Source organism: Streptomyces sp. NRRL S-337 (genome assembly GCF_000720175.1).
Taxonomy (GTDB): Bacteria; Actinomycetota; Actinomycetes; order Streptomycetales; family Streptomycetaceae; genus Streptomyces; species Streptomyces siderophoricus.
Genome location: NZ_JOIX01000013.1, coordinates 55,610 through 111,659 on the forward strand (window position 1 = coordinate 55,610; position 56,050 = coordinate 111,659).

The 56,050-nt window shown below is 72.5% G+C and carries 51 protein-coding genes and 1 pseudogene (2 of these 52 cut by a window edge); 29 read left to right on the forward strand and 23 right to left on the reverse strand.

The genetic code is table 11. The features are described from left to right. Both IG62_RS0112185 and IG62_RS0112190 read left to right on the forward strand, forming a co-directional pair. Positions 1-159, forward strand: the final stretch of a protein-coding gene (locus IG62_RS0112185; RefSeq protein WP_030800926.1) for an amino acid deaminase. 1,131 nt of this gene lie to the left of the window's left edge; only the last 159 of its 1,290 coding nucleotides appear in the window; the start codon falls outside the window, past its left edge; it ends in the stop codon at positions 157-159. A gap of 59 nt (positions 160-218) precedes the next feature. Continuing rightward, positions 219-1,841 carry an N-acyl-D-amino-acid deacylase family protein gene (locus tag IG62_RS0112190; protein ID WP_030800928.1) on the forward strand — a complete coding sequence of 541 codons (1,623 nt, stop codon included), beginning with the start codon at positions 219-221 and terminating at the stop codon, positions 1,839-1,841. On the opposite strand, the gene IG62_RS0112195 is transcribed toward IG62_RS0112190, so the two are convergent. Continuing rightward, a complete protein-coding gene (locus IG62_RS0112195) occupies positions 1,838-3,967 on the reverse strand; it encodes a P-loop NTPase fold protein (protein WP_037838200.1) in 2,130 nt (709 codons plus the stop codon). The genes IG62_RS0112190 and IG62_RS0112195 overlap by 4 nt on opposite strands. A gap of 210 nt (positions 3,968-4,177) precedes the next feature. Here IG62_RS0112195 and IG62_RS0112200 point away from each other — a divergent pair, with 210 nt between their 5' ends. After that, entirely contained in the window at positions 4,178-5,389 is a 1,212-nt protein-coding gene (locus IG62_RS0112200) for a pyridoxal phosphate-dependent aminotransferase (protein WP_030800930.1), read from the forward strand. Between the two features lie 85 nt (positions 5,390-5,474). Beyond that, complete coding sequence (locus tag IG62_RS0112205) at positions 5,475-5,936, forward strand: hypothetical protein (RefSeq protein ID WP_030800931.1); 462 nt, start codon at positions 5,475-5,477, stop codon at positions 5,934-5,936. A gap of 153 nt (positions 5,937-6,089) precedes the next feature. On the opposite strand, the gene IG62_RS0112210 is transcribed toward IG62_RS0112205, so the two are convergent. After that, entirely contained in the window at positions 6,090-7,919 is a 1,830-nt protein-coding gene (locus IG62_RS0112210; protein WP_030800934.1) for a phosphoenolpyruvate carboxykinase (GTP), read from the reverse strand. A gap of 238 nt (positions 7,920-8,157) precedes the next feature. Here IG62_RS0112210 and trhA point away from each other — a divergent pair, with 238 nt between their 5' ends. Both trhA and IG62_RS0112220 read left to right on the forward strand, forming a co-directional pair. Further along, entirely contained in the window at positions 8,158-8,874 is a 717-nt protein-coding gene (gene trhA, locus IG62_RS0112215) for a PAQR family membrane homeostasis protein TrhA (RefSeq protein WP_030800936.1), read from the forward strand. 209 nt (positions 8,875-9,083) lie between these two features. Next, positions 9,084-9,752, forward strand: a complete 669-nt coding sequence (locus IG62_RS0112220; protein WP_037838215.1) for a TetR/AcrR family transcriptional regulator — start codon at positions 9,084-9,086, stop codon at positions 9,750-9,752. Here the strand turns inward: IG62_RS0112220 and IG62_RS0112225 are convergent. From IG62_RS0112225 to IG62_RS0112240, 4 genes are all read right to left on the reverse strand, one after another. Continuing rightward, positions 9,742-10,170 carry a MerR family transcriptional regulator gene (locus IG62_RS0112225; RefSeq protein ID WP_030800939.1) on the reverse strand — a complete coding sequence of 143 codons (429 nt, stop codon included), beginning with the start codon at positions 10,168-10,170 and terminating at the stop codon, positions 9,742-9,744. The genes IG62_RS0112220 and IG62_RS0112225 overlap by 11 nt on opposite strands. An 89-nt stretch (positions 10,171-10,259) precedes the next feature. Next, complete coding sequence (locus IG62_RS0112230; RefSeq protein WP_030800940.1) at positions 10,260-11,630, reverse strand: amidase; 1,371 nt, start codon at positions 11,628-11,630, stop codon at positions 10,260-10,262. A gap of 84 nt (positions 11,631-11,714) precedes the next feature. Beyond that, entirely contained in the window at positions 11,715-12,725 is a 1,011-nt protein-coding gene (locus IG62_RS0112235) for an MDR family NADP-dependent oxidoreductase (RefSeq protein WP_030800942.1), read from the reverse strand. Positions 12,726-12,860: 135 nt separating this feature from the next. Beyond that, positions 12,861-14,906: a thioredoxin domain-containing protein gene (locus IG62_RS0112240; RefSeq protein ID WP_030800945.1), complete on the reverse strand. Its 2,046-nt coding sequence runs from the start codon at positions 14,904-14,906 to the stop codon at positions 12,861-12,863. Positions 14,907-15,051: 145 nt separating this feature from the next. Between IG62_RS0112240 and IG62_RS0112245 the strand changes: the two genes are divergently transcribed. Further along, the gene (locus IG62_RS0112245) at positions 15,052-18,366 is read left to right on the forward strand and encodes a tetratricopeptide repeat protein (protein ID WP_030800947.1); all 3,315 of its coding nucleotides are present in this window, start codon (positions 15,052-15,054) and stop codon (positions 18,364-18,366) included. Between the two features lie 473 nt (positions 18,367-18,839). On the opposite strand, the gene IG62_RS0112250 is transcribed toward IG62_RS0112245, so the two are convergent. After that, positions 18,840-19,091 carry a hypothetical protein gene (locus IG62_RS0112250; protein ID WP_030800950.1) on the reverse strand — a complete coding sequence of 84 codons (252 nt, stop codon included), beginning with the start codon at positions 19,089-19,091 and terminating at the stop codon, positions 18,840-18,842. A 4-nt stretch (positions 19,092-19,095) separates the two neighbouring features. Beyond that, entirely contained in the window at positions 19,096-19,968 is an 873-nt protein-coding gene (mca, locus tag IG62_RS0112255; RefSeq protein WP_030800951.1) for a mycothiol conjugate amidase Mca, read from the reverse strand. Between the two features lie 137 nt (positions 19,969-20,105). On the opposite strand from mca, the gene IG62_RS0112260 reads away from it, so the two are divergent. Then, positions 20,106-20,543, forward strand: coding sequence for a DUF4307 domain-containing protein (locus tag IG62_RS0112260; RefSeq protein ID WP_030800954.1), 438 nt, complete (start codon positions 20,106-20,108; stop codon positions 20,541-20,543). A gap of 356 nt (positions 20,544-20,899) precedes the next feature. Beyond that, the gene (gene greA, locus IG62_RS0112265) at positions 20,900-21,397 is read left to right on the forward strand and encodes a transcription elongation factor GreA (protein WP_030800956.1); all 498 of its coding nucleotides are present in this window, start codon (positions 20,900-20,902) and stop codon (positions 21,395-21,397) included. 172 nt (positions 21,398-21,569) lie between these two features. Here the strand turns inward: greA and IG62_RS0112270 are convergent, their stop codons facing one another. The 3 genes from IG62_RS0112270 to ilvA all read right to left on the reverse strand — a co-directional run bounded on the left by IG62_RS0112270 (position 21,570) and on the right by ilvA (position 24,887). After that, positions 21,570-22,457, reverse strand: coding sequence for an ABC transporter permease (locus tag IG62_RS0112270; RefSeq protein ID WP_030800959.1), 888 nt, complete (start codon positions 22,455-22,457; stop codon positions 21,570-21,572). Then, complete coding sequence (locus tag IG62_RS0112275; protein WP_051797967.1) at positions 22,454-23,509, reverse strand: ATP-binding cassette domain-containing protein; 1,056 nt, start codon at positions 23,507-23,509, stop codon at positions 22,454-22,456. The genes IG62_RS0112270 and IG62_RS0112275 overlap by 4 nt, the downstream gene beginning before the upstream one ends. 214 nt (positions 23,510-23,723) lie before the next feature. Then, positions 23,724-24,887: a threonine ammonia-lyase gene (ilvA, locus tag IG62_RS0112280; protein WP_234326448.1), complete on the reverse strand. Its 1,164-nt coding sequence runs from the start codon at positions 24,885-24,887 to the stop codon at positions 23,724-23,726. 359 nt (positions 24,888-25,246) lie between these two features. On the opposite strand from ilvA, the gene IG62_RS0112285 reads away from it, so the two are divergent. The 3 genes from IG62_RS0112285 to IG62_RS0112295 all read left to right on the forward strand — a co-directional run bounded on the left by IG62_RS0112285 (position 25,247) and on the right by IG62_RS0112295 (position 26,734). After that, positions 25,247-25,747, forward strand: a complete 501-nt coding sequence (locus tag IG62_RS0112285; protein ID WP_030414706.1) for a MarR family winged helix-turn-helix transcriptional regulator — start codon at positions 25,247-25,249, stop codon at positions 25,745-25,747. A gap of 232 nt (positions 25,748-25,979) precedes the next feature. Next, positions 25,980-26,453, forward strand: coding sequence for a sigma factor-like helix-turn-helix DNA-binding protein (locus IG62_RS0112290; RefSeq protein ID WP_030800965.1), 474 nt, complete (start codon positions 25,980-25,982; stop codon positions 26,451-26,453). Further along, positions 26,450-26,734: a hypothetical protein gene (locus tag IG62_RS0112295; RefSeq protein WP_374102735.1), complete on the forward strand. Its 285-nt coding sequence runs from the start codon at positions 26,450-26,452 to the stop codon at positions 26,732-26,734. Before IG62_RS0112290 ends, IG62_RS0112295 begins: the two co-directional genes overlap by 4 nt. 104 nt (positions 26,735-26,838) lie before the next feature. Here the strand turns inward: IG62_RS0112295 and IG62_RS0112300 are convergent, their stop codons facing one another. Then, positions 26,839-27,999, reverse strand: a complete 1,161-nt coding sequence (locus IG62_RS0112300; RefSeq protein WP_030800969.1) for a cystathionine gamma-synthase — start codon at positions 27,997-27,999, stop codon at positions 26,839-26,841. 194 nt (positions 28,000-28,193) lie between these two features. Between IG62_RS0112300 and IG62_RS0112305 the strand changes: the two genes are divergently transcribed. The 4 genes and pseudogenes from IG62_RS0112305 (at position 28,194) to IG62_RS41765 (ending at position 31,345) form a co-directional block, all read left to right on the forward strand. Continuing rightward, positions 28,194-29,324, forward strand: a complete 1,131-nt coding sequence (locus IG62_RS0112305) for a hypothetical protein (RefSeq protein ID WP_030800972.1) — start codon at positions 28,194-28,196, stop codon at positions 29,322-29,324. Between the two features lie 256 nt (positions 29,325-29,580). After that, positions 29,581-30,255, forward strand: coding sequence for a peptide-methionine (S)-S-oxide reductase MsrA (gene msrA, locus IG62_RS0112310; protein WP_030800974.1), 675 nt, complete (start codon positions 29,581-29,583; stop codon positions 30,253-30,255). A gap of 9 nt (positions 30,256-30,264) precedes the next feature. After that, entirely contained in the window at positions 30,265-30,930 is a 666-nt protein-coding gene (locus IG62_RS43210; RefSeq protein WP_051797969.1) for a hypothetical protein, read from the forward strand. A 60-nt stretch (positions 30,931-30,990) separates the two neighbouring features. Then, positions 30,991-31,345, forward strand: a pseudogene (locus IG62_RS41765) (DUF6247 family protein). Between the two features lie 88 nt (positions 31,346-31,433). Here the strand turns inward: IG62_RS41765 and IG62_RS0112325 are convergent. Then, positions 31,434-32,264 (reverse strand): helix-turn-helix transcriptional regulator, encoded by an 831-nt coding sequence (locus tag IG62_RS0112325; RefSeq protein ID WP_037838204.1) that lies wholly within the window; start codon positions 32,262-32,264, stop codon positions 31,434-31,436. Between the two features lie 222 nt (positions 32,265-32,486). Between IG62_RS0112325 and IG62_RS0112330 the strand changes: the two genes are divergently transcribed. Then, on the forward strand, positions 32,487-33,224 hold the full coding sequence (locus IG62_RS0112330) for an SDR family oxidoreductase (RefSeq protein WP_030800982.1): 738 nt from the start codon (positions 32,487-32,489) through the stop codon (positions 33,222-33,224). Between the two features lie 156 nt (positions 33,225-33,380). Then, positions 33,381-34,289: a phosphorothioated DNA-binding restriction endonuclease gene (locus IG62_RS0112335; protein WP_030800984.1), complete on the forward strand. Its 909-nt coding sequence runs from the start codon at positions 33,381-33,383 to the stop codon at positions 34,287-34,289. Between the two features lie 40 nt (positions 34,290-34,329). Here IG62_RS0112335 and IG62_RS0112340 read toward each other — a convergent pair whose 3' ends face one another. The 3 genes from IG62_RS0112340 to IG62_RS0112350 form a co-directional block, all read right to left on the reverse strand. Continuing rightward, positions 34,330-35,565 (reverse strand): DUF2786 domain-containing protein, encoded by a 1,236-nt coding sequence (locus IG62_RS0112340; RefSeq protein ID WP_030800986.1) that lies wholly within the window; start codon positions 35,563-35,565, stop codon positions 34,330-34,332. A 150-nt stretch (positions 35,566-35,715) separates the two neighbouring features. Next, the gene (locus IG62_RS0112345; protein ID WP_030800989.1) at positions 35,716-36,984 is read right to left on the reverse strand and encodes a L,D-transpeptidase; all 1,269 of its coding nucleotides are present in this window, start codon (positions 36,982-36,984) and stop codon (positions 35,716-35,718) included. A gap of 310 nt (positions 36,985-37,294) precedes the next feature. Continuing rightward, positions 37,295-37,633, reverse strand: coding sequence for a hypothetical protein (locus IG62_RS0112350; protein WP_030800991.1), 339 nt, complete (start codon positions 37,631-37,633; stop codon positions 37,295-37,297). A gap of 124 nt (positions 37,634-37,757) precedes the next feature. On the opposite strand from IG62_RS0112350, the gene IG62_RS0112355 reads away from it, so the two are divergent. Then, positions 37,758-38,105: a hypothetical protein gene (locus tag IG62_RS0112355; RefSeq protein ID WP_030800993.1), complete on the forward strand. Its 348-nt coding sequence runs from the start codon at positions 37,758-37,760 to the stop codon at positions 38,103-38,105. 85 nt (positions 38,106-38,190) lie between these two features. On the opposite strand, the gene hutH is transcribed toward IG62_RS0112355, so the two are convergent. From hutH to IG62_RS48585, 5 genes are all read right to left on the reverse strand, one after another. Beyond that, positions 38,191-39,735: a histidine ammonia-lyase gene (hutH, locus tag IG62_RS0112360; RefSeq protein WP_051823328.1), complete on the reverse strand. Its 1,545-nt coding sequence runs from the start codon at positions 39,733-39,735 to the stop codon at positions 38,191-38,193. Between the two features lie 110 nt (positions 39,736-39,845). Then, on the reverse strand, positions 39,846-40,952 hold the full coding sequence (locus IG62_RS0112365; RefSeq protein ID WP_051797983.1) for a diguanylate cyclase domain-containing protein: 1,107 nt from the start codon (positions 40,950-40,952) through the stop codon (positions 39,846-39,848). Positions 40,953-41,184: 232 nt separating this feature from the next. Continuing rightward, the gene (locus IG62_RS0112370) at positions 41,185-41,997 is read right to left on the reverse strand and encodes an enoyl-CoA hydratase/isomerase family protein (protein WP_030413125.1); all 813 of its coding nucleotides are present in this window, start codon (positions 41,995-41,997) and stop codon (positions 41,185-41,187) included. A gap of 145 nt (positions 41,998-42,142) precedes the next feature. Continuing rightward, entirely contained in the window at positions 42,143-43,297 is a 1,155-nt protein-coding gene (locus tag IG62_RS48580) for an adenylate/guanylate cyclase domain-containing protein (protein WP_030800998.1), read from the reverse strand. A gap of 228 nt (positions 43,298-43,525) precedes the next feature. Beyond that, the gene (locus IG62_RS48585) at positions 43,526-44,398 is read right to left on the reverse strand and encodes a biotin--[acetyl-CoA-carboxylase] ligase (protein ID WP_030801001.1); all 873 of its coding nucleotides are present in this window, start codon (positions 44,396-44,398) and stop codon (positions 43,526-43,528) included. A 131-nt stretch (positions 44,399-44,529) separates the two neighbouring features. Here IG62_RS48585 and IG62_RS0112385 point away from each other — a divergent pair, with 131 nt between their 5' ends. The 8 genes from IG62_RS0112385 to IG62_RS0112420 all read left to right on the forward strand — a co-directional run bounded on the left by IG62_RS0112385 (position 44,530) and on the right by IG62_RS0112420 (position 51,117). Next, on the forward strand, positions 44,530-46,119 hold the full coding sequence (locus tag IG62_RS0112385; protein WP_030801003.1) for an acyl-CoA carboxylase subunit beta: 1,590 nt from the start codon (positions 44,530-44,532) through the stop codon (positions 46,117-46,119). 72 nt (positions 46,120-46,191) lie between these two features. Beyond that, positions 46,192-46,407, forward strand: a complete 216-nt coding sequence (locus IG62_RS0112390; protein ID WP_030801005.1) for an acyl-CoA carboxylase epsilon subunit — start codon at positions 46,192-46,194, stop codon at positions 46,405-46,407. A 134-nt stretch (positions 46,408-46,541) separates the two neighbouring features. Further along, complete coding sequence (mmpB, locus tag IG62_RS49510; RefSeq protein ID WP_267887871.1) at positions 46,542-46,670, forward strand: morphogenic membrane protein MmpB; 129 nt, start codon at positions 46,542-46,544, stop codon at positions 46,668-46,670. 195 nt (positions 46,671-46,865) lie between these two features. Then, positions 46,866-48,350 (forward strand): peptidoglycan D,D-transpeptidase FtsI family protein, encoded by a 1,485-nt coding sequence (locus IG62_RS0112400; RefSeq protein ID WP_030801010.1) that lies wholly within the window; start codon positions 46,866-46,868, stop codon positions 48,348-48,350. Positions 48,351-48,393: 43 nt separating this feature from the next. Continuing rightward, positions 48,394-49,008 (forward strand): nucleoside triphosphate pyrophosphatase, encoded by a 615-nt coding sequence (locus IG62_RS0112405; RefSeq protein WP_030801012.1) that lies wholly within the window; start codon positions 48,394-48,396, stop codon positions 49,006-49,008. A 50-nt stretch (positions 49,009-49,058) separates the two neighbouring features. Then, positions 49,059-49,586: a hypothetical protein gene (locus IG62_RS0112410; RefSeq protein WP_234326437.1), complete on the forward strand. Its 528-nt coding sequence runs from the start codon at positions 49,059-49,061 to the stop codon at positions 49,584-49,586. 76 nt (positions 49,587-49,662) lie between these two features. Further along, positions 49,663-50,493 carry an MOSC domain-containing protein gene (locus IG62_RS0112415; RefSeq protein WP_030801017.1) on the forward strand — a complete coding sequence of 277 codons (831 nt, stop codon included), beginning with the start codon at positions 49,663-49,665 and terminating at the stop codon, positions 50,491-50,493. 57 nt (positions 50,494-50,550) lie between these two features. Further along, positions 50,551-51,117 (forward strand): DJ-1/PfpI family protein, encoded by a 567-nt coding sequence (locus IG62_RS0112420; protein WP_030801019.1) that lies wholly within the window; start codon positions 50,551-50,553, stop codon positions 51,115-51,117. A 139-nt stretch (positions 51,118-51,256) separates the two neighbouring features. On the opposite strand, the gene IG62_RS0112425 is transcribed toward IG62_RS0112420, so the two are convergent. Further along, positions 51,257-51,736 carry a hypothetical protein gene (locus tag IG62_RS0112425; protein ID WP_234326439.1) on the reverse strand — a complete coding sequence of 160 codons (480 nt, stop codon included), beginning with the start codon at positions 51,734-51,736 and terminating at the stop codon, positions 51,257-51,259. Between the two features lie 490 nt (positions 51,737-52,226). Here IG62_RS0112425 and IG62_RS0112430 point away from each other — a divergent pair, with 490 nt between their 5' ends. Further along, positions 52,227-53,996: an acetyl/propionyl/methylcrotonyl-CoA carboxylase subunit alpha gene (locus tag IG62_RS0112430; protein WP_030801024.1), complete on the forward strand. Its 1,770-nt coding sequence runs from the start codon at positions 52,227-52,229 to the stop codon at positions 53,994-53,996. 80 nt (positions 53,997-54,076) lie between these two features. Here the strand turns inward: IG62_RS0112430 and IG62_RS0112435 are convergent, their stop codons facing one another. Next, entirely contained in the window at positions 54,077-55,261 is a 1,185-nt protein-coding gene (locus IG62_RS0112435; RefSeq protein WP_030801027.1) for an alpha/beta hydrolase, read from the reverse strand. Positions 55,262-55,727: 466 nt separating this feature from the next. Here IG62_RS0112435 and IG62_RS0112440 point away from each other — a divergent pair, with 466 nt between their 5' ends. Continuing rightward, positions 55,728-56,050: the 5' portion of a TetR/AcrR family transcriptional regulator gene (locus IG62_RS0112440; protein WP_030413143.1), read on the forward strand. 223 nt of this gene lie beyond the right edge of the window; 323 of the gene's 546 nt are visible here — the first part of the coding sequence; it begins with the start codon at positions 55,728-55,730; the stop codon falls past the right edge of the window.

Consider the following 56,050-nt stretch of genomic DNA (forward strand, 5'->3'; position numbering starts at 1 on the left):
CACGCCTGGCTGGCGACGGAACGTGCCGGTGACGTCGAGGTCGGCGACTGGGTCGGGCTGGGGCTGTCCCACCCGTGCACGTCGTTCGACAAGTGGCAGCTGATCCCGCTCGTCGAACGGGACGGCACGGTCGTCGACTTCGTCCGCACCTTCTTCTGATCGCCCGCGTCCGCCCGGGCTCTGCTTCTCCCCTTCCGCCCTCCCCAAGAGGACCCGCCATGGACCTGGTCATCCGCGACGTACGCGTCCTCGACGGCACCGGCGGCGCCTCCTACCGGGCGGATGTCGCGCTCGACGGCGGCCGGATCACCGCCGTCGTGCGCGAGGGCACCGGCCGCCGCCCCGCCGCCCGCCGCACCCTGGACGCCGGCGGCCTCGCCCTCTCCCCCGGCTTCATCGACATGCACGCCCACAGCGACCTGGCGCTGCTGCGCGACCCGGCGCACGAGGCCAAGACCGCCCAGGGCGTCACTCTCGAAGTCCTCGGCCAGGACGGCCTGTCGTACGCGCCGGTCGACGACCGCACCCTCGCCCAGGTCCGCCAGGCCATCACCGGCTGGAACGGCGGCGGCCCCGGGGACACCTCCCTCGACTTCGACTGGCGGACGGTCGGCGGCTACCTCGACCGCCTGGACCGCGGCTTCAACGGAGAGGGCATCGCGGTCAACGCCGCCTACCTCGTCCCGCAGGGCACGGTCCGGATGTACGCGGTCGGCTGGGACGACCGGGACCCGACCCCGGCCGAGCTCGACCACATGAAGCGCCTGGTCGCTTCAGGCCTGGAACAGGGCGCCGTCGGCATGTCGTCCGGCCTCACCTACACCCCCGGCATGTACGCCAAGGACGCCGAACTCACCGAACTGTGCCGGGTGGTGGCCGCGTACGACGGCTACTACTGTCCCCACCACCGCAGTTACGGGGCGGGCGCCCTGGCCGCGTACCAGGAGATGGTCGACCTCACGCGCACCGCCGGCTGCGCCCTCCACCTCGCCCACACCACCATGAACTTCGGGGTGAACCAGGGCCGGGCCGCCGACCTCCTCGCCCTCCTCGACGACGCGATCGCCGCGGGCGCGGACATCAGCCTCGACACCTATCCGTACACCCCCGGCTCCACCACTCTCGTGGCGATGCTGCCCAGTTGGGCCAATGAGGGCGGCCCGGATGCCACCCTCGCCCGGCTCCGCGACGACGGGACCGCCGAACGCATCCGCCACCACATCGAGGAGCTCGGCTCCGACGGCTGCCACGGCGTACCGATCGCCTGGGACACCATCGAGATCTCCGGCGTCGCCGACCCCGCCCTCGCCCCCTGCGTCGGCAAGACGGTCGCGCAGGCCGCCGCCGCACGCGGCGAGACCCCCTGGGCCACCGCCCGCGCCCTCCTCCTCGACGACCGTCTCGGCCCGACGATCCTCCAGCACGTCGGCCACGAGGAGAACGTCCGCGCGATCATGAAGCACCCGGTGCACACCGGCGGCAGCGACGGCATCCTCCAGGGCGACAAGCCGCACCCGCGCGCGTACGGCACCTTCCCGCACTACCTCGGCCACTACGTCCGCGAACTGGGCGTGCTGTCCCTGGAGGAGTGCGTGGCCCATCTGACGGGCCGACCGGCGGCCCGGCTGCGGCTGCCCGACCGCGGGCTGATCCGCGAGGGACACCGCGCCGACCTGGTCCTCTTCGACCCGGACACGGTGGCGGCGGGCTCGACGTTCGAGGCCCCGCGCGCGCTGCCCGTCGGCATCCCGCACGTCCTGATCGACGGCCGCTTCGTCATCGAGGACGGCCGCCGGACGGACGTCCTCGCGGGACGGGCGGTGCGGCGCGGCACCCCTTAAGGCGCCTCGGACCGGCCCCGCTCCCGGAGGGCGGCCAGCACGAGGTCGGTCAGCTCCTGGGCGTTGTTGGTGAGCGAGGCGCCGAGGGCCGCGGCTCGTTCCTCGCGCTCCGGGGACCGGCGGATGGTGAAGAAGACCACCGGTCCGTCGTACTGCCCGTCCTCCTTGAGGCGGTCCACCATGGCGAAGCCCTCGGTGTGGTCCCGCCCCCTGCTGATGTCGGAGATCAGCAGGTCGGGGGTGCGGGTCCGGACGGCCTGAACGGCGTCGGCGCTGTTCTCCACATGCCTCACCTGCACCCCGAGCCCCTCCAGCACCGTGCGCACCACGGCCTTGCGGTCCGGCTGGTCGTCGACCCACAGGGCGTCCAGCGGCGGTGCCTGGTACCCGCGGCCCTGCTGCGGATACCCGCCCTGCTGCGTCTGCGGCGGATACGCGGGCTCCTGCACCGGCTGCGGGTAGCCGCCCTGCGGCCCCGGCACCGGGTACCCGGACTGCCCGTACGGGGAGGCGGGCTGCTGCCGGGCCGCCGGTGCCGGCTGCGGCGGCACCCCGTATGCCTGCTGCTGCCCGTAGCCGCCCACCCCCGCGTACGGGTCCTCGCCCGGCCAGGCCAGCGGCGGGCCGAACCCGGTGGCGTAGCCGTCCGCGCGGCCGTCCGGCAGGCTCTGCCACATGGGCGCCCACTCCCGGGACATCCGGGTCGGCTCGCCGCCCGCTCCCTGCGGGCCCTCGCGCAGCCGTTGCAGCAGCCGGTCCGCGTCCGGGCGGGCGGTCAGCTCGTCGACCAGCGAGGTGAACGCCGGGTTGACCACCAACGCGGGGAATTCCGTGGGGAGTTGACGCTCCAGCGCGGTCAGCACCGCCTCACCCGACCCTCCGAGCGGGTCCGGCGCCAGCAGGTCGTACGAGGAGAGGAAGGTCCGTACCCGCGTGAGTTGGTGGTCCGGGGGCGGGGCCGCGGCCGAGGCCAGCAGCGTGCGCCGCACCTCGCGGTAGGTGCGGAACTCGGCCACCACATCGCCGTCCACCGTGCCGGACGGGCCGGTCATCATCCGGTAGAAGTCGGGATAGAAGTACTGCAGCAGCAGCGTCCTGACCACCGCGTCGGGGCCGAAGTCCCGCCAGACCGGGTTCAGGGTCGCTTCCAGGACGAAGCCGTTGACCAGGCGCTTGATCCGGCGCGGGTTGCGGTCCGAGCGCTGGACCAGCAGATCCACCAGGGCGTCGTCGAGCAGCGGCTCGATGCCCGCGGTCCGGGCGCACCACCGGATGTAGTCCTTGACCCCGTGGTTGTCGGGGGCCGGGATCCGGTAACTGGTCTGGAAGATCTTCTCCATGAACGCCGAGCCGGCCGGCGACAGGTCACGCAGCAGCCCGTTGGGCCCCAGCGCCGACCGGTCGCAGCCGATCATGAAGGCCAGCCCCGGCACGTCCAGATAGACCTTCACCGCCTCGCAGACCGCGAGCACCGTCTCCTCCGAGCAGCGGTCGAGGTCGTCGATGAAGACCACCAGGAGCCGGCGCGGCCGGTTCTCGGTGTTCTGTGACCACTCCTGCACCAGCTCGCCGATCGCCCCGCGCATCTCGTTGCGCGCCTGGGAGTCGACCGAGAGGCTCTTCCACAGCTCGTCGACGAGACCGGCCACCCCGAGCGGCCCGGCGACGACCGTGGTCAGCGCCCGGGCCGCCCGCAGCAGGGCGCGCCGCTCGCTGACCCGCGCCAGGCCGCGGCGCAGCACCCGCCGGTCGAAGCGCATCAGGACGGACTTGATCAGCCCCTCCAGCGCGTCGGCGCCGGTCGAGGTCCAGGCGTTGTACCAGACCGTGTGGACATCGGGGGCGAGCGCCAGGTCCGCGTCGACCAGCCGCATCAGGCTGCTCTTGCCCATGCCCCAGCCGGCGTCGACGGCGAGGGTGAAGGGGGTGGACGCGCGGGAGGCGACGAGCAGGCCGGCGAGCTGGCGGGCGGCGCGTCCGGCGCCGAGCAGATCCGCGCCGGACTCGGCCACCGGCTCGTCGTTGAGCAGTGCGAACGGCCCGTGCGGCAAAGGCGCGGTCAGGGCTGAGGGTGCGGGCGCGGCGGGGACGGGCGCGGCGGGAGGTAACGGAGCCGAGGTGGGCATGCGCCCGGAGCGTACCGGGGCGGCCGTGCCCCCGCGCACCCCGCCGCGAAATCAGCAGCGACCCGGCCGGCCTACCCTGTCGGCCGGCCGGGTCGGGAGCGGCGTCCACCCTCCGGCCATCACGGCGCGTGAGGAAACACACACCCTGGGCTGATCAACGTGGGGAAAAACACCGGGCGGGCGGCGAAACACGCCCGTAAGGTGGCGGACATGCAGGTGATCCAGTCAACGAAGCTCGCCAACGTCTGCTACGAAATCCGTGGCCCGGTGCTCGAGGAGGCCATGCGGCTGGAGGCGGCGGGTCACCGCATCCTCAAGCTGAACACCGGCAACCCGGCGGCGTTCGGCTTCGAGTGCCCGCCCGAGATCCTGGAGGACATCCTCCGCACGGTCGGGACGGCGCACGGCTACGGCGACGCGAAGGGCCTGCTGTCCGCCCGCCGCGCGGTGATGCAGCACTACCAGACCAAGGGCATCGAGCTCTCCGTCGACGACATCTACCTGGGCAACGGCGTCTCCGAGCTGATCCAGATGTCGATGCAGGCGCTGCTGGACGACGGCGACGAGGTGCTGGTGCCGGCCCCGGACTACCCGCTGTGGACCGCGTCGGTCTCCCTGTCCGGCGGCACCGCCGTGCACTACCGCTGCGACGAGCAAGCCGACTGGATGCCGGACCTGGCCGACATCGAGCGGAGGGTCACCGACCGCACCAAGGCCATCGTCGTCATCAACCCCAACAACCCCACGGGCGCCGTGTACGACGACGCGCTGCTCCAGGGCATCGCGGAGATCGCCCGGCGGCACAACCTGATCGTCTGCGCCGACGAGATCTACGACAAGATCCTCTTCGACGGGGTCACCCACACCCCGTTCGCCGCGCTCGCCCCGGACCTGCTGACGCTGACCTTCAACGGCCTGTCCAAGGCGTACCGGGTCGCCGGCTACCGCAGCGGCTGGCTGGCGGTGTGCGGCCCGAAGGCGCACGCCTCCTCGTACATCGAGGGGCTGACGATCCTCGCCAACATGCGGCTGTGCGCCAACATGCCGGCCCAGCACGCGGTCGCCACGGCGCTCGGCGGCCGGCAGTCGATCAACGATCTGGTGCTGCCCGGCGGCCGGCTGCTGGAGCAGCGCGACACCGCGCACGAGCTGCTGACGCAGATCCCGGGGGTCAGCTGCGTGAAGCCGAAGGGCGCGCTGTACGCCTTCCCGCGGCTGGACCCCAAGGTGTACAAGATCAAGGACGACCGGCAGATGGTGCTGGACCTGCTGCGCGCCGAGAAGATCATGATCGTGCACGGCACCGGCTTCAACTGGCCCGAGCCGGATCACTTCCGGCTGGTCACCCTGCCCAGCAAGGACGACCTGGCGGACGCGGTGACCCGGATCGGCACCTTCCTCGACGGTTACGGACAGTACTGAGCCGGGCCGACTTCTATACGACCCACAACTTTAGACAGCGTCTAAGCTAGGATGGCTTCCTGGACTTTTTTCAGGAGGCCGTCCCATGTACGAACCGATCCGCACCAAGTCGGTCCACACCATGGCCGCCGCCCCGGAGTTCCCGCACCGCTCCCGCGAGGAGGAGCTGGACATCCGGCTCGCCGGACAGCTGACCGCACTGCTCACCGTCACCGACGAGCTGCACGCCCTGGCGCGGCGCCCCGACGCCCGCCCTGCCGGCGCCCCCGGCACCGGGCCGGCCCTGGACGCCGCCGCGCTGGCCGACGCCGCCGAGCGCATCGCCGAGCAGGTCGCGCGGCTGAGCGGCGGCCACTACCCGCTGCGCGCCGAACCCTCGGACGCCGGCAGCCCGTCCCGCGCCGCGGCACTCCAGCAGCGCGCCCGCACCCTGGCGGGCAACGCCCTGGCGGTCGCCACGTCCCGGGGTGACACCACGGTCATCGCCCTGGCGGCCGAGCGCATGGAGGCCCACTCGGAGCCGGTGCGCGACCTCGCCAGGACCTGAGCCGGCGTGAGGCGGCCGGTTCACTCCACCGGCCCATCGACCCCGACCCACTTCACGGCCGCCCCGCTACGGCCTCCGCCCGTTCGAACAAGGCATGGGCCCCGCACCATCGGTGCGGGGCCCATGCCGGATGCCCGGCGGCAGCGGCGACGGTCAGCCGAGCCGCTTCACCAGCGCGCGGTATTCGTCCCACAGCTCCTTCGGCGTGTGGTCACCGAAGGTGTTGAGGTGCTCGGGGACCAGCGCCGCCTCCTCGCGCCACACGTCCTTGTCAACGGTGAGCAGGAAGTCGAGGTCGGACTCGGACAGGTCCAGGCCGTTCGTGTCCAGCGAGCCCTTGGCCGGCAGCACGCCGATCGGGGTCTCGACGCCCTCGGCCTTGCCCTCCAGCCGCTCCACGATCCACTTCAGGACGCGGGCGTTCTCACCGAAGCCCGGCCAGACGAACTTGCCCTCGTCGTTCTTGCGGAACCAGTTGACGTAGTAGATCTTCGGCAGCTTGGACTGGTCCTTGTCCTTGGCGACGTCGACCCAGTGGCCCATGTAGTCGCCCATGTTGTAGCCGCAGAACGGCAGCATCGCGAACGGGTCGCGGCGCAGCTCGCCGACCTTGCCCTCGGCGGCGGCGGTCTTCTCGGAGGCCACGTTGGCACCGAGGAAGACGCCGTGGTTCCAGTCGAAGGACTCGGTCACGAGCGGCACCGCGCTGGCGCGCCGGCCGCCGAAGAGGATCGCCGAGATCGGCACGCCCTTGGGGTCCTCCCACTCCGGCGCGATGATCGGGCACTGCGAGGCGGGGGTGGTGAAGCGGGCGTTGGGGTGCGCGGCGGGCTCGGCGGAGTCCGGGGTCCAGTCGCGGCCCTTCCAGTCCGTCAGGTGGGCCGGGGACTCCTGCGTCATGCCCTCCCACCACACATCGCCGTCGTCCGTCAGCGCCACGTTGGTGAAGACGGAGTTGCCCCACAGGGTCTTCATGGCGTTGGCGTTGGTGTGCTCGCCGGTGCCGGGCGCGACGCCGAAGAAGCCGGCCTCGGGGTTGATCGCGTACAGGCGGCCGTCCTCGCCGAAGCGCATCCAGGCGATGTCGTCGCCGATGGTCTCGACCGTCCAGCCGGAGATCGTGGGCTCCAGCATGGCGAGGTTGGTCTTGCCGCAGGCGGACGGGAAGGCGGCGGCCACGTACTTCGGCTCACCCTGCGGCGGGGTCAGCTTGAGGATCAGCATGTGCTCGGCCAGCCAGCCCTCGTCGCGGGCCATCACCGACGCGATGCGCAGCGCGTAGCACTTCTTGCCGAGCAGGGCGTTGCCGCCGTAGCCGGAACCGTAGGACCAGATCTCGCGGGCCTCGGGGAAGTGCGAGATGTACTTGGTGGAGTTGCACGGCCACGGAACGTCGGCCTCGCCCTCCGCCAGCGGGGCGCCGAGGGTGTGCACCGCCTTGACGAAGAAGCCGTCCTCGCCGAGCTCGTCGAGCACCGGCTGTCCCATGCGCGTCATGGTGCGCATGGAGACCGCGACGTACGCGGAGTCGGTGATCTCCACACCGAGGGCGGACAGCGGCGAGCCCAGCGGGCCCATGCAGAACGGAACGACGTACATCGTCCGGCCCCTCATCGAGCCGCGGAAGATGCCGCCCTCACCGCCCGCGCCGGTGAAGATCTCCCGCATCTCGGCGGGGGCCTTCCAGTGGTTGGTCGGGCCGGCGTCCGCCTCCTTCTCGGAGCAGATGAAGGTGCGGTCCTCGACGCGGGCCACGTCCGAGGGGTCGGAGGCGGCGTAGTACGAGTTGGGGCGCTTGATCGGGTCGAGCTTCTTGAACGTGCCCTTGTCGACGAGCTCCTCACACAGACGCTCGTACTCCGCCTCCGAGCCGTCACACCAGACGACCCGCTCGGGCTGGGTGATCGCTGCAATTTCGTCGACCCAGGCGATGAGGCCCTGGTGACGGGTCGGGACGGTGGGAGCCGCGTTGTCGCGCGCCACGATCGCTCCTAGATGAGGGTGTGGACGGATATATGCCCGGTGTGCCGGGAAAATCCGCTTCTTTTGGTTGTTGCCCCTTGGGGGCCGCGACCCGGATGCTTCGTGACCGCTCATCCGGTGCCGTCCGCACTCATTTGATCATCCGACCCGAATACCGATCTGTCCAGAGGGCGCCTTCGTGACCGTCACCACTCGTGGACGAACCGGTAACCTACGGTCGCGTAGCTAGCATTGCGCCATGACTTCCGCGCCCGACGCCGCCGAGAACCGGCCCGCAACCGCGTCCCCCGCGATCGCGGCGGTCTCCGCCGCGACCGAACCGCTCAAGCCCAAACTCCGTGGCTGGCTGCATGCCGGGATGTTCCCCGCCGTCCTGCTCTCCGGCGTGTTCCTCACCGCGCTCGCCGACAGCCCCCGCGGCCGCCTGGCCTGCGCCATCTACACCCTGACCGCCTGCCTGCTCTTCGGCGTCAGCGCCCTTTACCACCGCGGCAATTGGGGCCCGCGCGCCGACCGCGTACTGCGCCGCCTCGATCACGCCAACATCTTCCTGATCATCGCCGGCACGTACACCCCCTTCACCATGCTGCTCGTGCCCGGATCACGCGGGCAGGTGCTCCTCTGGGCGATCTGGGCGGCCGCGCTCGCCGGAATCATCTTCCGCGTCTTCTGGGTCGGCGCGCCCCGCTGGCTGTACACCCCCTGCTACATCGCCATGGGCTGGGCCGCCGTCTTCTTCCTCCCCGATTTCCTGCGCACCGGCGGGGTCGCCGTCCTCGTGCTCGTCGTCGTCGGCGGTCTGCTCTACAGCGCCGGCGGCATCATCTACGGCATCAAGCGCCCCAACCCCTCCCCCCGCTGGTTCGGCTTCCACGAGGTCTTCCACTCCCTCACGCTCGCCGCCTTCGTCGTCCACTACGTCGGCATCTCGCTGGTGGCGTACACGCACGCCTGACACCCACGCCTGACACGCACGCCCGAGACACCGGCACCCCACGCAGCACCCGCCGTTCACGGAGCTCAGCCAGCTCTCGACTCACGCTCCGTGGACCGCCTCGCTTCACAGAGTGACAGACGCCACTGACAACGGCGGCGGCTCGGCCGCGGTGCGGACCCGGTCCCGGCCGTGGCCCGCGCCGCGGCCGGTGCCCGAGAATGCTGTGCATGGTCTCCGCACGCACCGCCGCCACCCGCACCGGAACGCCGAAGCCCGGGCTGCGGGAACGGAAGAAGATCAAGACCCGGCAGGCGATCCGGCGGGCCGCGTACCGGCTCTTCGCGGAGCAGGGCTACGACGCGACCCCCGTCGACCGGATCGCCGAGGCCGCCGACGTCTCGCCGAGCACGGTCTTCCGCTACTTCCCCACCAAGGAAGACCTCGTGCTCACCGCCGAGTACGACACCGTGCTGGCCACCGGGCTGAGGTCCCGGCCGGCGGACGAGCCGATCGTCGAGTCGGTCCGCCAGGTCACCATCGAGGCGCTGCACCACCTGTCCCCGGAGGACCGCACCGACCTCGTGCAGCGCATCCGGCTGGTCCGCGAAGTGCCCGCCATCCGCGGCCGTACGGCGGAGCACACCGCCCGGGACACCGCCACGATCAGCGCCGTCCTGGCCGAGCGCACCGGCCGCCCGGCCGACGACCTGGAACTACGGGTCATCAGCGCGGCCGTCCTGGCCGCCCTCCAGGAGGCGATGCTGGCCTGGGTGGCGGGGAGCGGGGCGTCCGGGGAAGGCCGAACACCCGGGGAGGACCGGGCTCCCGGTCTGGAGGAGCTGGTGCGGCTGATCCACCAGACGATGGACGTGCTGGCGCGCGGGCTCACGCCGTAGCGGCGGGGGCCTCCGGCGGCGGCGCGGAGCCGGGACCGTCCACCGGCTCGCCCAGGCGTGCCGCGAGCCGCGCCCGTAGTTGGGAGAGCCGCTCGATACGGTCGTCCAGGTCGGCGAGCCGGCGCCGGGCCACCGCTTCGGCCGTCCCACACCGCTCCGCGCGCGGGTCCTTGGGGATCAGCGCGGGCACGCCCTCGGGCGGCACGGTGCGCAGCAGATGCGCGAAGGCCCGTACGTCGCCCACCGTCAGCCCGGCTTCCCGCAGTTCGCGGACCGCCCGGAGCCGGCGGATGTCCTCGGCGTCGTAGACCCGGTGCCCGGAGGGGGTCCGCCGGGCCGTCACCAGGCCCTGCTGCTCGTAGTAGCGCAGCGCCCGCGGCGTCATCCCGGCGGCCGCCGCGGCGTCCCCGATCCGCATCGGCGTCTCCCGTGGCGGGACGGCCGGTTGGCTCTCGTCCCGCGGGCTCCCCCGGCCCTCCGCCCCCTTGTGGTCCCCCGCCCCGCCGTTCAGCGCCCGCTCGCCCCCTCGCCACCCGCCCCGTTCAGCACGCGTTCGATCCCGGTGGCCGCGTCCAGCAGGGCCTCGTCCGCACCTTCGGCGGCGACGAGTTGGAGCCCCAGCGGCAGCCCGTCGGCGGCCCGTCCGGCGGGCAGGCTGAGGGACGGCAGACCGGCGTTGCTCCAGGGCAGGCACATGATCGACGTGCCGGTGGTGGTGAGGTCGGCGGGGGCCGGGCCGGTGGCCGCCGGGGCGAGCCACAGGTCGGTGCCGGCCCCGGCGGACGCCGCGGCGAGCTCCGCGCGGAACGCGGCCCGCCGCGTCCGGGCCGCTTCGTAAGCGGCGTCCCCGATCGCCTGGCCCTGCCGGATGGCCGCCGTGGTCTGCTCGCGGTAGCGGTCGCCGAAGCGCGCGAACCAGTCGGCGTGGGCCCGGGCGACCTCATAGCGGTTCATCGTGAACAACTGCTCCACGACCGCGTCGAAATCGTCCATCACCGGGACCTCGCGGACCTCGTACCCGGCGGCGCTCAGCAGCCCGCGCTGCTCCTCGAAGGCGCGCAGCGCCTCCTCGCCGGCCCGCTCCAGATAGGGGCCCACCGGCACGCCCAGCACCGGGCACGAGGCCTGGCCCGGGCGCGGGTCCGGCTCCGGACGTCCCGGGCCGCCGCGCCCGCCGCGCCAGCCGTCGAGCAGCACCGAGGCGGCGAGGGCGACACCTGCCACGTCCGTGGCGTACCACCCCAGGGTGTCGAAGCTGAGGGCGTTGGGGATCACGCCGTCGAGCGGTATCCGCCCGTAGGTGGGCTTGAAGCCGACCACGCCGCAGAAGGCGGCGGGCCGGATCATCGAGCCGACGGTCTGCGTCCCGATGGCCAGCGGCACCATGCCGGCCGCGACCGCGGCCGCCGAACCGCTGCTGGAACCCCCTGGCGTATGGGCGGTGTTGTGCGGGTTACGGGTCGGGCCGGGCGCCGTCACGGCGAACTCCGCGGTGACGGTCTTGCCCGCCACCAGGGCGCCGGCCGCGCGCAGCCGGTCCACCACGACGGCCTGCGCGCCGGCCAGCACCTCGGGCGGCAGGGCCGATCCGGCGCGGGTGGGCAGGCCGTCCGCCCGCACGATGTCCTTGACGCCGACCGGTACGCCGTAGAGCGCGGGCCGCCCGGCGGGGTCCGGCGGGCCGGCCGCCGCCAGCTCCCGGGCCGCCTCCAGGAGCCGCGTACGCCGCCCCTCCTCGGGCACGAAGGCCCGCACCCGCGGATCGACGGCGTCGATGCGGTCGCAGGTGCGCCGCACCGCGTCGACGGGGTCGTCCGCGCCGGACCGCAGCGCCGCGGCCTCCTGGACAAGGGGCCGGTGCCCCAGCAAGGTCGTCACGCCTGCAGGCTACAACCGGCCGCTGACAACGGCCGGTTGGGCGACGGCTGCGGCGACGGCCCGCGCCCGGACCGCTGCCCGGCCTCACAACTCCACGACGACCGCGCCCAGATGGCGTCCCTCCGTGAGCTCGCGCAGCGCCCGCGGTGCCTGTCCGATGCCCTGCAGCCGGGCGTGCGGGAAGGTGAGGGTGCCGTCCCGGAGACCCGCGGCGAACCGCCGGTTCCACTGGGGGATCAGGTCCAGGTGGTTGTACAGGGCGATGCCGCGCAGGGTGATGCTCCGGATGAGCAGCGAGAGGCTGTCGACCGCCACCTTGACGGCGGTCGTGCCGTCCTGGGAGAGCTGGCTGGCCAGTGCGCCCACGATGGCGACCCGGGCGTTGCGGTTGGCGAGGGCGAGGGCGGCCTCCAGCTGCTCGCCGCCGACGTTGTCGAAGACCGCGTCGATACCGTCCGGGGCCGCCTCGCGCAGCTGCTCCTCGATGGGGCCCGCGCCGCGGATGACCACGGCGTCATAGCCCAGTTCCTTGATCAGGCGGTCGGCCTTCTGCCGTGACCCGGTGCTGCCGATGACCCGGGTCGCACCGAACTGGCGGGCGACCTGGCCGGCCAGGGTACCGACGCCGCCGGCCGCTCCGGTGACGAACACGGTGTCGCCGGGGCGCACTTCGGCGCCGCGCTCGATGCCCATCAGGGCGGTGGAGCCCTGGGAGAGGTACGCGGCGGGGTCGGGCATCAGATCCGGGTCGAGGCGGGTCGCCGCGTCCGCGTCGAGCAGCGCGTACTCACGCCAGCCGAGTTGGTGTTCCACCAGGTCACCGGGGTTGAGGCCGGTACCGGGGGCGGCCACGACCTCCCCGATGGCATGGCCGTGCAGCGGTGCCCCGACCTCGTAGGAGGGGATGGGCACGTCGTTGTGCTCGTCCATCAGGCTGCGCATCACGGCGCCGAGGCCCATATGGGTGTTGCGGACCAGTACCTGGCCGGGCCCGGGTTCGGGGACCGGCACCTCCACGATCTCGAAGAGGTCGTCGGTGACCGGCCCCGTGGGGCGGGCGGCCAGGCGGACTTCACGGTATGTGCGGTTCGTCATGACCCGAGGCTAAAACTTGACGCGCACGTCAAGGTCAAACCGGTCATTGGTCCTAGGACTTGGGACGGTGGTCCCACGACGTGAGCCGAACGACCGGGCCCCGGGGCCGCCCCTGGGCGGCCCCGGCTCACGGCGTCACCCCCGGAGGCGCTCCGCCAGCTCCTCCGGGTCCGTGGTGGGCCGCTCGCAGGTGAAGTGGCGGCACACGTAGGCGGCGGGTCGGCCGTCGACCAGTGGGCGGTCCTTGAGGAGCGGCACCGCGTCGGCCTCCTCGGTCCCGGGTGTGCCCACCGCGAGGACCGCGCCCGGTGCCGGGCCGAGCAGCGCGGCGCGGTGCAGGGCGGCGGTGGCCGGATCCTCCTGCGGGCCGAGGACCGCGATCTCCCGCGGCCCGTCCAGCGCCGCCTCGGCGACCGCGAGTCCCCAGCCGATGAAGCGCGGGGCCCGGCCACCGAGCGCGGTGACGATGCCCAGGGCGCGTTCCGCGGCGCTCCGGTGGAGGTCGCTGCCGGTCAGCGCCCCGTAGGAGAGGAGCGCACCGGCCGCCGCGGTCCACCCGGAGGGCGACGCGTTGTCGGTGGGGTCCTGGGGGCGGCGGATCAGCGACTCGGCGTCGGCTGCGGTGTCGTAGAGGGCGCCGTCCTCGGTGGTGAACTGGAGCAGCACGGTGTCCAGCAGGAGCCCCGCGAAGTCCACCCAGACGCCTTCGCCGGTGACCGAGGCGAGGGCGAGGAAGCCCTCGGCGACGTCGGCGTAGTCCTCCAGGACGCCGGAGTTGGCCCCGGGCGCCCCGTCGCGGGAGGTGCGGTGCAGCCGGGCGTGCCAGTCCATGTGGACGCGGACCAGCAGGTCGGCGGCGTCGGTGGCGGCCTGGACGAGATCGGGGCGGTCGAAGTAGGCGCCGGTCTCGGCGAGTGCGGCGATGGCCAGGCCGTTCCAGGCGGCGACGACCTTGTCGTCCCGGCCGGGGCGCGGCCGCTGGTCACGCGCCGCCAGCAGCCGCTGCCTGACGGACACCACCCGTTCGGCGTCGACCGGTCCGTCCGCGTCGGGGAGTTGGAGCACCGAGGCGCCCTCCTCGAAGGTGCCCTCCTCGGTGACGCCGAAGTACCTGGCGGCGAACTCCGCGTCCTTCTCCCCCAGTACGGCACGCAGCTGCTCCGGCGTCCATACGTAGTAGGCGCCCTCGACGTGCCGGCCGGTGCCGTCGTCGCTGTCGGCGTCCAGGGCCGAGGCGAAGCCGCCCTGGTCGGTGCGGAGTTCGCGGACCATGAAGTCGGCGGTCTCCACGGCGATCCGGCGGGCCAGGTCCGAGCCGGTGGCCCGCCACAGGTGCGCGTAGGTCCGGCACAGCAGGGCGTTGTCGTAGAGCATCTTCTCGAAGTGCGGCACGGTCCAGGTGGCGTCCACCGCGTAGCGCGCGAAACCACCGCCGAGCTGGTCGTAGATGCCGCCGCGGGCCATCGCCGCGCAGGTCGCCTGCACCATCTCCAGGGCCCCCGCCGAACCGGTCCGGGCGTGGTGGCGCAGCAGGAATTCCAGCACCATGGACGCCGGGAACTTGGGCGCTCCGCCGAATCCGCCGTGCACCGCGTCGAAGTCGCGGGTCAGGCCCATCAGGGCGGCGTGCAGCTCCTCGGGCCGGGGCGGGCGCCGGTCGGCGGGCAGCGACTCGGTCAGCGAACGGCCGGCCAGGTCGGCCACGATCCGCCCGGCGACCTCGCCGACCTCGTCCCGGCGGTCGGCCCAGGCGGCACGCACCCCTTCGAGGATCTGACCGAACGACGGCATGCCGTGTCGCGGCTCGGGCGGGAAGTAGGTACCGAAGTAGAACGGCTCGGCGTCGGGGGTGAGGAACACGGTCATCGGCCAGCCGCCCTGGCCGGTGGCGGCCTGCACGGCCTCCATGTACACGGCGTCCACGTCCGGCCGCTCCTCGCGGTCGACCTTGACCGCGACGAAGTGCTCGTTGAGCAGCGCGGCGGTGTCCGCGTCCTCGAAGCTCTCGTGGGCCATGACGTGACACCAGTGGCAGGAGCTGTAGCCGACGCTGAGCAGCACCGGTACACCGCGCCGGCGGGCCTCGTCGAACGCCTCGGCGGACCACGGCCACCAGTCGACGGGGTTGTCGGCGTGCTGGAGCAGATACGGGGAAGTCTCATGGGCCAGGCGGTTCGGCATGAGTCCATCCTCTCCCACCGGGGCCCGCCGGGGCGGGAGCGAAGGGAGTTATCCACAAGCCTGCCGGAATCCGCGCGGAGGCGGAACACTGTTCGTACGGCGAAGATCACCGCCGGAGACTGCGGTAACTGCGGAGGGGGACGTCATGCCGGTCTCACTGGCTGCGCTGCGCGAGGACCATCGCGCGGACGCGGAGGCCCTGTTGACCAGGGCCGTCGAGGAGGAGGTGCGCCGCTCGGGCGGGCGGCTGGACGGGGCGGCGCTGCTCGGCAGGGCACGGGCGGCGCTGGACGGTGTGGCGGGCAGCGCCGCCGAGGAGTACACCGCCTATGTCCGGGCGCTGGACGAGGCGGCCGCCGGCCGGCCGTCGCTGGGGCGGCGGCTGGCGCCGAAGGAGCTGGCCACGCCCGCGGTCGCGACGGCCGTCGCGGCGGTGGCGGCGTTCGGCACGGACCTCGCGTACGGCACGGGCGGCGGCGCGGCGCTGGGGGTCGGGGCCGCGGTGCTGGTGGCGGGCGCGGCGGCGACGGTCCTGAAGCTGACCGCGGGCCACTGGCCGGCCGCGCACCGTGAGGCGGGGCGGCGGGGACAGCCCGGCGGTGCGGAGCAGCTGCGGCTGCAGTGGCTGACGGCGCTGGAGGTGCGGGGCATCCGGCCGTTCCTGGACCAGCAGCGGATGCTGGCGGCGGCGGCCCGGAACGGCGGGACGAAGGACAAGGCGGCGACCGCGAAGACCACCCGGGGGCCGCAGCTGCGCGGCGCCGACCGGAGCGCGGCCGCCCGGCAGCGGTCCGTACTGGAGCACTCGTTCTCCCAACTTCCGCAATCGGACGGCCCCTTCGCCGGCCGGCGGGCCGAGCTGACCCGGATCGCGCAGTGGGTGCACGCGGCCCGCGCGTCCACGGAGACCCGGCCGACCGTGGTGGTGCTGCACGGCGAGCCGGGGTCGGGGCGTACGGCGCTGGCGGTGCGGGCCACCCATCAGCTGCGCGACCAGTTCCGCGGCGCCTGTGTGGTCGATCTGCGCGGCGACACCCCGGGCGAGGTGCCGCTGCCGACCCGGGACGCGCTGCTGCATCTGCTCAACCGTCTCGGCGCGCCGCGCGAGCAGCTGCTGTTCCGCGAGCGCCCCTCCCAGGAGCAGCACGTCAAGCGGCTCACCGAGCTGTACCACCAGCATCTGACGGGCCTGCCGGTGACGGTCCTGCTGGACGACGCCGCGGACCCGGAGCAGGTGCGCACGCTGGTGCCGGAGCGGTCCGACAGCCTGGTGCTGGTGACGTCCCGGGAGCCGTTGAAGCTGCCCGAGGACCTGGAGGCGTGGGTGCACCACCTCCCGGTGGGGCCGCTGGACGCCGCGGGCACCGAGGAGCTGCTGCGCGCCGCCGCGGCGGCCGGCGAGGGGACGGCGGGCGCGCCGGATTCCCGGGCCCGGCCGGCGGACGCCCCGGCGGAGCCGTACGACGCCCGGGCGCTCGACGAGATCTCCCGGCTGTGCGGCGGTCTGCCGCTGGCGCTGCGGGTGGCGGGCTCCTCGCTCGGCTCGCGCACCCCCGCCGAGCTGGCCGCCGTCCTGGCGGCCGGTCCCCCGGCCCCGCCGGTGGACCGGGCGCTGGCGCTGGGCTACGCCGACCGCCCCGATCCGGCCCGGCGGCTGCTGCGCCGGCTGGCGCTGGTGGGCCGGGCCAGCCTGGGGGCGGCGGCCGCCGCGGCGCTGCTCGGCGTGGCGAACGCCGAGGCCGAACGGCAGCTGACGGCCCTGGCCCGGGCCGGCCTCATCGAGCACGTCCGCGGCGAGCGGTACCGCCTGCACACCCTGGTGCACGCCTTCGCGCACGCCCGGCTGGTGGACGAGGAGGAGCCCGGCGAGCGCGGCGCGGCCCAGGAGCGGCTGATCCGCGGCTATGCGGAGCTCGCCGACTCGGTCATCCGGCTGGTCGACGGCCGTACCTCGACCCGCGCCGACCGCTTCGGTTCGCACGGCTTCACGTCCCTGGACGCGGCCCTGCAGTGGCTGGACGACGAGTCCAGCTTCATCACGGCCGCGCTGCGCCACGCCGACCAGGACGTCGACCAGGCCGCGGTCTCGCACCTGCTGGGCGCCCTGGCCGACTACTGCCTGCTGCGCGGTGACCTCTACCGCCTCGGGGAGCTGAGCGAGCTCACCCGGGCCGTCGGCCAGGGCCTGCTGGTCCGCTCGGTGCAGTGGCGCACCGGTGTGGCGGCCCGCCAGCTCGGCGAGCTGGACAAGGCGCGGACGACCCTGTCATCAGTAGTCGATCTCTACTTCGAGGCGCAGCATCCGGCGGGCGCCGCACGGGCGTTGCGCGATCTGGGCATCACCCTCCAGCAGCAGGGCAATCTCCAAGAGGCCGCGGTCAAGCTCCGGGAGGCGCTGGAGTTGCAGTCCGGTCCGGACATGCACGGCGACCGGGCCTGGACGCTACACGCCCTGGCGGCCGTGGAGCGGGACCGTGCGCAGCTCGCCGAGGCCCTCGCCATGCTGCGCGAGTCCCTGGAGCTGCACGAGGAGAGCGAGAGCCTGCACGGTCAGGCGTGGGCGCACTTCCAGCTCGGCCAGGTGTATCTGAGCACGGGCGAGGTTCCGCGGGCCGAGCAGGCGCTGCACGCGGCGCTGGAGCTGTACGGCCGTACCCAGGACGAGCGCGGCGCGGCCTGGGCGATGACCCAGCTGGCCCGGGCCCGGCTGGTGGCCGGCGAGCCGGGGCCGGCGGCCGACCAGCTGCGGCAGGCGCTGCCGCTGCACCACCAGCACGAGGACGCCCGTGGTGAGGCGTGGACGATGTACTACCTCGGCCAGGCGCTGGAGGAGCGCGGCGAGCGGGACGCGGCACTGCGGCAGTTGGAGCGCTCGCGGACGATGTTCTCCCGGATGCAGGACGGCTACGGCCTGGCCTGCGCCCGGCACCACTCCGGGCGGGTCACCCGCGATCTGCGGGCCGAGCAGACCGGTTCGCTGCGCAACAGCGGCTTCGCCCGGCAGTTGCTGCAGGACGCCCGCAAGGACTTCGCGCGGATCGGGGTGCCGCACGGGGAGGCGTGGTCCTGCCTGGAGCTGGTGATCATCGACGCCGGCAACGGGCGGGCGGCCCAGGCGCTGGAGCTGGCCGACGAGGCGGCCGGGACCTTCGCGGGCTACGGCGACCGGCGCGGCGAGGACTGGGCGCGCTTCCTGCGCTGCACGCTGCTGCCGTTCGCCTCGGCGGGCGGATCGGTGGTGGGCACGGCCGTCGCGCAGGAGGAGCTGGCCGGGCTCATACGGGACAAGCACCCGACCCGCGACGCGAAGCTGGAGGACTGCGCGGAGGCGTTCGCCCTGCTGCTGGAGCGCGGCGTGGAGCCGGAGACGGGCTGGCAGGCCTGGCGGCTCGGCATGGTCCCGGACCGCCACGCCCGCGAGGTCATGGGCGTCCTGGCCACTCCGGCGGTCGGGGACTGAGAAGGCCGGCGACCGAGGCGATCGGGGACCGGGGCGGTCGGGAACTGACGGCACCCGCGGGGAGCGCACGCCCACCGGCGTTCCCGGCAGGGCCCGGCCCCGGCCTTCAGGAGCCGCCCGCGAGCACCCACCGGGCGGCCCGGCCAGACACCGCGTACGTGACACCCGCCCCCACCCGTACGCAGACGACTCACCGCCGTACCGAACCGGCCCGCGGCGGGACGGCCCGCGGCAGACCGGCCCGCGACAGATCGGCTCACGGCGGGCACGCACAACAGCTCGACGGGCCGGCCACAACAGCTCGACACCGCATGCGACAGCTCGACGCCGGGCACAACAGCCCGTCGCCGCACGCGACAGCCCGTCGCCGCACGCAACGGCTCGCCGGCCGCTTGGGCCGGCGAGCCGCCGGGGCGGTCAGCCGGTCGCTGCCAGGAGACCAGCCGTCGACCGCGCCCGGCCTTCGGGCGTCCTCAGCCGGTCTTCGGCTTCGCGGCGGACGGGGTGGCGGAGGCGGCGGCGCCCGCCTCGCCCTCCTCCGGCTGCTCCTCGAAGTTGACCTTCTTCATCTGCTTGTTCATGGACTTCATCAGCAGCCACACGGCGCCGCCGATGACCGCGAAGACGATGAAGCCGAGGACGCCGGGGGTCACCTTGTCCTTGTCGAAGCTGTCGGCAAGGGTGACGAAGTGCGTCAGGGCGAGGGTGCTGGTCGCGCTCATCATGGGGTCAATTGTTGCGGATGCCCGCGAAGAGGTCGTCCTCGGGGAGGGAAGTGTCCACGAGCGACCTCGCGAGCTCGTACTCCTCCGTCGGCCAGACCTCGCGCTGGATGTCCATCGGCACCCGGAACCACCCGCCGTCGGGGTCGATCTGGGTGGCGTGTGCGATCAGCGCCTTGTCGCGGATCTCGAAGAACTCGTCGCACGGGATGTACGTGGTCAGCGTGCGCTCGCGGCGCTCGAACTGCTTCCAGCGCTCCAGCCACTCCCCGTACGGCGACTCCATGCCGCGGGCCAGCAGCGCCTCGTGCAGCGCGATGGTGCGCGGCTTGTTGAAGCCCTGGTTGTAGTAGAGCTTCTGCGGCTGCCAGGGCTCACCGGCCTCCGGGTACTTCTCCGGGTCGCCGGCCGCTTCGAAGGCCACCATCGTGATCTTGTGGGTCATGATGTGGTCCGGGTGCGGGTAGCCGCCGTTCTCGTCGTAGGTCGTGATGACCTGCGGCTTGAAGTCCCGGATCAGCTTGACCAGCCGCCCGGCCGCCTCGTCGACGTCCTGCAGGGCGAAGCAGCCCTCGGGAAGCGGCGGCAGGGGATCGCCCTCGGGCAGCCCGGAGTCGACGAATCCCAGCCACTCCTGCTTGACGCCGAGGATCTCCCGGGCCTCGTCCATCTCCTTCCTGCGCACCTCGTGGATGTGCTCCTCGATGTACGGGTCTCCCTGGAGCTTGGGGTTGAGGATGGAGCCTCGCTCACCGCCCGTGCAGGTGGCGACCAGCACGTCCACCCCCTCGGACACGTACTTGGCCATGGTGGCCGCACCCTTGCTCGACTCGTCGTCGGGGTGGGCGTGCACCGCCATCAAACGCAGCTGCTCAGTCAAGACTCGATCCTCAGTTAAGGGCCGGAGAAGATGCCTCCTATAGTGACCGAAGCGAGGGGGCGCTGTATTCCCTGGGGCGGGGACCCCCCGGGGGTTCCCGAGCCGGGTCCAGGTCCCCGTATCAGGAGGATGGATCGATGGCCGCGGTGCGCGAAGGGCTCCCCGACGGACGCTACGGCCGCTCCGCGGACCAGCGCGCGGACCGCAAGCTCAAGATCATCGGCGCGGTGCTCGGCGCCGGGCTGCTGGGCGTGGTCGGCTGGGCCGGTGTGGCGTACATCTCCGGGCAGGACCTCAGCGGCCGGGTGATCAGCTGGGACGCGGTGTCCGACCACGCCGTCAAGGTCCATCTGGAGGTCGTCAAGGGCGCCGACGACAAGGGCGTGTGCACGCTGCGCTCGCAGGCGGCGGACGGTTCCGAGGTCGGCCGCAAGGACGTCACCATCGACCGGCGCACGGGCCAGGTGGACACCGAGGTCACGGTACGGACGACGAAGCGCGCGACCAACGCGGTGCTGGTCGGCTGCACGTCCTCGTCCGCGGGCTCGCCCTCGTCCGCAGCCTCGTCCTCGTAGAGTCGTAGATCCGGTCCTCGCGGGGGCGAAGATCCAGGGGAGTCGTAGCTTCAGGGAGCCGTAGCTCCAGGGTCCTTCCCCGTCCAGGGGCGGGCCGGGGCGCGCGGGGTGCACCGGTACCACCGCGGCTACCCTCCGCCACCGTCCGCCCCTCGGGTGCCTCGCGCGCCGTACTCCGGCATGGCGTGTCGTGACCGCCTCTGATCAGCGATGATGCGTTCCTGTGCGGTCACTGTGAATTTCCTCTTCCCCGTTTTGTGCCGGAATTGTTAGGCTCGTGGTTTCGCCCACCCGTGAAGGCGCAAACCTTCCTGGTAGGGCGTTTGATTTATCCCCAGTACCGACGAGGAGCACCTGTGACCCAGACCAGCGAGAACGTCACCTGGCTGACCCAGGAGGCGTATGACCAGCTCAAGGCCGAGCTGGAGTACCTGTCTGGTCCCGCACGCGCCGAGATCACCGAGAAGATCCAGGCGGCCCGCGAGGAAGGTGACCTGAAGGAGAACGCCGGGTACCACGCGGCCAAGGAAGAGCAGGGCAAGCAGGAGCTTCGGGTCCGGCAGCTCACCCAGCTGCTGCAGACCGCGAAGGTCGGCGAGGCCCCCGCCGCCAACGGCGTCGTCGCTCCCGGCATGGTCGTCACCATCGCGTTCGACGGGGACCCGGACGACACGCTGTCGTTCCTCCTGGCCTCGCGCGAGTACGCGAGCTCGGACATCGAGACCTACTCCCCGCAGTCGCCGCTGGGCACCGGCGTGAACGGCAAGAAGATCGGCGCCGACGCGGAGTACGAGCTCCCGAACGGCAAGAAGGCAAGCGTGAAGATCCTCGACGCCAAGCCGTACACCGGCTGATCCGGACCGAGCCGGCCGGTCCGGCCCCGTTCCGGCTCGTCGGCGGGACGCCCGCAGACGGAACGAAGCGGCCCGGAGCCTTGCGCTCCGGGCCGCTCGCCGTGTGTGCAGCGTGTCGTGTGTCGTGTGTCCAGCGTGCCGTGTGGGGCTCCCCCGGAAACGGCGGTTCCGCTCAGGCCGTCGCCGAGCGGTACTTACGGACCGCCAGCGTCCGGAACGCTGCGATGATCAGGACCGACCAGATCACCGAGGCCAGCACCGGGTGCTGCATCGGCCAGGCGTCCGGCACCGGATAGTGCGGCGGCAGATTGCCGAACAGGTCGCGGCAGGCCATGACCGTGGCGCTGAACGGATTCCAGTCCGCGACGGTCTGCAGGAACGACGGCATGTTCTCCGAGGGCACGAATGCGTTGGAGATGAACGTCAGCGGGAAGAGCCAGATGAGCCCGCCGGACGTGGCCGCCTCCGGCGTCCGCACCGAGAGGCCGATCAGCGCGCCGATCCACGAGAAGGCGTAGCCGAGCAGGAGCAGCAGCGCGAAACCCGTCAGCACCTTGGCGATGTTCTCGTGGGTGCGCCAGCCGATCAGCAGCGCCACGACCGCCAGCACCACCAGCGTCAGCGCGCTCTGGACGAGGTCGGCCAGGGTCCGGCCGGTGAGCACCGCCCCCCGGGACATCGGCAGCGAGCGGAACCGGTCGATGAGCCCCTTGTGCATATCGTCCGCGATGCCCGCGCCGGCGCCCGCCGTGGCGAAAGTGACGGTCTGCGCGAAGATCCCGGCCATCAGGAACTCGCGATATCCGGAGGGGGAGATGCCCGCACCCGGGATGCTGATGGAACCGCCGAACACATAGCTGAACAGCACCACGAACATGATCGGCTGGATCAGCCCGAAGATCACCACCTCGGGAATCCGCACCATCCGGATCAGGTTCCGCTTGGCCACGACCAGGGAGTCGCGCGCCAGCCGGCTGATGCCGCCGCGGGCCGGCGGGGCTCCGAGCGACGTACCGCCGGCGCCCCCGGTCGCGGTGCTCGCCGTACTCGCCGTGGTCATCGCACGCCCTCCTTACGGTGCCCGGCGGCGCTCGCCGGGCGACTGCCGCCCGTGGTCCCGCTCCGTTCCGTACCGCCGCCACCGGCGCCCGCGCCGCCGCCGCCGTCCGCGGACTCGGCGGCGTGCCCGGTCAGCGCGATGAAGACGTCGTCGAGGGTCGGGCGGCGCAGGCCGATGTCGTCGATCTCCACGCCGCGGACGTCCAGTTCGCGGATCACCTCGGCGAGCAGCTTGGCGCCGCCGGCGACCGGGATCGTCAGCCTGCGGATGTGCGGCTCGATCGTGCCCTCCCCCTTGGCGAAGCCGCGCAGCACCTCGTCGGCGACGGTGAGGTGCTCGGGGGCGTGCACCACGACCTCGACGCGCTCGCCGCCGGTGCGCGCCTTGAGCTGGTCGGAAGTGCCGCGGGCGATGACCTTGCCGTGGTCGACGACGCAGATGTCGTGCGCGAGGCGGTCGGCCTCCTCCAGGTACTGGGTGGTGAGCAGCAGGGTCGTGCCGCCCGCGACGAGCTCCTGGATGACGTCCCACAGCGCCTGGCGGTTGCGCGGGTCCAGGCCCGTGGTCGGCTCGTCCATGAACATCACCGGTGGGCTGACGACCAGCGCGGCAGCGAGGTCGAGCCGGCGGCGCATCCCGCCGGAGTAGGTCTTGGCGGTGCGGTCCGCCGCGTCGCCGAGGTGGAAGCGTTCCAGCAGCTCGGCGGCTCGGCGCTTGGCGTCCCGGCCGCTCATTTGGTAGAGCTGCCCGACCATCGTCAGGTTCTCGCGACCGGTCAAGTACTCGTCCACAGCGGCGAATTGGCCCGAAAGGCCGATGGACCGGCGTACCTTGTCGGGATGGGCGAGCACGTCGATCCCGGCAACCTCCGCCTTGCCGCGGTCGGGTCTGAGCAGGGTCGTCAGGACACGTACGGCGGTGGTCTTGCCGGCACCGTTAGGGCCGAGCATGCCGAGGACGGTTCCTTCGGGAACGTCCAGGTCGACGCCGTCCAGTGCCCTCACGTCGCCGAAGGTCTTCACCAGCCCTTCGGCGTAAATGGCGCCTGGCATATGGGTACCCCCTGGCTTGGGTGTTCCAGGTCGAAATATGTCGAATGTTACGTTCGGCGGCCTGCGCCCCGCTTCAGGGCGTTTGTCCGCAACGGGGCGCCAGGGCGCGCATGGCGCACCGGCACCCCGCACTCGGGATGCTACTCCGGAACGCGATACATCGCGATACAAATAATCAGATCGGTTTCCCGGACCCCGCCGGCCCGTCCCCGCCTCACTCCAGGACGACGTAACCCGCCTCCGCGAGTGCCGTGCGCACCTCGTCGCAGTGCTCCGGGCCCTTGGTCTCCAGGTGCAGTTCCACCTCGACCTCGGTCAGCCCGAGCCGCGGATCGGTCCGTACGTGCCCCACGTCGAGGATGTTCGCGTCGACCACCGTCAGCACCCCGAGCAGGGTCTCCAGCGCCCCCGGCCGGTCCGTCAGCCGCAGCCGCAGCGAGAGGTACCGGCCCCCGGCGGCCATGCCGAACCGCAGGATGCGCTGCATCAGCAGCGGATCGACGTTTCCGCCGGACAGCACCGCCACCACAGGCCCCTCGAACGACCCCGGATCCGCGAGCAGCGCCGCCACCGGGCTCGCCCCGGCCGGCTCCACCACCAGCTTCGCCCGCTCCAGGCAGAGCAGCAGCGCACTGGAGAGGTCGTCCTCGGAGACCGTACGGACCTCGTCCACCAGCCGCTCGACGATCCCGAAGGGCACGTCGCCGGGCCGGCCGACCTTGATGCCGTCCGCCATCGTCGACAGCCCCTCGACCGCCACCGGGTGCCCGGCCGCCAGCGACGGCGGATAGCAGGCCGCGCCCGCCGCCTGCACCCCGACGACCTTCACGTCCGGCCGCAGCGCCTTGACCGCCAGCGCGATCCCCGCGGCCAGCCCGCCGCCGCCGATGCCGACGACGATGGTGCGCACCTCCGGGCACTGTTCCAGGATCTCCAGCCCGACCGTGCCCTGACCGGCGATGATGTCGCGGTGGTCGAAGGGGTGGATGAAGACCGCGCCGGTCTCCCGGGCGTACTCCTGGGCGGCGGCCAGCGTCTCGTCCACCACGTGGCCGTGCAGCCGCACCTCGGCACCGTATTCGCGGGTCGCCGCGACCTTCGGCAACGGGGCGCCGACCGGCATGAACACCGTGGACCGCACACCGAGCAGGGACGCCGCGAGGGCCACCCCCTGGGCGTGGTTGCCGGCGCTCGCGGCCACCACGCCGGCCGCCCGCTCCTCCGCGGAGAGCCCGGCGATCCGTACGTAGGCGCCGCGGATCTTGAACGAACCGGTGCGCTGGAGGTTCTCGCACTTGAGGTGGACGGGCGCGCCGACCAGCCCGGACAGGTAGCGGCTGCCCTCCATCGCGGTGGCCCGTGCGACGCCCGAGAGCATCTTGTGCGCCTCCCGGACGTCCTCGATCGTGACCGGGCTCGTGATCGGGCCGGCGCCGGGCACTTCGGCATCGGTCAGACCGGCGTCGATCAGGCCGGCGTCGGTCAGGCCGGCGGCACGACGGGCGTCGTCGGGGCGGGCCGACGGGCGGGGCTCGTGCGGCGGACGCGGCGGATGAGGCGTATGAGCAGCCATACCGCCAGTCTCGCAGTTCGACGGTGCGCGGGCCCGCCCGCCCACGGGCACGAACGAGGGGGGCGGCGCGTTATCGGAATGGACGGCGCAGGTACGCCGTGCGCCGGGTCCGCGTACGCTGTCCTCCCATCCATACGCACTTCCACCGAAGCGAGCTCCCGGCCATGCCCACCTCTTCGGACATGACGACCCATACCGACCCCGCTCTCCTCGACGCGCTGCAGCACCAAGTGGCCGTCTTCGCCCGCCGCGCCGAACAGAGCCGGCTCGGCGGCGTCGGACAGGCGCGCAATTCCATGGACCGCGCCGCCTACCTGCTGCTCAACCGCCTCGACCAGGAAGGCCCGATGGGCGTCAAGGCCCTGGCCGCCGGCATGGGCATCGACTCCTCCACGGTCACCCGGCAGGTCGCCCCGCTGGTCGACTCCGGGCTCGTCAGCCGGGCCACCCACCCGGAGGACGGCCGCGCCGTGGTGCTCGAACTGTCCGAGCGCGGCCACGCCCGGCTGGACGAGGTGCGGGCCTCGCGCCGTGCGCTGATGGCACTGGTCACGGAGAAGTGGAGCGACGAGGAGCGCGAGGCGTTCACGACCCTGCTGACCCGCTTCAACGCCTCCCTCTCCGACATCACCGCGTCCCTGACGCCCACGGGGCCGGCCTCCTGACACCGGCACGACCGGCCGGCGGCACGCTGCGGCACTCCGCGGCCCGGCGGTGGTCCGCCGCGCACCGGCCGGCAGCCCGCCGCGCACCGGCCGGCGACCTGCCGCAGCCCGGCGGCCGGCGACGCGCCGCGGCACCCGGCCCGGAGCAAGTCGTCGCGCCTCTTGACCGGGTGGCCGCGCTGCCGTGCTATAGGAGCCCAGGGGGTCGGGCGTCCGTCATCCGGGAGGCGCGGTGCGAGAGCGGCGGCCGGCGCAGCAGCGCCGCCACGCCCGGGAGTTCGAGTCGTTCGTGGCGGGCGCGGCGGGACGGCTGTTCCACGCCGCCACCCTCCTGACCGGCGAGCCCGCCGCCCATCCCGCCCCGGCCGCCGAGGACTTGCTGATCCGCGCGCTGGCCCGGACCTACGCGGACTGGGACCGGCTGCGGGGCGAGGACCCGTACGAGCGCACCCGCCGGGAGCTCGCCGACCGTTTCGCCCGCACCGCCCGGCGGCACCGCCGACCGCGCGGCGGGCCGCTGGACCGGCTGACCCCGCAGGAGCGCCTGGTCCTCGTACTGCGGCTCCACGAGGGAGTGGCCGAGGAACAGGCCGCGGCCCAACTCGGCCTGCCCACCGAGCGGGTGCGCGCGCTGTACATGCACGCCATCGCCGCGTTCCGCAGCCACCGGCCGGCGCGCCGGGTCCGCGAGGGCGAAGCACCGTGAACCTCTACCCCGAGGCCGCCGTGCCGGACCCGGGCGTCCCCGACCGCAAGCAGGCCGAGGCCCGGCGGATGCTGGCCGGGCTGCCACTGCCGCCCGTACCGCCGGACCTGGCCGCCCGGGCCCTCGCCCGCGGCCGGCGGCTGCGTGCGCACCGCCGGCTGCGGCGCCGCCTCGGCTGGCTGCTGGCGCTGCTCGCCGTGGCGGCGCTGACCTGGACGGCCGCGGCCCAGCCGTGGGTCCCGCCGCCGTCCCGCACCACCCCTCCCGTCGAGGGGTGGTGACGGGCCCCTACGGCGGACCGGCACAGGGGCGGCGACGGGCACACGGCACCTGGCCGTAGGCAGCAGGCCGTAGGCAGCAGGCCGTAGGCAGCAGGCCGTAGGCGTCAGCCCAGCGCCTGCGCCAGGTCGGCCAGCAGGTCCTCGCCGGACTCGATGCCGACCGAGAGGCGTACGAGGTCGTTGGGGACCTCCAGCTGCGAGCCGGCCGTCGACGCGTGCGTCATCCGCCCCGGGTGCTCGATCAGCGACTCGACGCCGCCCAGCGACTCACCGAGGGTGAACAGCTCCGACCGGTTGCAGACCTCGATGGCGGCCTGCTCCCCGCCCGCGACCTGGAACGACACCATGCCGCCGAACGACCGCATCTGCTTGGCCGCGACCTCGTGCCCCGGGTGCTCGGACAGGCCCGGGTAGTAGACCCGGGTCACCTTCTTGTGGGAGGTCAGCAGCTCCGCGATCCGCTCGGCGTTGGAGCTGTGACGGTCCATCCGTACGGCGAGGGTCTTGATGCCGCGCATCACCAGCCACGCGTCGAACGGGCCGGCGACCGCGCCCATCGCGTTCTGGTGGTAGGCGAGTTCTTCACCGAGGGTGTCGTCGTTGACGACCAGGGCACCGCCGACCACGTCCGAGTGACCGCCCATGTACTTGGTCGTGGAGTAGACCACCACGTCCGCGCCGAGGGCGAGCGGCTGCTGGAGGTAGGGGCTGGCGAAGGTGTTGTCGACGACGAGCCGGACCCCGGCGTCCCGCGACACGGCGGCCAGCGCCTCGATGTCGCTGATCCCGAGGAGCGGGTTGCTGGGCGTCTCCACCCAGATCAGCTTCGTACGCGGCCGCAGGGCCTCGCGCACCGACTGCGGGTCGGAGGTGTCGGCCACCGACCACTCCACGCCCCACCGCTCGACGACCTTGGAGATCAGACGGAACGTTCCGCCATAGGCGTCGTTGGGGATGATGACGTGGTCACCGGGGACCAGCAGGGTGCGCAGCAGGGTGTCCTCGGCCGCCAGGCCGGAGGCGAAGGCGAGCCCGCGGCGGCCGCCGTCGAGGGCGGCGAGGTTTTCCTCCAGGGCGGTACGGGTCGGGTTGGCGCTGCGGCTGTACTCGTAACCGCCGCGCAGCCCGCCCACACCGTCCTGCTTGTAAGTGGAGACCTGGTAGATGGGCGGAACCACCGCGCCGGTCGTCGGGTCGGGTTCCTGACCTGCGTGGATGGCAAGGGTTTCAAAATGCTGGTGGCGCTGTTCGCGCTGATCGCTCATGCCTGCCGAGGGTAGTCGGCCGCGCGGCCGGCGTTCCCGGAACTTTCTGGTTCGCTTGTTAGTGGATACGTACGAGGGGTCGCACACTGGTTCCCGCCACGTCCCCTCAGCCCCGCCCGACCCCACCCGCCGCCCCCGAACCGCCATCCCGGCCCTCCCGCCACCCCAGGTACAGGACACAGGACACACACCCCATGGACGCTCTGCTGGTTCTCCTCGCCGCGCTCGCGCTGGGCGGCCTCGTCTTCCTACCCTGGATGCGCCGCCGGCGGGCCGTCCAGCAAACCCAGCAGGGGCTCACGGTGGCCTCCGACCCGATGGCGGGCTACGGCTTCGTCCCGCTGGACGAGCTCGACGTACGGCTGCCCGGACCCGACCGGGCGCTGGAGGAAGCGCTGGACGCGGTGCGGCGTACGCACGACTGGCGCCCGGCGGCCGAGCTGCTGAAGTCCACCGGTGACGACTGGGAGCGCCGCTGGCAGCGGGTGCAGACGCTGGCCGGCGCGGCCGCGTTCGAGCTGGCCGCGGACGGGCCGGCGCAGCAGGGCGGGCAGCGGACCGGCGGCATCTGGCTGCGCACCTGGCGCTCGGAGGCGCCGAAGGACCCCGGCGGAGCCGAGACGCACGCCCAGTTCCTCGTCGTCCAGGCGCTGCGGGACCCCGGCTCGCAAGACTTCCGGATGATCCTGGAGGAGGCCCGTACGGTCTGCCGGGAGGCGGGCCTGCTGGCACCGGGCAGCCCGATCCCGTACATCATCGAGCTGGCCGTGGCCCGAGGGCTGCACGAGCGGCCCGCCGACTACGAGGAGCTGTGGTCCGAGGCCGACCGGCGCGCCCCGCACCACATGGGCGCCCACCTCGCGGCCCTCCCCTACTGGTCCCAGAAGTGGCACGGCTCCCGCACGGAGGCCGAGGCGTTCGCCGCACGCGCCGCGGCCGGCGCCCCCACCGGCTCCCTCCTCCCGGCCCTCCCCCTCTTCGCGGTCTACGAGCACCTGCCCGAGGCCAACATGGTCCGCAGCCTGTACCAGAGCGCGGTCGTCGAGCGCGCCATCGAGGGCGCCCACTTCGCCCTCCGCGAGGCCCCGGCCGACCACCCCATGGCCCCACACGTCCGGCACCTGCTGGTCTGGTTCCTGGTCCGCGCCGAACGCTACGCCGAGGCCATGGAGCAGCTGCGCCTGGTCGACGGCCACGTGGGCGCCGTGCCCTGGTCGTACGGCTGCAGTCCGGCCGCCGAGTACGCCGCCTACCGCGCCCTGGCCATCGCCGGCTGGGAACAACTGGGCGGCACGTCATCCGGCTTCCCCCAGGACCGCCCGTGAGCGCGTAGGCCGGGAGACCCGGAAACGCGGAACCCGGAAACCCGGAAACCCGTGCGCCCCTAAGGACGACCCGACGGCCACGTCGGCGCCAGGAATGTGATCGCGCCGACCGACGTTGTGCAGAGACGTCGTTCACTGACGTCGTTCACTGACGTCGTTCACTGACGTCGTTCACTGACGGTGTTCACTGACGGTGTTCACTGACGTTGTCCAGAAAGGCCCGCCCGTCCCCTCCCTCCCACCCCGGAGCCGTCCCATGCTCTTCTCCCGCTTCAAGACCCAGCTCCCGACCCCCGCGGAAGCGCTCGAAGGCCGCCCCGAACCGGCCTTCGCCGTCCCCGAGCGGCACACCGTCCTCGGCAACCCGCTCCTGGGCCCGTACCCGGACGGCCTGGAGATCGCCGACTTCGGCCTGGGCTGCTTCTGGGGCGCCGAGCGGAAGTTCTGGCAGACCGAGGGCGTCTGGACCACCCTCGTCGGTTACCAGGGCGGCCACACCCCGAACCCCACCTACGAAGAGGTCTGCAGCGGCCACACCGGCCACACCGAGGCCGTCCGTGTCGTCTACGACCCGGCCGTGGTCCCCTACACGTCCCTCCTGAAGCTCTTCTGGGAGTCCCACGACCCCACCCAGGGCTTCCGCCAGGGCAACGACGTCGGCACCCAGTACCGCTCCGCCATCTACACCCACTCCCCCGCCCAACAACAGGCCGCCGAAGCCTCCCGCGACGCCTACCGCACCGTCCTCCACAACTCCGGCTACACCGACATCACCACCGAAATCCTCCCCGCCGACCACACCCGCCCGTTCTACCCGGCGGAGGCCTACCACCAGCAGTATCTTTCGGACGCCAAAAACCCGGGCGGGTACTGCGGGATCGGCGGTACGGGCGTGAGCTGCCCGGTGGGCGTTGCCCCTGCTGAGGACTGACGGCTTCGGGTGGGCTTCAGAACCTACGCGCGCAGGGTGCGCGACGAGCGGTTGCCCATCGCCCGACGGTACTCAGCGCTGAGGTGTGCCGTCGGGCACTACAGCCCGCTCGGCTTCCATGCCACCTGGGCCTACCTCGCCGCGACGGCACACCCCTCCCCCGACCTCCGCAGAGACCCCGCAGCCCAGCTGCGCGCACTGGAGACCTTGGAAGAGAGCCGGACGGTCCAGCTCAACGAGCTGGCGGCGTTCGCGGTCCGCCGGCACACGGAGAAGGCAGCCGGCCGGCGAACCCCGCAACCCACCGACACCGCTCATCTACGTCGACCGCACTGGCCCGGTGAAACGGCGCCCTCCCGCCTTGGGCTCGTCGCGGCCGTGGCCAACCGCCACTCCACCTTCCGACACTCGGCCTACCCCGACGAGACGCTCTCCAGCGACGCCCAGGCACAACAACTCGCCGACCTCCACGCCCGTCTCGACGCCTGCGCCTCCGCATACCTCACACACCTCGGCCGCCTGAACGGCCCCGCACAAGACGAACTGACCGACACCATCCACGGCATCACCCACCTGACCCGCCCCGGCTACGCACCGCTGAACACCTACCTCCTCAGCTGGCTACGCTTCGCAAACCTCCTCGCGTACGCCACAGCTGCACACCTCTGCCATTGAGACCTGGCACCAGCAGTACCTGGACAAGAACCCGACGGGGTACTGCGGGATTGGGGGGACGTGACCACCTCCGCCGCTGGGCAGCCACTCATCCCTCAGCCGCCTGCCACCGTCACGGCCCTCCGCCAGGCCATCGTGCACATCGCACCCGCCGCTCTGCCTGCCTTCACACGGGAGCTGGATCAGGCCGCCGATCATGCCCGCCAGGCTTCCGACCTGGCCCCACTCCAGGCGGTTCATCGCCCAGTGGGCCGTATACGTCCACATTCAGCGGCAGCCGAACCTCGCGAAGGAACTCCGTCACTGGGAGGAGACCGCCGAGACAGGTGACGCGGCGCAAGCCCGGCGCGCCGCGTCCGCTATCGGCAAGCTCCTGGACGACGCGCACGCCGCGCTCGCCCTCCCCCCGCGGTGAGCAGCAACTGGCGCTGGGAGTACGACCCAGATCATGCTCATGTGGCATGCGGCGTCCCAGTTTGTGCCGCCCTTCCAGGACTTATACCTCATGGGCGGATCACGTTTACGCCGGCATCGGACACCGCGTTCCCCTCGAAATAGATCACCAGGGTGTGTTCCGGCTGTTCTGCCAGGTGGAAGGCGGTGTAGCGGTAAGTGACCGTTCCGCGGGTGGGGTGGCGGAGGCGTTTGTGGCCGCTGTGGCGGGGTTGTAGCTCGTAGTGGGGCCACCAGGTGCGGGCTTCGGGGCTGCGGGTGTGGAGTTCGTCGATCAGGTGGGTGTAGCGCGGGTCGTCCGGGTGGCGGGTGGAGAGGGTGCGGAGGCGGGCGAGGAGGGCGCGGGCCTCGGGTTCCCAGTCGACCAGGACCTCGCGGGCCGCGGGTTCGAGGAAGACCCAGCGGACCAGGTTCGGCGGGCGGTTCGCTTCGGTGGTGAGGTGGGGGAAGAGCTGGGCGGCCGCCTGGTTGTGGCTGAGCACGTCGTAGTTGCCGGCGATGACGTACGCCGGGTGTGGCTGGAGGAGGAGCGGGACGGCTGCCGCCTCGGCGGGGAGCGGCTCGGGCTGCTCGGCCTCGGGTTCGGGGGTGTGGCCGGCGAGTTGGAAGAGGTGGTCGCGTTCGTGGCGGTCGAGCCGTAGTGCTGAGGCGAGGGCGTTCAGCACCTGCTCGGAGGCGCGGATCTTGCGGCCTTGCTCCAGGTACGTGTACCAGGTGGCGCTGATTCCGGCGAGCAGGGCGAGTTCCTCGCGGCGGAGTCCCGGTGTCCGGCGGCGGCCGGTCCGGGGCAGGCCGACCTCGTCGGGGGTGAGGCGCTCCCGGCGGGTGCGCAGGAACGTGCCCAGTTGGCGGCGCAGTTGGGCCTGCTGTTCTTTCGGCATGCGCGTGGCACCTCTCGGTTTCGGATAGCTCTCGGTTACGAACGCCTCCCGGGCTCGGTTGCCTCTCGGTGGGCGCATTTCGCCATTCGTTCGCGTGGCGTCGCTCGCCGCTCGGGTGGGACCGCTGGTTCCAGAATAAGTGCGGTCTGGATACCAGGGTGAGTGCCTTTCAGACTGACGTTGTCGGGCAACTGGCCCGTGCGGCAGAGGAGGAGACCATCCATGTCCGGTATCGAGGGGAAAGTCGTGGCGATCACGGGGGCCAGCAGCGGCGTCGGGGAGGCGACGGCGTTGCTGCTCGCCGAGCGGGGGGCGCGGCTGGTGTTGGGGGCTCGCCGGTCCGAGCGTCTTGCGGAACTGGTGCGGCGGATCGAGGCGGCGGGCGGCTCTGCCGTACAGATCCGTACCGATGTGACCCGGAGGGAGGATCTGAAGGGCCTGGTGGCGTTGGCAGTTGAGCGGTTCGGTCGGCTCGATGTGCTGGTCGGCAACGCCGGGGTGGGCACGATCTCGCCGCTCGACGATCTGCGTGTCGAGGAGTGGGATCACATGGTCGATGTGAATGTGAAGGGGGTGCTGCACGGGATCGGTGCCGCGCTGCCGGTCTTCCGGGCGCAGGGCACGGGTCACTTCGTCACCACCGCCTCCACGGCCGCGTTCCGCGTCGTACCGGCCATGGCGGTCTACGCCGGTACCAAGTTCGCCGTCCGGGCGATCTGCGAGGGGCTGCGCCAGGAAGCAGGCGAGGGGCTGCGGGTGACCACCGTCTCGCCCGGCCCCCTCGCGACCGACTTCGCCGAGGCGTCGACCAACAGCCGGGTGCGGGCGGAGATCACGGCTATGCGGGACCGCATCGCCATCCCGCCGGACGCGATCGCCCGGGCCATCGCGTTCGCCGTCGAGCAGCCTGCGGACGTCGACGTGAACGAGGTCGTGGTGCGGCCCACCGCGCAGGGCTAGCTCTCCTTGGACGGGCTTGGCGACGTAGGTGCGCAGAGGCCGCGATGAGCGGCTGTCGCTGGTGCGACGGTACTTGGCTGCTGCGCTTCGCGGGCTTCTTGCCCGTGCGGCCGGCGCCTCGGGTCCATGGGCTCGCTCGTCCTACAGTCGGCTGTCATGGACTGGATCGAGCGGGTGGGGAAGCTGCGGCAGTGGTCGCGGAACGGGGCTCGGGCACCGCACAAGCCGTTGTTGATGTTGTACGCACTGGGGCGGTTCCGGCGGCAGCCCGACGGGGTCATGCGGTACTCGGACGTGGAGCGGGATCTGCGGGATCTGCTGGCGGATTACGGGCCGGCGCATCAGACGTCGCCGGCGTATCCGTTTCACCATCTGGTGAGTGACGGGGTGTGGGAGGTCCGGACGGACAGTGGGGCGGGGAGTCCGGGGACCGGGGTGCAGGTGTTGCGGGCGAGTGGGGCGCGGGGGCAGTTGGTGCCCGGGTTGCGGTCTGCGTTGGCCGAGGATCCGGCTCTGCTCGGGCGGCTGGCGCAGGTGTTGCTGGACGTGCATTTTCCGCCGTCGATCCATGGGGACATCGCTGCCGCCGTGGGGCTCGATCTGGAGACGGGCGGTGGGGCGGTGCTGCCCGGCGGCGGTGCGGGGCCCGAACGGCGGCGGGCGGAGGATCTGCGCAGGCAGGTGCTGATCGCCTACGAATACCGTTGTGCTTTCTGCGGGTTCGACGGGACGATCGGCCGGGTGCCGGTCGGGCTGGAGGCGGCCCATGTGCGGTGGTGGGCGTTCCAGGGGCCGGATGACCTCGCGAACTGCCTGTGTCTGTGTTCGCTGCACCACAAGCTGTTCGACAGGGGGGTGCTGGGTCTGGATGCCGGGCGGCGGATCACGGTCTCCCGGGAGTTCGTCGGGCGGAGCGACTCGGCGAAGGGGCAGGTGCTGGACCTCACGGGGCGGACGCTGATCGGTCCGCAGCGTGGCAGTGAGCGGGTCGCGAGCGAGCACATCGCGTGGCACACGGACCAGGTTTTTCGTGGTCGGCCGCGCGTTGTTGCGGAGTGTGGGTGAGGGCGCACCTCCCGCACCCCCCACTGCCCCTGCGCTCCCCTCATTCCCCCCTCAGCCGCGCCCGGTCCGCCGCCGCGCGGCCCTGGTGCCAGCCGGCCTCGTCGCGGATGCCGCGGAGGCGGACCGGGGCGGTGTCCGGGAAGAGGGCGCCGGTGGTTTCCTCTACGGCGAGTTCGCGGGCGGCGAGGACGGGGAGGAGGTCCGGGGCGGTGGTGGCGGATTCGGCGGTGGCGGCTGCCGTGGCGGCCGCGGTCGCCGCGGCGAGCCGGTCGCGGATGCGGTCCGCGTACGCGACGAGGAAGGTCTGGCGGAAGTCCCGGGTGCGGCGGGCGCGGCCGCGGGCGTGGTGGTCGTCGCCGGCGCGGTTCATGGCCGTGGTGGCCTGCAACAGCAGCGAGGTGTAGAGCAGTTCGGCCGCCTCCAGGTCGGGCGGGAAGCCGACGACCGTGGAGAAGCCGGCCTCGGCGGCCCAGACGGCCTGGCAGCGGTTGGCGGCCGCGACCGCGTCCAGGAGCAGCGCCTTGGCCTGTTCGTAGGGGCCCTCGATGCCGATGCGGACCGCCGACGGGCCGCCGGCCGGGCCGCGCGCGGGGCCGTGTCCGCCGTCCAGCAGCGCCTCGTCGATGCTGTGCCGGGCCATCAGCTCCTGCGCCTTGGCGGAGAGCGCCTCGGCCTCCTCGGCGTAGGTCGTCGCCTCGGCCTTGGCGAGCAGGGCGCGGATCCGGCCGAGCGCCCGGGAGGCGGCGGTGCGGGCGGTGCCCGACGGTGAGCCGGCGGCCGGCCCGGAGGGTGGCGGGGGCGGCGGGAGCGGGGTGATACGGGGCAGCCGGGCGAGCAGGCGCAGCGCCGCCAGGACGGCGTAGGCGGCCTCGAAGCGGGAGGTGCGGCCGCGCCGGGCGAGGGCGTCCAGGTAGCCGCGGTCGCCGTCCCACCAGACGTCGGTGTCGAGCCGGCGCAGCTGCTCCTGCCAGCGGGGATCGCGGGCGGGGCGGGTCCCGGACGGCCGGGCGGCCTCGGCGGCGATGGCGTCCACGACGATCGCGACGGGTGTGGGGCCGTCGGCCTCCCGGCGGACGATGCGTTCCAGGTCGGCGGGGTGCCAGCCGCCCGCCCAGCACTGCCGTACGGCCGCGACGGCGGCCGCGACCAGCGCCGCGCTCACCGCCTCAGGGCCGGAATCCGGACCGGCTGCGCCGGCGGCCAGGATCGAGGCGCCCGCCTCGATGGCGTCCTCGGCCGCGGTGCCGTCGGGCGCGTAACGGACCCGGCCGAGCACCTCGGCGACCAGTTCGTCGGCCGCCGGGGGCCGCGGCCCGCCGCGTCCTGTGTTTCCGCGCTCGTTCACCCGTTCACTCTACGGAGCGGCCGGGCCCGGCCGTGCTCCGGCCGCCGCTGGGTGGTGGGGGCGGGTCACTTCACCGCGCCGTCACTTGACTGCGCTGCCCGCCACCCACTGGGACCAGTCCATGTTCCAGCCGTTGAGGCCGTTGTCCGGCTTGACGGTGCGGTCCGGGGAGTTGATCACCCGGACGACGTCGCCGGTCTGGGAGTGGGCGAAGAACCAGGCGCCGTCCGTCTTCGGGTTGTCGGCGCCCTTGACGTCCTCCAGGCCGATGCAGCCGTGGCTGGTGTTGGCGGTGCCGAAGATGCCCTTGCCCCAGTAGTTGCCGTGGATGAAGGTGCCGGAGGAGGTCAGGCGCTGGGCGTGCGGGACGTCGGGGATGTCGTACTCGCCCTTGCCGTCCTTCTTCTTGAAGCCGACGGTCGAGCCGTCCATCCGGGTCTGCTTGAAGCGCTCGGAGATGACCATCTTGCCGTTGTAGGACGGGTGGTCGTCGCTGCCGGCCGAGATCGGGATGGTCTTGATCGGGCGGCCGTCGCGCACCACGGTCATCTCGTGACGCTTGGTGTCCACGGTGCTGATCTGCGAGTGGCCGACGGTGAAGCTGACGGTCTTGTTCTGGATGCCGGTGATGCCGGGGGACGCCTGGACGCCGTCCAGGCCGAGGGTCATGGTGACCTTGGAGTGGGCCTTCCAGTACTCCTGGGGGCGGAAGTCCAGCCGGGTGTCGCTGAACCAGTGGCCGACGACCTGCTGGTTGCTGCTCGACGAGACCTTGATCGCGGATTCCACGGCGGCCTTGTTCTTGACCGGCTTGTCGAAGTTGAGCGACACCGGCATGCCGACGCCGACGGTCGAGCCGTCCTCCGGCGTGAAGTTCCCGATGAAGCTGTGCGCCGGGGCGATGGTGGTGAAGCGGGAGTTCTCCACCGCCTTGCGGCCCTGGGAGTCCACCGCGTGGGCGGTGACCTTGTACGTGGTGGAGCGCTGCAGCGGCTGGTCCGGCTGCCAGGAGGTGCCGTCGGTGGAGAGCGTGCCCTCGATGGTGCGCCGGGAGTCGACCGAGGTCATGGTGACGTCGGTGAGTTTGCCGCCACTGACCGTGACCTTGGCGTCGTCCCTGTTGATGCCCGCGTCGGTGGCCCCGTCCTTGGGCGAGACGGTGATCGTGGCATCGGAGGCGTCCTTGGCGGCCGCCTCGTCCACCTGCTTGACGTTCTCGTGACGGGTGCCGCCCGCACCGCCACTGCCTCCCTCAGCCGCATTGCTGCCGCCACACGCTGCCAGCGTGAGTACGCCCCCGAGCAGCGCGGCACTGGCTATGAGGCCCTTGCGGCGCTTGCTGTCCGTCATCACACGCATCTCCATTGCTACCGGTTTCGCACGTTTCCCCGAGCGAGGCGCCAACTGAACGCAGGCATATCTGGACGCAGGCATTCCGGCCGACGCCATATGAACGCCTTTTCCGTTTCGCCCGTTCCATTCCTCCGCAAAGTGTGGGGTAGGCCACTAAGGGCGCTTCTTAGACATCTGCGGGGCGCTTCCCCGGGCGCCCCCGACCGACCGGCGGGCTACCGGTGCACTCACGTCGTCGGCCCCCGTACGGCGGGGACCGTACGGGGGCCGGGGCCAGGGTCGGAGGGACTCGATGCGGTGCCCGGGGTCAGCCGGCCCCCTCCGAGTCGTCCGCCAGGTCCCACTCCGCGGCCTCCCACTCGGCGTCCGGGTCGTAGTCGGTCAGCTCCTCGCTGCTCCAGGACGCCTGGGCGAGCTCGGCGCCCGGTACGGCGGCGACGAGGTCGAACGGGTCGACCAGCTGGGCCAGCGCCTCGGCCGGGTCCTCGCGGACGGTCTCCTGCGACTGGCGGCGCTCTTCCTCGGGCAGGGAGGGGTCCCCGTCGATCCGCGTGAGGGCGGCGCCGGTCAGCAGGTCCGCGTCCGTGACTTCCATGATCAGTTCGACATGAAGCCGCACAAAACGTGATGTCTCACCATTGCTCATAGCACGGAGGTTAGGCATGACCGGCTCCTGACTTCCCCGCGACCCGCGGCGGTCATTAACATCTGAGGTCAACGGCCAATGCGTCGAACCCACAAGGTCGAACCCACAAGGGGGATCCTTCGCCGTGACCGCACGACGACCACTACTGACCGCCGCAGCGGCGGGATCGGTGCTGTTCGCCCTGTGGTTCGTCCCCTCCGCGCATGCGATCGTCGGCGCTTCGGGACCCGACCGAACGAAGAATTCCGCGGCGGACCGGGATCAGCGGACACGGTCCGCGCCGGCCGGCCCGGGAGTGGCCGGCGGTACCCAGCCGGGCCGCGGGACCGGGTCCCCGGCGGCCCCTGCGCACTCCCTCGCCGACACCGGCGGCCCGGACACCACGCCGTACGTATTCGGCGGCGCCGCCTGTCTCGCCCTCGGGGCGGGTCTGGTCAGTTACTCCGTGCGCCGCGGCGGCAGAGCCGTCTGAGAGCCGTCCGAGAGGGGCGGGCCCCCAGGAACGCCACGGGGTACCCGGTGCGGGGATGATCCCGCGCCGGGCGCCCCGCGCCGTATCAGGCCAGCTCTCCGGTGACCGCCTCCACGGCCGCCACCAGCTTCCCGTCCCGGACGAAGGCGTACGCGGCCTCCAGGTCGGGCGCCAGGAAGCGGTCCTCGCCGGGGCCCTGGATGCCCGCGGCACGCACCGCGTCCAGCACCGCGCGGGTGGCGGGCGCCGGGGTCAGGCCCTCGCGCAGTTCGACGGCGCGGGTCGCGGCGAACAGCTCGACGGCGACGACCCGGGTCAGGTTGTCGACGGCGGTGCGCAGCTTGCGGGCCGCCGACCAGCCCATCGAGACGTGGTCCTCCTGCATGGCCGAGGACGGGATGGAGTCCACCGAGGCGGGGGCGGCCAGCCGCTTCAGCTCGCTGACCAGCGCGGCCTGGGTGTACTGGGCGATCATCAGGCCCGAGTCGACGCCCGGGTCGCCGGCCAGGAAGGCGGGCAGGCCGTGCGAGCGGTTCTTGTCCAGGAGGCGGTCGGTGCGGCGCTCGGCGATCGAGCCGAGGTCGGCCGCGGCGATGGCGAGGAAGTCCAGGACGTAGGCGACCGGGGCGCCGTGGAAGTTGCCGTTGGACTCGACCCGGCCGTCGGGCAGCACGACGGGGTTGTCGACCGCGGCGGCCAGCTCGCGGTCGGCGACCAGCCGGGCGTGCGCGAGGGTGTCCCGGCCGGCGCCGGCGACCTGCGGGGCGCAGCGGATGGAGTAGGCGTCCTGGACCCGCGGGGCGTCGTCCTGGTGGTGGCCGGTGAGGGCCGAGCCGGCCAGCACCTTGTGCATGTTGGCGGCCGAGGCGGCCTGGCCGGGATGCGGGCGGATGGCGTGCAGCTCGGGGGCGAGGACCTTGTCCGTGCCGAGCAGCGCCTCCAGGGAGAGGGCGGCGGTGATGTCCGCCGAGGTGAACAGCCGGGCGAGGTCGGCGCAGGCCATGACGAGCATGCCGAGCATGCCGTCGGTGCCGTTGAGCAGCGCCAGGCCCTCCTTCTCGCGGAGTTCGACGGGTTCGATGCCGTGCGCGGCCAGCAGTTCGCCGGCCGGCCGGACCACCCCGTCCGGGCCCTCGGCGTCGCCCTCGCCCATCAGCGTCAGCGCGCAGTGCGAGAGCGGGGCGAGGTCGCCGGAGCAGCCGAGCGAACCGTATTCGTGCACGACCGGGGTGATGCCGGCGTTGAGTATCGCGGTCATGGTCTCGACGACCAGGGGGCGGACGCCGGTGTGGCCGCTGGCCAGGGTCTTCAGGCGGAGGAACATCAGCGCCCGGACGACCTCCCGCTCGACCCGCGGGCCCATGCCGGCCGCGTGCGACCGGACGATGTTCCGCTGGAGCTGGACGCGCAGTTCGGGGCTGATGTGGCGGACGGCGAGGGCACCGAAGCCGGTGGAGACGCCGTAGACCGGGTCGGGCTTGGCGGCGAGTTCGTCGATGAAGGCGCGGGAGGCGGTGACGGCGGCGAGGGCCTCCTCGGACAGCTCGATCCGGGCCGCGCCGCGGGCCACCGCGATGACGTCCTGTGCGGTCGTGCCGGACGTCCCCAGCACCACAGTGTGCATATCCATATTCAGGCACCCTAGAGACTGAATCGCCGAATGTCACCACCGAGTTTTGCGATCACCCCTTACGGATCTCCGTGCGCCGGCCGCGCAGCCGCCCGGCCGGAACCGGTGGCTCATCTCCGGAAGCGCCGGCGCTCCGGGCCCGCCCGCCGGTCCGGGGCGTCCGCGAGCCGGACCACCGGGTCGTCCTTGCCACCGTGCCGCCCGGCGACCACCGGCTCGCCCGAGCGCGCCGCCTTGGCCTTGTACTGCGCGGCGTCCGCGAGCCGGAAGAGCCGGCGGGCGCTGCGCACCGGGCCGATCGGGTCGCCGGTCGAGGCGACCCCCACCGCGACCCCCTCGCCGAGCTCCAACTCCCCCGCCCGTTCGCAGAGTTCACCGGCCACCTTCACCACCTCGTCGGCCGGCGGCCCCACCGCGAGCAGGCAGAACTCGTCGCCGCCGAGCCGGGCGGCGAGCGTGCCGGGCAGCATCGCCCCGCACAACGACAGCACCGAGCCGAACCGTTCCAGCAGCCGGTCGCCGACCGCGTGGCCGCAGGAGTCGTTGACCCGCTTGAGCCCGTTGAGGTCGCAGACCACCAGGCTGACCACGGTCTCCTCGGTGCGGTGCAGCTCCAGCCCCTCGTCCAGCCGCATGTCGACGGCACGGCGATTGGCCAGCCCGGTCAGGGCGTCGGTGAAGGCCAGCCGGCGGGCCTCGGCCAGCCGCTCGGTCTGGGCGATCCCGGCGGCCGTGACCGCGGCCAGCACGCTCGCGAAGTCGGCGTCCGCCCGGTCGAAGACGGGCGCGCCGGCGGGCCGGGCGACATACAGCTCGCCCCAGGCCCGGCCGTGCAGCACGATCGGGGCGACCACGCAGGCGCCGCGGCCCCGGCGGCGCAGCGCGGCCACCCGCTGCCGGTTGGCGGCGCCGCCCCCGCAGTCCGCCGGGGCGCCGGGCGGCGGGTCGGCGGTCTCCACCCAGGCACTGGGCTCGCCGCCACCGGCCCACTGTTCGTGCAGGAAGGCGACGATCTCCGGGAACTCGTGGACGGGATAGGCCTCGTCGTCGGGGAACTCCTCCTCGTCATCGGCGAGTTCACCGACGTTGACGAGCACCCGCAGCTGCCCCAGTTCGCGCTCCCATTTCGAGATCGCGGCGAACGACCCGGCCAGGGCCTGGCGCACGCCCTGTGCCGCGGCGTGTGCCGATTCGCGCGGCGTGTGCGCGGCCGCCATCGCCTGCGCCAGCTCCACCACGGCCCGCAGCCTCGCATCGCCCTCGCCCTCAGCCGCCACCGGACCCTCACATTCCGTCACCGTGCGCACGCTCCGTACTACAGCGTAGGAATGTTTAACCCGTTTCGCCCCCCTTAAGTGTGCGAGCAACACCTGGGCGTTATCCGCTTTGTTGCTGGTGGCGACCGGTGATGCGCACGAGAGCCGTGCGACTACCGAGTGTTACCGGAGCCTACTCCCCGGGCCACTCCGGATCCCGCTTCTCGTTGAAGGCCGCGACGCCCTCCGCCCGGTCCCCGGAGAAGGCCACGCTGCGCCAGGCGCCGTCCTCCACCTCCAGTCCGGCCCGCAGGTCCAGCCCGTGCCCCAGCCGCAGGGCACGCTTGGCGGCGCGCAGCCCGACCGGGGAGTTACGGGCGATCCGGGCCGCCAGCTCCAGCGCCTCGGCCCGGTCCTGCCCGTCCGCGACCAGCTGGTCGACCAGCCCCAGCTCCGCGGCCTCCGGCGCCGGCACCCGCCGGGCGGTGAACACCAGCTCGGCGGCGCGCGCGGCGCCCACCCGGCGCGGCAGCAGCTGCGTCCCGCCGCCGCCGGGGATGACGCCCACCGAGACCTCCGGCAGGCCGACCACCGCGGTACCGTCCGCGACGATCAGATCGCAGGCCAGCGCCAGCTCGAAGCCGCCGCCGAGCGCGAAGCCGTGCACCGCGGCGATGGTGGGCACCGGCAGTTCCAGTACGCCGGTGTAGGCGGCGCGGGTGTGCGGACGCTGGCGCATCAGGTCCGCGTCCGTGAAGGAATTGCGCTCCTTGAGGTCGGCACCCACGCAGAACGCCCGGTCATGGGTGGAGCTGAGCACCACGGCCCGTACGGAACGGTCCGCGGCCAGCTCGGCGCAGGCCTCGGCCAGCGCGTCGGCCATGGCCGTGGAGACCGCGTTCATCGCCTTGGGCCGGTCCATGACCAGTTCCGCCGCGAAACCGTGGCGCCGGACGGCGACCCAGCCGTCCGCACCGAACCGCCGCTCCTCTTCCTGACCCTGCATCCGGCCCTCCCTGTTAACGAGCGTTGACCTGACGGACTGCTGGGATCATGCCAGGCGCGCGCTCCGCGGAACAGGGCCGACCGCGCACGGAACGGACCTGCCGGAACGGGCACGCCCGAACGGGCGCGGCGGAAAAGCGGCGGGCTCAGGTGCGGCGGGTCAGCAGCCAGGGCTCGACGACGCCCAGTCCGCGCACCGGGCGCTGCCACATCGGCTGGAGCGCGAAGCGGTACGACGGCGGCGGTTCGCCGGTGCCCTCCTCGGCGGCCTTCTCCGCGGCCGCGGCGTCCGCCTCGGAGACCGGGGCGTCACCGATCCGGCCCAGCTCCTCGGCGAACGCCTCGTCCACCAGCACGGTGTCCTTCGGCGCTATCGAGGTGAGCCGGCTGGCCAGATTGACGGTCGTACCGAATACGTCGCCCATCCGGGTCGTCACCGTGCCGAAGGCGATGCCGACCCGCAGCTCCGGCATGGTCTCGTCATGGGTCATGGTCTCGATCAGCCGCAGCCCGATCTCGGCGGCCACACCGGCGTCGTCGGCGGAGAACAGCACCTCGTCCCCGAGGGTCTTGATCAGCCGGCCGCCGTGCGCCGCCACCAGGTCCGAGCAGGTGGTCTCGAACGCCTCGACCAGCTCGCCGAGTTCCTCCTCCTCCAGGCGCCGGGTCAGCCGGGTGAAGCCCACCAGATCCGCGAAGCCCACGGCCAGCCGCCGGTCGACCATTTCGGCGTCGTCCTGGGCCCGGACGACCCGGCCGGTCGCGGCGGCGAGCTGGCGCCGCCAGACGTAGACCAGGAACTCCTCCAGCTCGGGGAGGAGCAGCTCGACCAGCGGGTAGGTGATCTCGGTGCGGGTCAGGCCGGAGTCCTGGGGCTCGGTGAGGCCCTCCAGGAAGGAGTCGATCTGCCAGTCGGCCAGCCGGGCGGTGGTCTGGCCCGTGGAACGGGCCACCTGAATGGCCATCGCCTCGCTCAGCAGGCCGGCCTCGACCAGACCGGCGAGCCGGCGCAGGGCCAGCACGTCGGCCTCGGTGAGCGCCTTGACCTGGCCGATGTCGGCGAAGCCCATGGCCCGCCAGAAGCGGGACGCGAGGTCCATCGAGACCCCGGCGCTGCGGGCCGCCTGGAACGGCGTGTACCGGCGGTCGGCGCCGAGGATGAGCTGTTCGAGGCGGATGGCGATGTTGTTCTCGTCGCCGTCGTCGCCGGCCCCCGGGGGGTCGCCGGGCGGGACGTCGCGTACGGCATCGCCCTCGGTGGCCACATCGCGCGGGGTGGCGCCCGAGTCGTCGGCACTCACCGGCCGCTCCCTGTCCGATCCCTGCGCACTGCCCTTCCGATCACTGCTCGCCCGTGGCCCGCTCCCCGGCGGACCGCCTCAACGATACGGCAGGTGTGCTCTGGCTCACTCTCACATGTCGGCCCTGACCACGGAAGAGGTGTGGACACGCCGCCCGGTGGGGCCGGTCGGCCCGCCCGGCGCGGGGGCTCAGCGGGGGGCGCATGCCGGGGTCCGGGAGGGGGTTCATCAGGAGCCGTCCGCCGGGCGCAGATGGATGATGTCACCCGCCCCCACGGGCTGCTGCACACCGTCGGCGGTGGCCAGCACCAGCCGCCCGTCACCGTCGATCGCGACCGCCTCGCCGGTGATCTCCTGATCGCCCGGCAGTTCCGCGCGCACCGAACGGCCCAACGTGGCGCAACCGGCCGCGTAGGTCTCCTGCAGACGGCTGCGGACCGGGTCGCCGTCGGCGTCCTGCCACCGGCCGTACCACTGCTCCAGGGAGCGCAGCACGGCGCGCAGCAGCGGGTCGCGGTCGGTGTTCTGCGCGCCCGCCAGGGCCAGCGAGCCCGCGGTCGGGACCGGGAGTTCCTCGGCGGTCAGGGTGACGTTGAGGCCGATGCCGACGACGACGCCGGAGCCGGCCCGTTCGGCGAGGATGCCGCCGGTCTTGCGCTCCTGGCCGTCGACCGTGACGAGCAGGTCGTTGGGCCACTTGAGTGCCGTGTCGACGCCGGCCGCGCGGGACAGGGCCGTTGCGGTGGCGACGCCGGCCAGCAACGGCAGCCAGCCCCAGCGCTCCAGGGGGGCGCGGGGGGTGAGGAAGACGGAGAAGAAGAGGCCGGAGCGCGGGGGCGCCGACCAGACGCGGTCGAGCCGGCCGCGGCCGGTGGACTGCTCCTCGGCCACCAGAATGGCGCCCTCGTCCTCGCCCTTGGCGGCCCGGGCTGCCAGGTCGGTATTGGTGGAGCCGGTGGCGGGCACGACGTCCAGACCGGTCCACAGGCCGTCGGGCCGGACCAGCGCCCGGCGCAGGGCGGTGGCGTTCAGCGGGGGCCGGCCCAGATCACTCCAGCGGCCGGCATCTTTGTCCCGGTTTCCCGGTGGTTGAGGAGTCATGGCACCAGCCTAGGTGTGGTCAACGACGCAGTGCCGCTGAGCAGTCCCGCCGATACGCTACGGATTGGTAGCCACACACGTACCACCCTCAGTACGAGCACCAGTCCAGGACGAGCAGGAGCCGCATCCCGATGTCCGAGCCGGAAGCAAACATCCACACCACCGCGGGCAAGTTGGCGGATCTGCAGCGGCGGATCGAAGAGGCCACCCACGCCGGTTCCGCCCGCGCGGTGGAAAAGCAGCACGCCAAGGGCAAGTTGACAGCGCGTGAGCGCATCGACCTGCTGCTGGACGAGGGCTCGTTCGTCGAGCTGGACGAGTTCGCGCGGCACCGTTCGACCAATTTCGGGATGGAGCAGAGCCGCCCGTACGGCGACGGCGTGGTGACCGGCTACGGCACCGTCGACGGCCGCCCGGTGGCCGTCTTCTCGCAGGACTTCACGGTCTTCGGCGGGGCGCTCGGCGGGGTCTTCGGCGAGAAGATCGTCAAGGTGATGGACTTCGCGCTGAAGACCGGCTGCCCGGTCATCGGCATCAACGACTCCGGCGGCGCGCGCATCCAGGAGGGTGTGGTCTCGCTCGGCATGTACGGCGAGATCTTCCGCCGCAACACCCATGCCTCGGGTGTGATCCCGCAGATCAGCCTGATCGTCGGCCCGTGCGCGGGCGGTGCGGTCTACTCCCCCGCGATCACCGACTTCACCGTCATGGTCGATCAGACCTCGCACATGTTCATCACCGGACCCGACGTCATCAAGACGGTCACCGGCGAGGACGTGGGCTTCGAGGAGCTGGGCGGGGCGCGGACGCACAACACCACCTCCGGCGTGGCGCACCACATGGCGGGCGACGAGAAGGACGCCATCGAGTACGTCAAGGGCCTGCTGTCGTACCTGCCGTCCAACAACCTCTCCGACCCGCCGGTCTTCCCGGAGGAGGCGGACCTGGAGACCTCGGACGCCGACCGCGAGCTGGACACGCTGATCCCGGACTCGGCCAACCAGCCGTACGACATGCTCACGGCCATCGAGCACGTCCTGGACGACGGCGAGTTCCTGGAGACCCAGGCGCTCTTCGCGCCGAACATCGTCACCGGCTTCGGGCGGGTCGAGGGCCACTCGGTCGGCGTGGTCGCCAACCAGCCGATGCAGTACGCGGGCACCCTGGACATCAAGGCCAGTGAGAAGGCCGCGCGGTTCGTGCGGACCTGCGACGCGTACAACATCCCGGTGCTGACCTTCGTCGACGTGCCGGGCTTCCTGCCGGGCACGGACCAGGAGTACGACGGGATCATCCGGCGCGGCGCCAAGCTGATCTACGCGTACGCCGAGGCGACGGTCCCCCTGATCACGGTGATCACCCGCAAGGCGTTCGGCGGCGCGTACGACGTCATGGGCTCCAAGCACCTGGGCGCGGACCTGAACCTGGCCTGGCCGACCGCGCAGATCGCGGTCATGGGCGCCCAGGGTGCGGTCAACATCCTGCACCGCCGCACGCTCGCCGCGATCGAGGACCCCGCGGCGCAGGAGGAGCGGCGCCAGGAGCTGATCCAGGAGTACGAGAAGGCCCTGCTCAACCCGTACGTGGCGGCCGAGCGCGGCTACGTCGACGCGGTGATCACGCCGTCCGAGACCCGCCGGCACATCGTCCGGGGGCTGCGCACGCTGCGCAACAAGCGCGAGTCGCTGCCGCCGAAGAAGCACGGCAACATCCCGCTCTGACCGGCCGGTACACGGCGGGGACCGGCAGTACACGGCGAGGACCGGCAAAGACCGGCGAAGGGAGCCGTCTCGATGATCAAGGTCGTACGGGGCAATCCGACACCCGAGGAGCTGGCCGCCGCACTGGCGGTGGTGCAGGCCCGGGCCGCGGCGGCCGCTGCCGCCGGGCCCGGGGACGGCGAGGGCGGCAGGACCGAATGGGCCGATCCGGCGGCCACGGTCCCGGCGCGGTCACGGCTGCCGCACCCGGGGCCGCGGGCCTGGCGGACGAGTTACTGGCCGCGCTGAGCGCTCACCGGCCGGTGCGTGCCGGCCGGCCTCTCCGACTGATCGATGCATGATGCATTGACTAGTCCTTCGGACCGTGGCGCCTGAGTACGCGTACTCAGGCGCCACGAGCGTCATGGGCACAGGATCGTTACATGTTGTGGTCCGATCCGCCCGATGAGCCGCCCGAGGAGCTGCGCGACGCGCAGGCCAAGCTCCGCCGGCTGGGCATCGTACTGGCCGTCGCCGCAGTGCTGCTGATGGTCATGCTCTCGGAGCGCTGACCCGGCCGGATCCGCGCCCGGCACCCGCATCGACCCCGCGTCGACCCGCGGGCGGCCGTCCGGGGGAGGTAACACTCACACCGCCCGGCTGTTCCCGACCGCAACCATCCCCCCGCCTTTCGCATCTTTCCCTCCTGACAGCGCAATTCGGACGCCCGGCCTCCGGACCGGCCGCCGACGGGGAGTGGGAGAGCGATGAACAGGCCGCTGAGACACATAGCCGTCTTCTGCGGGGTACTGGTACTGGCTCTGCTGGTACGGGCGACCTGGGTCCAGTTCGTCCAGGGCGACGACCTGGCCAACGACCCGAACAACCGCCGCGTGAAGATCGAGGCGTTCTCCTACCCGCGCGGCAACATCATCGTGGGCGGCAAGCCGATCACCGGTTCCGTGGCGACCTCCGGCGACTTCAAGTACAAGCGGACGTACACCGACGGCCCGATGTACGCCCCGGTCACCGGCTTCGCCTCCCAGGCCCAGGGCACCACTCTCCTCGAAGGCATCTACAACAAGCTCCTCAGCGGCAAGGACGACAAGCTCGCCCTCAAGCGGGCCCAGGCCATCCTGACCGGCGAGAAGCCGCGCGGCGGCGATGTCATCACCACCATCGACCCCAAGGCGCAGAAGGCCGCCTACAAGGGGCTGACCGAGCTGAACGCCAAGGGCGCGGTGGTCGCCCTCGACCCGCGCAACGGCCGGGTCCTCGCGCTGGCCTCCACCCCCTCGTACGACCCCTCGGTCTTCTCGGGCATCTCCAACTCCGAGGCCCGCAAGTTCAAGGCGCTGGACGCCGACAAGGACAAGCCGCTGAGCAACCGGGCCCTGCGCGAGACCTACGCCCCCGGCTCCACCTTCAAGATCGTCACCGCCGCCGCGGCCCTGGAACACGGCGTGATCACCGACATCGACACCCCCACCGGCGCCCCCGCCCCGTACCAGCTGCCGCTCAGCACCACCAAGATCGGCAACGACGTGGCCGGTGCGCCCTGCGACAAGGCGTCCCTGAAGACCGGTATGCAGTGGTCCTGCAACAACGTCTTCCTCGACACCGCACTGAAGGTCGGCAAGGACAAGATGCGCGAGACCGCCGAGAAGTTCGGCTTCAACTCCGACGTCTACGACGAGGAGCTCGGCGACCTGCTGGCCACCAAGAGCCTCTACCCGGACAAGCTCGACAAGCCGCAGACCGCGCTCACCGGCATGGGCCAGGGCAGCCTGACCAGCACCCCGATGCAGATGGCGATGGTCGCCGCGGCGATCGCCAACGACGGCAAGCTGATGACGCCGCACATCGTCGACGAACTGCGCGGCCCCGACCTGACCACGATCCAGAAGTTCGAGCCGAAGACGATGTCCCAGGCCGTCTCCGCCGGCACCGCGAAGAAGGTGCAGGAGATGATGGAGTACACCGCCTCGGACGGCACCGCCTCGAAGGCCAAGATCGACGGCGTGACGGTCGGCGGCAAGACCGGCACCGCCCAGCACGGCGCGAACGTCAACGACGAGCGGCCCTACGCCTGGTTCGTCTCCTACGCCAAGCAGAGCGACGGCTCCTCCCCGGTCGCGGTCGCCGTCTTCGTCGACCCCAAGGACATGGACATCCCGCGCTCCGAGATCGCCGGCGGCAAGCTCGGCGGCCCGATCGCCAAGCAGGTCATGCAGGCCGTCCTCGGCAAGTAGTCCGCCCGACCCCGGCCCGGCCCGGCTCCGTACGATGGCGGGCATGACCGAACAGCCGCACCCCCGCCGTCTCGTCCTCGCCTCCCAGTCCCCCGCCCGGCTGGGCCTGCTGCGCCAGGCCGGGCTGGCGCCGGAGGTCATCGTCAGCGGCGTCGACGAGAACGCGGTCACCGCCGACAGCCCCGCCGAGCTGGCCCGGGTCCTGGCCGAGGCCAAGGCCGCCGCGGTCGCCGACCGCCCGGAGGCGGCCGGTGCGCTGGTCGTGGGCTGCGACTCGGTCCTGGAGCTGGACGGCCGGGCGCTGGGCAAGCCGGCCGACGCCGAGGACGCCACCGCCCGCTGGAAGTCGATGCGCGGCCGGTCCGGCGTGCTGCAGACCGGCCACTGCGTGATCGACACCGCGGCGGGCGGCCGCCGGGTCTCCGCCACGGCCTCGACCACGGTCCGTTTCGGCGAGCCGACCGACGCCGAGATCGCCGCCTACGTGGCGAGCGGCGAACCGCTCTTCGTCGCCGGCGCCTTCACGCTCGACGGCCGCTCCGCGCCCTTCATCGACGGCATCGACGGCGACCCCGGCAACGTCATCGGCCTGTCCCTGCCGCTGCTGCGCCGCCTGCTGGCCGAACTGGACGTCCCCATCACCGACTTGTGGACCTGAGCCGCCGGCACGGCGGCTCGTCACGGGGGAACGGATCACAGGGGGGGAACATGACCGACCACGCGCCGGCGCATGCCGCGACGGCTCACACGGCGCTCAACCACAACGTGGGCCTGCTCATCGGGCTGCTCGTCGTCGCCCTGATCATCCGCCGCCAGCTGCGGACGCGTCCGGTGCGGCCCCGGGCGTCGCTGATCGGCCCGGCCGTGCTCGGCGTCCTGGGCGTGGCCTCGCTGGCCTTCGGCGTGGCCTCGGTCGTCAAGGAGCACCCGCTGACGCCGCCCACCATCGCCCTGGTCGTCGCCACCCTGGTCATCGGGGTGCCGCTCGGCCTCGTCCGGGCGACGACGGTACGCGTCTGGCACGACCCGGAGCGCGGCGCCCTGCGCAAGGGCACGCTGATCACCACCGCCCTGTGGCTGGTGTCCGCCGCCGTGCACGCCGTCATGGCGGAGTGGATCGACCACACCACGGCGGCCGGCCTGCTGGGCTTCTCGACGCTCTACCTCTACCTGTGCGTGACGTACGGCGTGCAGGGCCATATGGTGCGCCGGCGGGCGGCCGGACTGCCGTCGTGACGTGGCCGACGGGTGGGGCGTCCCCGGGCGCCGATATCCGGACGCCTGGCGGCCGGCCGGCCTCTACCCTGCCCCCATGGCAACTGTCGTCGAACTGATCAGCTACCCCGTCAAGGGCTGCGCCGGTGTGCCGGCGGACGGGGCGGAGCTCACCGAGGCCGGGCTCGCCCATGACCGCGCCTTCCTGGTCGTCAGCGCGGACGGCGTCTTCCGCAGCCAGCGCACCGATCCCGGCCTGGCGGTGATCCGCCCGGAGGTCAGCGCCGACGGCACCCACCTCACCCTCTCCGCCCCGGGCGCCGAGCCGCTGCGCTGCCGCATCGAGGACGGCACCGCCTCACCCGCCAGGGCGGACGTGACCATGTTCGGCGCGCCCTACCGGGCCGTCGACCAGGGCGAGGCCGCCGCCGGGTGGCTGTCCGAGGTCCTCGGCGCGCCCAGCCGGCTGGTCCGCGTACCGCCGGAACACGACCGGGTGACCGACGGCCTCACCCCCGGCACCTCCGGCTTCGCCGACTCCAGTGCCGTCCACGTCATCTCCCGCGCCTCCCTCGACGACCTCAACTCCCGTATCGCCGCGGCCGGCCGCGCACCGGTCCCGATGACGCGCTTCCGCCCCAACATCGTGGTGGACGGCTGGGACGCCCCGCAGACCGAGGACCGCGCCCGGCGGGTCACGGTCGGCGGCGGCGAACTGGGCTTCACCAAGCTCGCCATCCGCTGCGCGGTCACCCTCGTCGACCCGGCGACCGGCACCAAGGCGGGCCCCGAGCCCCTGCGCACCCTCGCCGGCTACCGCCGGGTGCCCGAGGGCGGCGTCGCCTTCGGCGCGAAGTTCTCCGTGACGGCCACCGGAAAGCTGGCGGTCGGCGACGCATTCCACGTCACGTCCTGGGGAACCGATTGACCCGATGTGCCCGGTCGGTCCGACCGGGCCGGGTCCGTCCACCCAAGGAGTGCGCAGATGCCCCGGATCCTGCTCGTCGCCGGTGACGCCACCGAAGACCTGGAGTTCTTCTACCCGTACCAGCGGCTGCTGGAGGAGGGCTACGAGGTCCACGTCGCGGCCCCCGCCCGTAAGAAGCTGCGGTTCGTCGTGCACGACTTCGCCCCGGACTTCGACACCTACGTCGAACGCGAGGGCCACTCCTGGCCGTCCGACGTGGCCCTGTCCGAGGTCGACCCGGCGGAGTACGCCGCGCTGGTCCTCCCCGGCGGCCGGGCCCCCGAGTACCTCCGCAACGACACCGACTACCGCCGCGTCGTCACCCATTTCTTCGACGCCGACAAGCCCGTCGCCCACATCTGCCACGCGGCCATCACCCTGGCTCCGCTCGGCGTCCTCAAGAACCGCCGCACCGCCGCCTACCCCGCCTGCGCGCCCGACGTGGAGCTCGGCGGCGGCACCTTCGTCGACGCCTCCGCGGTCGTCGACGGCAAGATCGTCTCCGCCCGCGCCTGGAACGACCACCCCGAATGGATGCGCGCCTTCATGGAGGTGCTGCGGGAACATGCGCCGGTGAAGGGGTGACAGGTGAGCCATGTCAGGGGCCCCGGGATTCCTCCCGGGGCCCCTGGCCACCCCTGTGCCGGCACCGGCGGCCGGCCCGCTCCGCCCGCGACGCGCGACGCGGGTGACGCGGGTGACGCCGCGTCAGGCGTCGCGCACCTCAGAGCGCGCCCGGTGCCGCCGGTCGCGGTCCGTTCGGGGGACCGCCGGCGGACGGGCCGCCGGCGGACGGTTCACCGGCCGGGTCGCCGTCCGCGGGGGCGCGCCCCTCCCCGTACGCCACCAGCGTCAGCACCAGGAGCGCCAGTACCACCATCAGCGCGAGGAACGCGGGCCAGCCGGCCAGGCCGACGGCGAGGGCACCGACGATGCCGTGCACCACCGCGGCGCTGATGAGGACGATCCGGGCGAAGCCGCCGGGGGCCCGGTCGCGGACCGCCGTGCGGACCAGGATTCCCGCGCAGAACAGAAGATAGAGACCGAAGACGGCACCGGCTATCCAGGAGCCGGCGGACATCGCCCGTGGATCGAGGCCCGCCAGCGACATCTGCTGCTTGTCCACGACGATGCTCAGGATCCAGTTGAGCAGCACGATGCCGCACGCCTCCAGGACCAGTACCACCGCCGCAACCAGGGCCACCGGTCGTCGCGCCACCTCATCCACCCACTTCCACCAAGTGCCGGGCCCGATGCCGGTGCCGCGCGCACAGCCGCCGCCCGGAGTCAAAGAAGGGCATCGCGCACGCTACTAATGGGTAATAGCCGGGGCAAGGGTTCTGCACGAGTGGGTGCGGGACGCCGCGCGAACCACGGCCCCCGGCCGCTCCCGGCGCGCCCGGCGGACGCAGCGGCCCGCAAAGTTTCCTTCGCCCATTCGTAGGGACTCCACAAAGAATTGACGATCCGCTGGATGCGGAACGTTCGAGATCTAGGCCACACCGCGTCCCGCGCCGGAGCCCGGGAATCCGGGCCTACCCTGGGATACCAGGGGACTTAGGTCCCTCACTGGCGCCCCGAGCACACTCCGTGTGGGAAAGCTCACCCCAGGGAACGGGTCGGCACGCGGTGTCGCCAGTCCCTAAAATCGCCGCATCCCTTTGTTGCGGCGAAGCGCCAAGGAAGGACCCATCGTGCGCAAGGTGCTCATCGCCAACCGTGGCGAAATCGCTGTTCGCGTTGCCCGTGCATGCCGGGACGCGGGGATCGGCAGCGTCGCTGTCTACGCCGACCCCGACCGGGACGCACTGCACGTCCGCGCGGCAGACGAGGCATACGCCCTGGGCGGTGACACTCCTGCCACCAGCTACCTGGACATCGCCAAGGTCCTGGCTGCGGCCGCCGATTCGGGCGCGGACGCCATCCACCCCGGCTACGGCTTCCTCTCCGAGAACGCCGAGTTCGCGCAGGCGGTGCTCGACGCCGGGCTGACCTGGATCGGCCCGCCCCCGCAGGCCATCCGCGACCTCGGCGACAAGGTCGCGGCCCGGCACATCGCCCAGCGCGCCGGCGCCCCGCTGGTCGCCGGCACCCCCGACCCGGTCTCCGGCGCGGAGGAGGTCGTCGCCTTCGCCAAGGAGCACGGCCTGCCGATCGCGATCAAGGCGGCCTTCGGCGGCGGCGGCCGCGGCCTGAAGGTCGCCCGCACCCTCGACGAGGTCCCGGAGCTGTACGACTCCGCGGTGCGCGAGGCGGTCGCCGCCTTCGGCCGCGGCGAGTGCTTCGTCGAGCGCTACCTGGACCGCCCGCGGCACGTCGAGACCCAGTGCCTGGCCGACAAGCACGGCAACGTGGTCGTCGTCTCGACCCGTGACTGCTCGCTGCAGCGCCGCCACCAGAAGCTGGTGGAGGAGGCCCCCGCGCCCTTCCTGACGGCCGAACAGAACGCCGAGCTGTACCGCGCGTCCAAGGCCATCCTCAAGGAGGCCGGCTACGAGGGCGCGGGCACCTGCGAATTCCTCGTCGGCCAGGACGGCACCATCTCCTTCCTGGAGGTCAACACCCGCCTCCAGGTCGAGCACCCGGTCACCGAAGAGGTCACCGGCATCGACCTGGTCCGCGAGATGTTCCGGATCGCCGACGGCGAGGAGCTCGGCTACGGCGACCCGGCGCTGCGCGGCCACTCCTTCGAGTTCCGCATCAACGGCGAGGACCCGGGCCGCAACTTCCTCCCCGCGCCCGGCACCGTCACCCGGTTCGACGCGCCCACCGGCCCCGGTGTCCGGCTGGACGCCGGTGTCGAGGCCGGCTCGGTCATCGGCCCGGCCTGGGACTCCCTGCTGGCCAAGCTGATCGTCACCGGTGCCACCCGCGAGCAGGCCCTGCAGCGGGCCGCCCGGGCGCTGGCGGAGTTCACCGTCGAGGGCATGGCCACCGCCATCCCGTTCCACCGCGCGGTCGTCCAGGACCCCGCCTTCGCGCCCGAACTCACCGGCTCCGCCGACCCGTTCACGGTCCACACCCGCTGGATCGAGACCGAGTTCGTCAACGAGATCCCGCCGTTCGCCGCGCCCGGCGGCGAGGAGTCCGAGGCCGACGCCCGCGAGACGGTCGTCGTCGAGGTCGGCGGCAAGCGCCTGGAGGTCTCGCTGCCGTCCTCGCTGGGGATGCCGCTGGCCCGGGCCGCGGTCGCCGGCGGTGCCAAGCCCAAGCGCAAGGCCACCAAGAAGGCCGGCAGCGCCGCCTCCGGCGACGCCCTCGCCTCCCCGATGCAGGGCACCATCGTCAAGGTCGCCGTCGAGGAGGGCCAGCAGGTCACCGAGGGCGAACTGGTCGTCGTCCTGGAGGCCATGAAGATGGAGCAGCCCATCAACGCCCACCGCACCGGCACGGTCAAGGGCCTGACCGCCGAGGTCGGCGCCGCGCTCACGTCCGGCGCGGTGATCTGCGAGATCAAGGACTGATCCGCGGCAGCGGTCCGCACGACGCGTGAGGGGCTCCCGGCAGCGATGCCGGAAGCCCCTCACGCGTTTCCGCCCCGCCGCTACGAGTTCCCCACCACGTCCTCCGGGAACGTCAGCTGCTCGTTCATCCAGGTGAGCGCGGCGGGCAGTTCGCGCCGCCAGGTGGCGAAGTTGTGGCTGCCGTGGTCGAGGACGACCGAGTCCGCCTTCATCGGGGGGCGCACCGCGGCCAGGAAGGCCCGCGCGGCCGGGTAGTTCTTCTCGCCGGTACGGCTCGTACCGATCAGCACGTTCACCTGCGGCGCGGGCAGGTGCCGCAGCCGCCACATCAGATCGTGCTCCTGGCGCCGCCGGACCCGGTCCCGGCCGTCACCGAAGAGGTTGCCGGTGGTCGGGTCGTTGCTGACCTTGTAGTCGGGCGAGAGGGCAGCCGCCGAGGTGTACGTACGGTCGTGCCGCATGGCCAGCTGGAGGGCGCAGCTGCCGCCCGAGGAGTAGCCCAGGACGCCCCAGCCGCCCGGGTCGTGGCCGACGCGGTAGTGCGACTTCAGCGCCTCCGGCACGTCCCGCGCGAAGAACGTCTCGGCCTGCGGGCCGCCGGGCACGTCGACGCACTGGGTGTCGCGCGGCGGCGCGATCGTGGGCCGCAGCATCACGATGACCGTCGGCTGCATCCGGCCGGACCGGATCATCGTGGCGGCGGTCTGCGGCAGCCGCAGGTGCTGCCCCAGCAGGAACGTACCGCCCGGGTAGCCGCTCAGCGCGACGATGACCGGGAAGCGCTGGCGGGCGTACTGCGGCTGGAAGTACTGCGGCGGCAGATAGACGTACGCCGGGTCCACCGCCCGGGTCCGCCGCCCGACGATCCGCACCGACTCGACCCGGCCCACCAGCTCCGGCCGGCCCTTCGGCAGCCCGTGCACCTTGCCCAGGCCGTCCGGGCCGGACGTCTGCACCAGCCCCTTCGACGGATCGCCGGCCGGGCCCGCCGCACCGCCGTCGCCCCACTTCCCGAGCGCGGCCGGCGCATCGTCGTACAGCCCGAGCAGTTCGTGCCACGACGCGTAGAACTGGAAGTTGGCGTTCACCGCCAGGCCGAGTGCCGAGACGACGGCCAGCTGGGTCGCCACGATCGAACCGAGCCGCCCCAGCAGCGCCCGCGGGCCGCGCCCGGCGAACCGCGGCCACCGCCAGAGCGTGAGCGCCACACAGACCACGGCGACCGCGGCCATGGCGTACAACAGCGACCGGCTGGTCAGTCCCATGACGTATTTCCCCAGACGTCCCGCGCCGTGCGCCGCTCCCCCGGCGGCCCGCCACGGCGTATTCCGCGGTCCTCCGGAAGAGCCCGGAAGACCTCATTGCGCCAGGTTTGATGTCCCTTGACGCCCCGGCGTTGCGGGCCCCCGCAGGAGTTCGGCCGCGCGACCACCGCGGTACGCCGGGACTTCACGCGGAGGCCGCCGGGTGGCTACGGGAGGCGGGCGCACGGGGCGGAGGGCGGGCCGGCGAGGACCGGGCGACGGCGACCGGAGGAGCTCTTCGCACCGGTCCGGAAATCCTTGCGCACCGCACCGGATCACCCCGCGATCCGGCAATGGCATCCTGGAGCCACCGGGCCGCGACCGGCCGGGTCGAGGGAGGACGGCGATGGGCACCGAGACGGCAGGGCAGCGGCAGGTGGGCGGCCCGCCGGCGACCGCGGCGGTGCGGTCACCGGACGTGCGACCGATGCGGGCCGACGCCCGCCGCAACTACGAACGGCTGCTGACCGAGGCCCGTACGGCCTTCACCGAGCACGGCACGGACACCTCGCTGGAGGACATCGCGCGCCGCGCCGGCGTCGGCATCGGCACCCTCTACCGGCACTTCCCCAACCGCACCGCCCTCATGGGCGCGGTCTTCCAGAGCGAGGTCGACGCCCTGCTCGGCTACGCCCGGGAGCTCGCCGACGCCCCGCAGCCGTGCGCCGCGCTGGTCGACTGGCTGCGCGCGATCATCACCCACGCCAGCACCTACCGCGGACTGTCCCGCGCCCTGATGACGGCGTCGGC

What these genes read in the sequence shown, in the direction of transcription:
- IG62_RS0112190 (WP_030800928.1), top strand. Translation starts at nt 219, where the DNA reads ATGGACCTGGTCATCCGCGACGTACGCGTCCTCGACGGCACCGGCGGC.
- IG62_RS0112195 (WP_037838200.1), bottom strand. Translation starts at nt 3,967, where the DNA reads ATGCCCACCTCGGCTCCGTTACCTCCCGCCGCGCCCGTCCCCGCCGCG.
- IG62_RS0112200 (WP_030800930.1), top strand. Translation starts at nt 4,178, where the DNA reads ATGCAGGTGATCCAGTCAACGAAGCTCGCCAACGTCTGCTACGAAATC.
- IG62_RS0112205 (WP_030800931.1), top strand. Translation starts at nt 5,475, where the DNA reads ATGTACGAACCGATCCGCACCAAGTCGGTCCACACCATGGCCGCCGCC.
- trhA (WP_030800936.1), top strand. Translation starts at nt 8,158, where the DNA reads ATGACTTCCGCGCCCGACGCCGCCGAGAACCGGCCCGCAACCGCGTCC.
- IG62_RS0112220 (WP_037838215.1), top strand. Translation starts at nt 9,084, where the DNA reads ATGGTCTCCGCACGCACCGCCGCCACCCGCACCGGAACGCCGAAGCCC.
- IG62_RS0112225 (WP_030800939.1), bottom strand. Translation starts at nt 10,170, where the DNA reads ATGCGGATCGGGGACGCCGCGGCGGCCGCCGGGATGACGCCGCGGGCG.
- IG62_RS0112235 (WP_030800942.1), bottom strand. Translation starts at nt 12,725, where the DNA reads ATGACGAACCGCACATACCGTGAAGTCCGCCTGGCCGCCCGCCCCACG.
- IG62_RS0112240 (WP_030800945.1), bottom strand. Translation starts at nt 14,906, where the DNA reads ATGCCGAACCGCCTGGCCCATGAGACTTCCCCGTATCTGCTCCAGCAC.
- IG62_RS0112245 (WP_030800947.1), top strand. Translation starts at nt 15,052, where the DNA reads ATGCCGGTCTCACTGGCTGCGCTGCGCGAGGACCATCGCGCGGACGCG.
- IG62_RS0112250 (WP_030800950.1), bottom strand. Translation starts at nt 19,091, where the DNA reads ATGATGAGCGCGACCAGCACCCTCGCCCTGACGCACTTCGTCACCCTT.
- IG62_RS0112260 (WP_030800954.1), top strand. Translation starts at nt 20,106, where the DNA reads ATGGCCGCGGTGCGCGAAGGGCTCCCCGACGGACGCTACGGCCGCTCC.
- IG62_RS0112270 (WP_030800959.1), bottom strand. Translation starts at nt 22,457, where the DNA reads ATGACCACGGCGAGTACGGCGAGCACCGCGACCGGGGGCGCCGGCGGT.
- IG62_RS0112275 (WP_051797967.1), bottom strand. Translation starts at nt 23,509, where the DNA reads ATGCCAGGCGCCATTTACGCCGAAGGGCTGGTGAAGACCTTCGGCGAC.
- ilvA (WP_234326448.1), bottom strand. Translation starts at nt 24,887, where the DNA reads ATGCTCTCGGGCGTCGCACGGGCCACCGCGATGGAGGGCAGCCGCTAC.
- IG62_RS0112285 (WP_030414706.1), top strand. Translation starts at nt 25,247, where the DNA reads ATGCCCACCTCTTCGGACATGACGACCCATACCGACCCCGCTCTCCTC.
- IG62_RS0112300 (WP_030800969.1), bottom strand. Translation starts at nt 27,999, where the DNA reads ATGAGCGATCAGCGCGAACAGCGCCACCAGCATTTTGAAACCCTTGCC.
- IG62_RS0112305 (WP_030800972.1), top strand. Translation starts at nt 28,194, where the DNA reads ATGGACGCTCTGCTGGTTCTCCTCGCCGCGCTCGCGCTGGGCGGCCTC.
- msrA (WP_030800974.1), top strand. Translation starts at nt 29,581, where the DNA reads ATGCTCTTCTCCCGCTTCAAGACCCAGCTCCCGACCCCCGCGGAAGCG.
- IG62_RS0112325 (WP_037838204.1), bottom strand. Translation starts at nt 32,264, where the DNA reads ATGCCGAAAGAACAGCAGGCCCAACTGCGCCGCCAACTGGGCACGTTC.
- IG62_RS0112330 (WP_030800982.1), top strand. Translation starts at nt 32,487, where the DNA reads ATGTCCGGTATCGAGGGGAAAGTCGTGGCGATCACGGGGGCCAGCAGC.
- IG62_RS0112335 (WP_030800984.1), top strand. Translation starts at nt 33,381, where the DNA reads ATGGACTGGATCGAGCGGGTGGGGAAGCTGCGGCAGTGGTCGCGGAAC.
- IG62_RS0112345 (WP_030800989.1), bottom strand. Translation starts at nt 36,984, where the DNA reads ATGACGGACAGCAAGCGCCGCAAGGGCCTCATAGCCAGTGCCGCGCTG.
- IG62_RS0112350 (WP_030800991.1), bottom strand. Translation starts at nt 37,633, where the DNA reads ATGAGCAATGGTGAGACATCACGTTTTGTGCGGCTTCATGTCGAACTG.
- hutH (WP_051823328.1), bottom strand. Translation starts at nt 39,735, where the DNA reads ATGGATATGCACACTGTGGTGCTGGGGACGTCCGGCACGACCGCACAG.
- IG62_RS0112365 (WP_051797983.1), bottom strand. Translation starts at nt 40,952, where the DNA reads ATGGCGGCCGCGCACACGCCGCGCGAATCGGCACACGCCGCGGCACAG.
- IG62_RS0112370 (WP_030413125.1), bottom strand. Translation starts at nt 41,997, where the DNA reads ATGCAGGGTCAGGAAGAGGAGCGGCGGTTCGGTGCGGACGGCTGGGTC.
- IG62_RS48585 (WP_030801001.1), bottom strand. Translation starts at nt 44,398, where the DNA reads ATGACTCCTCAACCACCGGGAAACCGGGACAAAGATGCCGGCCGCTGG.
- IG62_RS0112385 (WP_030801003.1), top strand. Translation starts at nt 44,530, where the DNA reads ATGTCCGAGCCGGAAGCAAACATCCACACCACCGCGGGCAAGTTGGCG.
- IG62_RS0112390 (WP_030801005.1), top strand. Translation starts at nt 46,192, where the DNA reads ATGATCAAGGTCGTACGGGGCAATCCGACACCCGAGGAGCTGGCCGCC.
- mmpB (WP_267887871.1), top strand. Translation starts at nt 46,542, where the DNA reads ATGTTGTGGTCCGATCCGCCCGATGAGCCGCCCGAGGAGCTGCGCGAC.
- IG62_RS0112400 (WP_030801010.1), top strand. Translation starts at nt 46,866, where the DNA reads ATGAACAGGCCGCTGAGACACATAGCCGTCTTCTGCGGGGTACTGGTA.
- IG62_RS0112405 (WP_030801012.1), top strand. Translation starts at nt 48,394, where the DNA reads ATGACCGAACAGCCGCACCCCCGCCGTCTCGTCCTCGCCTCCCAGTCC.
- IG62_RS0112410 (WP_234326437.1), top strand. Translation starts at nt 49,059, where the DNA reads ATGACCGACCACGCGCCGGCGCATGCCGCGACGGCTCACACGGCGCTC.
- IG62_RS0112415 (WP_030801017.1), top strand. Translation starts at nt 49,663, where the DNA reads ATGGCAACTGTCGTCGAACTGATCAGCTACCCCGTCAAGGGCTGCGCC.
- IG62_RS0112420 (WP_030801019.1), top strand. Translation starts at nt 50,551, where the DNA reads ATGCCCCGGATCCTGCTCGTCGCCGGTGACGCCACCGAAGACCTGGAG.
- IG62_RS0112435 (WP_030801027.1), bottom strand. Translation starts at nt 55,261, where the DNA reads ATGGGACTGACCAGCCGGTCGCTGTTGTACGCCATGGCCGCGGTCGCC.